At 68.9% G+C, this 57671-nt stretch carries 33 protein-coding genes and 1 tRNA gene (1 of these 34 running past the window's edge); 22 read left to right on the top strand and 12 right to left on the bottom strand.

The genetic code is table 11. From position 1 onward, the window contains the following. Positions 1 to 226 precede the first annotated feature (226 nt). From ACFWV3_RS23830 to ACFWV3_RS23815, 4 genes are all read left to right on the top strand, one after another. The gene (locus ACFWV3_RS23830) at positions 227 to 847 is read left to right on the top strand and encodes an RNA polymerase sigma factor (protein ID WP_382413779.1); all 621 of its coding nucleotides are present in this window, start codon (positions 227 to 229) and stop codon (positions 845 to 847) included. Continuing rightward, positions 844 to 1626, top strand: a complete 783-nt coding sequence (locus ACFWV3_RS23825) for an anti-sigma factor domain-containing protein (protein ID WP_382413778.1) — start codon at positions 844 to 846, stop codon at positions 1624 to 1626. Before ACFWV3_RS23830 ends, ACFWV3_RS23825 begins: the two co-directional genes overlap by 4 nt. A 22-nt stretch (positions 1627 to 1648) precedes the next feature. Next, positions 1649 to 2074 carry a TIGR02611 family protein gene (locus ACFWV3_RS23820; RefSeq protein WP_382413777.1) on the top strand — a complete coding sequence of 142 codons (426 nt, stop codon included), beginning with the start codon at positions 1649 to 1651 and terminating at the stop codon, positions 2072 to 2074. 56 nt (positions 2075 to 2130) lie between these two features. Then, a tRNA-Val gene (locus tag ACFWV3_RS23815) sits at positions 2131 to 2202 on the top strand. A gap of 1137 nt (positions 2203 to 3339) precedes the next feature. Here ACFWV3_RS23815 and ACFWV3_RS23810 read toward each other — a convergent pair. Together ACFWV3_RS23810 and ACFWV3_RS23805 are read right to left on the bottom strand one after the other, a co-directional pair. Next, a complete protein-coding gene (locus tag ACFWV3_RS23810; RefSeq protein WP_382413776.1) occupies positions 3340 to 3873 on the bottom strand; it encodes a transposase in 534 nt (177 codons plus the stop codon). 289 nt (positions 3874 to 4162) lie between these two features. Then, complete coding sequence (locus ACFWV3_RS23805) at positions 4163 to 4342, bottom strand: TetR/AcrR family transcriptional regulator (protein ID WP_382413775.1); 180 nt, start codon at positions 4340 to 4342, stop codon at positions 4163 to 4165. A gap of 198 nt (positions 4343 to 4540) precedes the next feature. Here ACFWV3_RS23805 and ACFWV3_RS23800 point away from each other — a divergent pair, with 198 nt between their 5' ends. After that, complete coding sequence (locus ACFWV3_RS23800; protein WP_382413773.1) at positions 4541 to 5755, top strand: SEFIR domain-containing protein; 1215 nt, start codon at positions 4541 to 4543, stop codon at positions 5753 to 5755. Positions 5756 to 5784: 29 nt separating this feature from the next. Here the strand turns inward: ACFWV3_RS23800 and ACFWV3_RS23795 are convergent, their stop codons facing one another. The 4 genes from ACFWV3_RS23795 to ACFWV3_RS23780 are packed head-to-tail and all read right to left on the bottom strand — an operon-like array spanning position 5785 to position 14202. Then, entirely contained in the window at positions 5785 to 8277 is a 2493-nt protein-coding gene (locus tag ACFWV3_RS23795; protein WP_382413772.1) for an RNaseH domain-containing protein, read from the bottom strand. Further along, complete coding sequence (locus ACFWV3_RS23790) at positions 8271 to 11549, bottom strand: hypothetical protein (RefSeq protein WP_382413771.1); 3279 nt, start codon at positions 11547 to 11549, stop codon at positions 8271 to 8273. Before ACFWV3_RS23790 ends, ACFWV3_RS23795 begins: the two co-directional genes overlap by 7 nt. After that, entirely contained in the window at positions 11546 to 12697 is a 1152-nt protein-coding gene (locus ACFWV3_RS23785) for a hypothetical protein (protein ID WP_382413770.1), read from the bottom strand. The genes ACFWV3_RS23790 and ACFWV3_RS23785 overlap by 4 nt, the downstream gene beginning before the upstream one ends. Then, positions 12694 to 14202 (bottom strand): PD-(D/E)XK nuclease family protein, encoded by a 1509-nt coding sequence (locus tag ACFWV3_RS23780; protein ID WP_382413768.1) that lies wholly within the window; start codon positions 14200 to 14202, stop codon positions 12694 to 12696. The genes ACFWV3_RS23785 and ACFWV3_RS23780 overlap by 4 nt, the downstream gene beginning before the upstream one ends. A gap of 189 nt (positions 14203 to 14391) precedes the next feature. On the opposite strand from ACFWV3_RS23780, the gene ACFWV3_RS23775 reads away from it, so the two are divergent. The 13 genes from ACFWV3_RS23775 (at position 14392) to ACFWV3_RS23715 (ending at position 37764) form a co-directional block, all read left to right on the top strand. Next, positions 14392 to 17475, top strand: a complete 3084-nt coding sequence (locus ACFWV3_RS23775) for a DEAD/DEAH box helicase (RefSeq protein WP_382413767.1) — start codon at positions 14392 to 14394, stop codon at positions 17473 to 17475. A 1406-nt stretch (positions 17476 to 18881) separates the two neighbouring features. Continuing rightward, complete coding sequence (locus ACFWV3_RS23770) at positions 18882 to 21023, top strand: helix-turn-helix domain-containing protein (protein WP_382413765.1); 2142 nt, start codon at positions 18882 to 18884, stop codon at positions 21021 to 21023. Between the two features lie 220 nt (positions 21024 to 21243). Further along, the gene (locus ACFWV3_RS23765) at positions 21244 to 22455 is read left to right on the top strand and encodes an SAVED domain-containing protein (RefSeq protein WP_382413763.1); all 1212 of its coding nucleotides are present in this window, start codon (positions 21244 to 21246) and stop codon (positions 22453 to 22455) included. Positions 22456 to 22640: 185 nt separating this feature from the next. Next, the gene (locus ACFWV3_RS23760) at positions 22641 to 23717 is read left to right on the top strand and encodes a nucleotidyltransferase (RefSeq protein ID WP_382413761.1); all 1077 of its coding nucleotides are present in this window, start codon (positions 22641 to 22643) and stop codon (positions 23715 to 23717) included. An 8-nt stretch (positions 23718 to 23725) separates the two neighbouring features. Beyond that, a complete protein-coding gene (locus ACFWV3_RS23755) occupies positions 23726 to 25294 on the top strand; it encodes a HesA/MoeB/ThiF family protein (protein ID WP_382413759.1) in 1569 nt (522 codons plus the stop codon). Next, the gene (locus tag ACFWV3_RS23750) at positions 25291 to 27225 is read left to right on the top strand and encodes an SAVED domain-containing protein (RefSeq protein ID WP_382413757.1); all 1935 of its coding nucleotides are present in this window, start codon (positions 25291 to 25293) and stop codon (positions 27223 to 27225) included. Before ACFWV3_RS23755 ends, ACFWV3_RS23750 begins: the two co-directional genes overlap by 4 nt. Before the next feature lie 85 nt (positions 27226 to 27310). Further along, a complete protein-coding gene (locus ACFWV3_RS23745) occupies positions 27311 to 28258 on the top strand; it encodes a hypothetical protein (RefSeq protein WP_382413756.1) in 948 nt (315 codons plus the stop codon). Positions 28259 to 28824: 566 nt separating this feature from the next. Continuing rightward, positions 28825 to 29733: a pentapeptide repeat-containing protein gene (locus tag ACFWV3_RS23740; RefSeq protein ID WP_382413754.1), complete on the top strand. Its 909-nt coding sequence runs from the start codon at positions 28825 to 28827 to the stop codon at positions 29731 to 29733. 834 nt (positions 29734 to 30567) lie between these two features. Further along, positions 30568 to 31239, top strand: coding sequence for a response regulator transcription factor (locus tag ACFWV3_RS23735; protein WP_382413753.1), 672 nt, complete (start codon positions 30568 to 30570; stop codon positions 31237 to 31239). After that, on the top strand, positions 31236 to 32747 hold the full coding sequence (locus ACFWV3_RS23730) for a sensor histidine kinase (protein WP_382413751.1): 1512 nt from the start codon (positions 31236 to 31238) through the stop codon (positions 32745 to 32747). The genes ACFWV3_RS23735 and ACFWV3_RS23730 overlap by 4 nt, the downstream gene beginning before the upstream one ends. 79 nt (positions 32748 to 32826) lie before the next feature. Continuing rightward, complete coding sequence (locus ACFWV3_RS23725) at positions 32827 to 33867, top strand: LacI family DNA-binding transcriptional regulator (RefSeq protein ID WP_382413750.1); 1041 nt, start codon at positions 32827 to 32829, stop codon at positions 33865 to 33867. A gap of 175 nt (positions 33868 to 34042) precedes the next feature. After that, positions 34043 to 36298 (top strand): hypothetical protein, encoded by a 2256-nt coding sequence (locus ACFWV3_RS23720; protein WP_382413749.1) that lies wholly within the window; start codon positions 34043 to 34045, stop codon positions 36296 to 36298. A 290-nt stretch (positions 36299 to 36588) separates the two neighbouring features. Continuing rightward, a complete protein-coding gene (locus ACFWV3_RS23715; protein ID WP_382413748.1) occupies positions 36589 to 37764 on the top strand; it encodes a lytic transglycosylase domain-containing protein in 1176 nt (391 codons plus the stop codon). Positions 37765 to 37825: 61 nt separating this feature from the next. On the opposite strand, the gene ACFWV3_RS23710 is transcribed toward ACFWV3_RS23715, so the two are convergent. Both ACFWV3_RS23710 and ACFWV3_RS23705 read right to left on the bottom strand, forming a co-directional pair. After that, complete coding sequence (locus ACFWV3_RS23710; RefSeq protein ID WP_382413747.1) at positions 37826 to 38422, bottom strand: hypothetical protein; 597 nt, start codon at positions 38420 to 38422, stop codon at positions 37826 to 37828. Positions 38423 to 38666: 244 nt separating this feature from the next. Further along, the gene (locus tag ACFWV3_RS23705; RefSeq protein WP_382413746.1) at positions 38667 to 46211 is read right to left on the bottom strand and encodes an SdrD B-like domain-containing protein; all 7545 of its coding nucleotides are present in this window, start codon (positions 46209 to 46211) and stop codon (positions 38667 to 38669) included. 480 nt (positions 46212 to 46691) lie between these two features. Here ACFWV3_RS23705 and ACFWV3_RS23700 point away from each other — a divergent pair, with 480 nt between their 5' ends. The 3 genes from ACFWV3_RS23700 (at position 46692) to ACFWV3_RS23690 (ending at position 50774) form a co-directional block, all read left to right on the top strand. Continuing rightward, complete coding sequence (locus ACFWV3_RS23700; RefSeq protein WP_382413744.1) at positions 46692 to 47528, top strand: SAM-dependent methyltransferase; 837 nt, start codon at positions 46692 to 46694, stop codon at positions 47526 to 47528. A 94-nt stretch (positions 47529 to 47622) separates the two neighbouring features. After that, positions 47623 to 49107, top strand: a complete 1485-nt coding sequence (locus ACFWV3_RS23695) for a glycoside hydrolase family 43 protein (protein WP_382413743.1) — start codon at positions 47623 to 47625, stop codon at positions 49105 to 49107. Between the two features lie 128 nt (positions 49108 to 49235). Then, the gene (locus ACFWV3_RS23690; protein ID WP_382413741.1) at positions 49236 to 50774 is read left to right on the top strand and encodes an ATP-binding protein; all 1539 of its coding nucleotides are present in this window, start codon (positions 49236 to 49238) and stop codon (positions 50772 to 50774) included. A gap of 41 nt (positions 50775 to 50815) precedes the next feature. Here the strand turns inward: ACFWV3_RS23690 and ACFWV3_RS23685 are convergent, their stop codons facing one another. Both ACFWV3_RS23685 and ACFWV3_RS23680 read right to left on the bottom strand, forming a co-directional pair. After that, positions 50816 to 51415, bottom strand: coding sequence for a transglycosylase family protein (locus ACFWV3_RS23685; RefSeq protein ID WP_382413739.1), 600 nt, complete (start codon positions 51413 to 51415; stop codon positions 50816 to 50818). Between the two features lie 257 nt (positions 51416 to 51672). Beyond that, positions 51673 to 53481 (bottom strand): multicopper oxidase family protein, encoded by a 1809-nt coding sequence (locus tag ACFWV3_RS23680; protein ID WP_382413738.1) that lies wholly within the window; start codon positions 53479 to 53481, stop codon positions 51673 to 51675. A gap of 123 nt (positions 53482 to 53604) precedes the next feature. Here ACFWV3_RS23680 and ACFWV3_RS23675 point away from each other — a divergent pair, with 123 nt between their 5' ends. After that, positions 53605 to 54642 (top strand): medium chain dehydrogenase/reductase family protein, encoded by a 1038-nt coding sequence (locus ACFWV3_RS23675; protein WP_382413737.1) that lies wholly within the window; start codon positions 53605 to 53607, stop codon positions 54640 to 54642. 3 nt (positions 54643 to 54645) lie between these two features. Here ACFWV3_RS23675 and ACFWV3_RS23670 read toward each other — a convergent pair whose 3' ends face one another. Both ACFWV3_RS23670 and ACFWV3_RS23665 read right to left on the bottom strand, forming a co-directional pair. After that, entirely contained in the window at positions 54646 to 56037 is a 1392-nt protein-coding gene (locus tag ACFWV3_RS23670) for a radical SAM protein (RefSeq protein ID WP_382413735.1), read from the bottom strand. Next, positions 56037 to 57671 carry the 3' portion of a glycosyltransferase gene (locus ACFWV3_RS23665; protein ID WP_382413734.1) on the bottom strand. 876 nt of this gene lie beyond the right edge of the window, so the window shows 1635 of its 2511 coding nt (coding positions 877-2511); its start codon lies off the right edge, out of view — the gene reads right to left on this strand; its stop codon occupies positions 56037 to 56039. Before ACFWV3_RS23665 ends, ACFWV3_RS23670 begins: the two co-directional genes overlap by 1 nt.

Below are 57671 nucleotides of genomic sequence, written 5' to 3'. Positions count from 1 at the left end.
ATGAAACGACCGAGCACCTTAGTTGTGACGTGCATGTGGCGAGGAACGCTCGCGATTCTGGCGCAGATCACCCCATCGGGTCAGCTCGACTGCGCAACGCGACCGTGTGCACGCGCTCCGTGGCCTCCTCGCTCGTTAGCCGGTGTTCAGCGACTCCCATCTTGCTGGGTCTAACCTGAACCCGGTACCGGCTGTTGCGCGAATGTTGGACGTGAGGACATCTCTGGTGGCTGACTCGCCCGGTCCACCCGTCGCGTCGCGCGACGGCCGACCGACCGACATCGAGCTCGTGAACAGGCTCGCACAGGGCGATCGGACGGCGTTCGGTGAGCTGTACGACAGGTACGGCACACCGGCGTACTCGCTGGCCAGGCGCATCTGCGTGGATCCGGAACTGGCCGAGGACGTGGTCCAGGAGGCGTTCCTCGCTCTCTGGCGGCACCCTGCCAGGTTCGATCCCGCGCGCGGGAGTTTCGGCACCTGGTTGATGACTTTGGTGCACCATCGCGCGGTGGATGCCGTCCGCAAGGAAAACACTCAACGTCGCCGTACTGTTCCCCTGACGGATGACGTGTCTCCTCCGGCCGAGGGATCCGATCACCAGGCGTTGGTGAGCGTGGTGAGCGCCGAGGTCAGAGCGGCCCTGCGGACGTTGCCCGAAGAACAGCGACAAGTAATAGCGCTCGCCTATCTCGGCGGTTACACGCAGTGCGAGGTGGCGAAACTGACAGGCGTCCCGCTGGGAACTGTGAAATCGCGCACGTTCGCGGCGATAAGACGTCTGAGAGGCACGTTGGGGAACTTGTGGGCCGGCGAGACCGGCGAGACGACAGGAGTCCACCGGTGAACGGCGGCATGTGCCCCCAGGAGGAGCTCGCCGTCGGCTGGGCGATGCACTCCCTGGAGCCGGACGAGGAAGCGCAGGTCCGCGACCACCTGCCGACCTGCGCCACGTGCCAGCACGCGGTGCGGTCGACCGAGGAGGTGCTCGCGAGCATCGGCGGCGCCGTCCGCCAGGAGCAGCCACCGCCCCGCCTGCGCGCGAGGCTGATGGAACAGATCGAGCACACCCCGCAGGAACCACCGGCCCAGCCGGCCCCGCGCCACACAGCCCCCACTCCCCTGCGCCCGCAACACCGCCGCCGAACCGGCCGCGTGCTGCTGGCCGCGGCCGCCGCCCTGGTCGTCCTGGCCGGCGCCGGCTACCTGGGCGTGCGCGTGAACCAGCTGTCAGGCGAGGTGACAGCGGCCCAGTCCCGCACCGACGCCCTGAACAAGGCCCTCTCCCTGGCCGCGGACCCCGACACGAACAAAGCGGTACTCCGCACCACAGCGGGCGACGACCTGGCCGTGGTCCTGTCCAACCCGGACGCCGCCGCCGTGATGCCGCTGAACCTAAAACCGAACGACGCGGGCCATGTTTACGTAGTTTGGGGTGCGAGCACGAAGGCGCCGGTACCGTTGGCGGTGTTCGACGTGCGAGCAGGATCGACCGACCCGCAACTGCTGTCCTGGTCGCCCGAGGCGCACAAGCACACGACCTTCGCGGTGTCGCTCGAACCAGGCCGCCAAGCCCCCGCCTCGCCGTCGGAGGTACTGGCAGGAGGCCAGGTTGCACCCGCCTGAGTCCCAACAGGATGATCGACACATGACGAAGCCCGACGTGAAGCCCGGCGAAGAGCACAAGGGCTGGCGCCACTGGTTCCACCGCAACCCGGCGCTGAACCTGGCCTACCGCATCGGCGTGGGCGTGATCGGCGGCATCGTGCTGGTCGCGGGCGTCATCATGATCCCGTACCCGGGCCCGGGCTGGCTGGTCGTCTTCGCGGGCCTGGCCATCCTCGCCACGGAGTTCGAGTGGGCGGGCAAAGTCCTGAAGTTCGTCAAGCGCTACTACGACCGCTGGGTGGAGTGGCTGAAGCGCCAGCCGTCCTGGGTGCGCGGCCTCGTGATGGCGGGCGTCTGCGCCATCGTCCTGGCAACCTGCTACCTCCTGAACGTGTTCGCGCTGGTAGGCGGCTGGCTGGGCGTCGAGTGGACGTGGTTGCAGAGCCCGATTTTTGGTTCTCGTTGATGATGTTGTAGGCTATGGCCACACCGCGAGAGCGGGACAGCAAGACAACAGAACACGGGCGTTTAGCTCAGCGGGAGAGCGCTTCGTTCACACCGAAGAGGTCACTGGTTCGATCCCAGTATCGCCCACAGTGTGTTTTACCTGATCAGACGGCCTGTCGATGGATTCCATCGACAGGCCGTTTTGCGTTGGCAGGGCAGAACCGCCCTGCCAACCTCAGGTCTGCGGACCTCGAATCCGCAGGTCAGCGCCTTGTCACCCCTCCAGCCCGTGATCTATTCGCCCTTACCGAAGAGGTCACTAGGTTCGTTCTCCACATCATCCCCACTACCGAAGCCTCTGACCTGCACAAATCGAAGGTCTCTCGGTGTCCATGCTCTCTGCTCTAGGAGCCTCGGTAGTAAAAGTGGTAGCAAACCCGCTCGTCGCACGTCACATCAGCTCTGTCGCCAAGAGCAGCAGGAGCAGACCAATCGCTGTCTTGACAGCGTCGCGTTCAAGGTCCCGAATGTGTACGGAGTAGGCCAGCTCCACCTGAGGCGAGCGCGTTCCTGAGGCCCATTGGCACTCAGTCATCGGCGTCGTCCTCGATACCCTGACCTGACAACGGGTTCTCGACTGCCAGACAAAGTATGAGACGGCAGATCGAAGCGACCATGCGTTGGCTGTGGCGGCGTGGAGCGACGTCACTGCTGGCCGATTCCGACGTCACTTCGCCGATGAAACCATGATCGGTTTCGTTGAATTCGATGTCATTGACAGTCAGGCACGTGGGATGAATCGAGCAACTCTGCCGCTGACCGCAACGTGCCAGTGCCTGTGCTTTTTGTGTTATTCGTTGCCCAGGGTGGCCAGCACCTGGCAGCCAGGGGTGCGTCGCCCCTCCGGCTCCCACACTCGGGTGGAACGGGTTGCTCAGCGGCCAAGGTCAGAAGCACGAGACTGGACCCGACGCCCTCTCCGCGAACCCAGCTGCCGGGGCTGGTTGCTACCGTCGTTGGATGCCGCTGTGGCCCTCGATCAGCAGAGACGGCCTACTCCACGCCGCAGGTTCAGCCGGCTTCGACTCAAATCTGCCGATACTCGTCCGCAATCTGATCGCGAAAACGGGCCGAGGCATGACCACGCTGCACATGCCCAGCGGTTCCGGAACGTCCATTGGCGGGTTTGACGGCGTCATCACCGAGGGGCAGACCTCCTTCGTGCCAGCGACGGGCACGTGGGCATTTCGATCACGCCAGCTCGTTCAGACCGATCTGCGGGTCTCAGGCGAGGCCGAGCATGGCTTGGTGGACGTCGGCTCGGCGTTCGGTGCGGATGCGGAGTCGTCGAAAGCCTTTGAGCCAGGCGAAGTGCGTTCGACCGGCCATCGAACTGTGCCCAGGCCGGAGCCACGTTCGACGCCGCAGCGGGCGATGACGGGTGTGATGCCCGCGGGCGCGGACCAGGCGCCGGTACTTGTCGTGGTCGTAGCCGCGGTCGGCGTAGATCCGCCGTGGCCTGCGGCGTGGTTTGTCGACTACACCGCAGGTCGGTGGGATGGCGTCGATGAGCGGGATCAGCTGGGTGACGTCGTTGCGGTGCCCGCCGGTGAGCGTGACGGCCAGCGGGATGCCGCTGGCGTCGGTGATTAGGTCGTGCATGGAAACAAGGTTTGCGGCGGTCGACCGGGCCCGCCCCGGTGTAGCCCCCTCTGAGTGCTCGCAGGTGGGTGGAGTCGACCAAGGCGGCGGACAGGTCAAGTAGCCCGGTGGCGCGCAGTTCGGCGAGCACCACCTCGTGCAGTTGCTGCTATACACCAGACTCGTGCCACTCGGTCAACCACCGCCAATAGGTCGAACCCGACGCGCCGAACAAGGCGGTAGGCAGCCGATGCCTGTACGCAATGCGTAGAGGTTGCCCTCCAACGCAGCCTTGTCGTCGGCACGCCTGCGACCCGGATAGCGGAAACACCTCGGGGACACCGGGATCAACAGTTCCAGCCGAGCACAGCTCGTCGGTCAAAGACCTCCTCACGCACACAGTGATCTTGGAATGCCCTGATCCCGCGGGCAAAGCCGACACGCCATCTCATTTTGAACTGGTCACTTAGACAGCGGAGAGATGCTCGGTGGCGACGCGTTCGAGCACCGGGCCGAACAACCCCTCCTTGGTCCCGAAGTAGCTGTAGATGGAGCTCTTGTTGACGTTCGCGGCCTCCGCGATCCTGTCCACCCGTCCGCTCGCGAAGCCGTTCGCGGAGAACTCGTCGGTGGCGGCGGCTTCCATCACACGCCTTCTCGACGCCTCCAAATCTCGGCCATGCCGACAAGGTGCGACATCGTCATCACCAAGATCATCGGGCGGAAACCGGACAACAACACGACAGTTTCTCGACAAGCCGTGTCACGCCACGACCTCGACCAAGGTGGAGCTAGGTTGGACGGCCTCCATAAGTTCAGCCCACCGAGCAGACGAGGTTCGCGAGTGGATGCAACGCCAGGTGTCACGATCGATCTCGCGGTCGTGGACCAGGACAGCAAGAGGTTCGGCGCCGCACCGGGTCCGATCATGACCGGAGCACTGCGGGTGCATAGCTGGCAGGCTCATCCGATCAGGCTTGCGCTAGAACAGTTCGACGGCGCCGAGGCGTACCTCATCAAGCTCAACCACGAGCTGGAGACCACGCCAGGCACACCGGAGGTGAACTGGTTCGAGTTCGGCGTGGAGCTGAGCGACGGCTCCGTGGTCGATGCGATCCCCCACCACACAAAGCCCTCGCATCCCTCACTGTCGTACGTGGTGAACGACCACCTCAACCTGGTTCCCGCCGCGAACGGGGTGACGCCCGCCGCGCACCTTCCTACCGCAGGCGAGACGATCCACGCGTTTGGCGTCGGCAGTGGCGGTGTGCGGTGGCAGCACTGGGCAGCGCCGGACAGCGGAGTGCGGCCGGGTTCACGGGTGGCGTGGTTAGTCGCCCTGGTCAAGCGGGGCATCACGCACCTGGATCTCACGGTGACCACCCGCTTCGACCAGAACCCGATGCCCGACTGGAACGTCATGCCCGCGCTCGAGCCGGCGGAGCTGCGGATCAAACTGCCCGCCCCGGCACATCCGCGCCCCGCGGTGACCACTCACAGCGTCGGCGGCAGCACCGCGGTGCTGCTTCCCTCCGGCCCACGGGTCTTCATCTCCTACGCGCAAGACAACGATGCTCACAAGCGGCTGGTCAGGGACTTCGCGAACCTCCTGATCAGGTGCGGGCTCGACGTCCGGCTCGACCAGTTCTCCGGCCCTGGGCGCAAGGACTGGTTCCTCTGGGCCACCGAGAACATCGACGACGCGGACTTCGTGATCGTGATCGCGTCACCCCGGTGCCTCGCGGTCGGCGAGGGCAAGGCCGACCGGAACGAGAACCCCGGGATGCACTGCGAGCTCGGCATCGTTCGCGACCGCCTGCAGGGGAACCGGAAGCTCTGGGAGCAGAAGCTCCTGCCGGTCGTGCTGCCCGGTGAGAGCCTGACCAACATCCCGGTCTTCCTCCAGCCGCAGGCGATGGACCGCTACGAGATCGACGAGCTGACCGAGGACGCGCTCAGCGACCTGCTGGCGACGATCCGGCACGGGATCGAGGACGACAGCAGCTCGCCGGTCGTGCTCACCGCGACGAACACCGGTCGTGCCCTCGCCGACTCGTGATCCCCGGGGTGAGGACGGGGACCCGGCGATCAGTCCTCGTCCTCACCCGATACGCGATAGTCGGGGTGATCGCGGTCGGCCCTGCCCGCGAGGTGCAGCGGGCCGGGCAGCAGGGTCCGGCCGTCCCAGGCGATCGCCTGGTCGCAGAGCCTGACAGTCAGCGCGGCGAGAGCAGTGGGCGTCCAGGAACCCGCACGCACCACGATGATCTCCTTGGCCGTGTAGGAGTGCCAGGGCTTGCGCAGTTCCGCCTTCGCGTCCTCCGGCAACGTCCACCTGGTGTACTTCGCCCCCGCGTCGCCCCCCTTCGCGGCCAACGACGTCGACCTCCCGGCGAAGAGCCAGGACGGCACGGTGCTGTCGGCGAGCCGGTACACCTTCCTGTCCGGCGCCGCCGGTTTCTTCTCGTCCGCGGGCATGTTGGTGTCTTTCTGCCTCGACACCGGCCTGCCGATCTCCGACACACCGGTGCTCACCCGCACGACGGCGACGTCCTTCCCGTTCTCGCGCAGCACATCTCCCGGCAGCAGGCCCCTGCCGAGCCTCGTGTTCGGCAGGCCCGGCCAGATCCTGCGGGCGGCGGACCCGTCGACGAACACCACGATCGGAATGTCCGCGAGCTCACCGGTGACGAGGTCGCACAACCTCCGCTCGAGCTCGGCGCGGGTCCTCTCGACCTTCGCCTGTGACCGGCCGAGCCAGGAGGTGCCGATCGAACCGGAGTGGAAGTCCGCGATCGCTTCCCCTGTGCGGCACCAGGTTCCCTTCCCGTCGCTGTACATCAGCACCCGCCACGCTTCCAGATCACCGGGAACAACGTGCAGAGCGCTCATCGTCACCACCAGCGGGCCGCTGCCCCGCTCGGCCTTCTGCGCTCGCACGTGCACACCGACCAGCAGCACGGGACGGTCCACCGTGTGAGGCAGCCTGGGATCAGCGATCGCCCCAGGCAGCCGCTCGTCGAGCACGCCCGCTGCTCGCAGGAGGTCCCGCAGGGCCGCCCGCGCGGCGTGCTTACGTTCCGAGGCCGAACGCGCCTCGGCCCGTTCCGGCAGCACCAGTGGTTCGGTGGCCAGGAACTGGCTGGGGGTCCCCCGATGGCCCAGGAGCCTGCGCAGGTGCGGCTTCGCGTCACGATCCAGCGGGGCCTCTGGGTGGTACTCGGTCTCCAGCCAAGCGACGACGAGGTGGTTCTCTCCTTCGCTGACAGGCAGTCCGTCGAGTAGCCTCGCGCGGTTCAGAGTGGTGTGGTCCAGCAGCTCCGGGCAGTAACACGCGACGACGTCCAACCGCTCGTTCACGGCGAACGCGGGTTCACCGTGCTCGAGCCGGACCGGGACACCGGTCAGCTCCTTCAGCTCCGCGAGCATCCGTTGCCGCGCGCCCGTCGTCCGGTAGACACAGGCGATCGTGACGCGCTTGTACCCGCTCGCTCCGACGGCCGCGACCGGCAACCCGCCCTTCTGATACTTCTTGACCCTTGTGGCGAGCTTGATCGACTTGTCGATCGGGTACCGGAGCGGCTCCAGCTGGGGCAGCACCGCCGAGATGTGCTCCTGCAGCCTCATCAGGAGGCGGGGGCCGGGACCGCTGCCCAGCGAGTGGAAGAGGCTGCGCCAGAGCTGCGGCCGGATCGCGCCCGGCCGGCCGGGCAGTTCCCGCGGGATGTCCAACGGGTCGAGCTTGCACGCCTCGTAGATCGCCGCGGTCGCCGGGTGCAGCCTCACCGTGCGCTCGCCCGACTCCTCGTCCGCACAGGACCGCATGGGCAGGTGGAGAACGGGCAACGCGGCGTCGGACGGCTCGATCCACACGTGGTTGGACCAGTGGCCCTTCGGCGAGATCCGGGACAGGTGGGCGTCGAAGCACAGCACGGGGTCCGCGACACCGGCCCTCGTGACGAGGCGCCCCATCACGCGCAGCATGCTGAACGCGGTCCCTTTTCCGTTGGCGATGAGGTCCGCGTCCTCCCAGGCCACCAACGCTCCGCTGGTGTCCATGCGCAGCGCGAGGGGTCCGCGTCCGTCGATCACGAGCGGTTGTGCCGCGAGGGTCCGCATGACGCGCCACACTCCCGTGCGGAACACCCAGTTGGGGGCCTCGGGCACTTCGCCGTCGCGCAGCCTGATGAACTGCGAGACGGGTCGCGCGCGTTCGGGTTCCGGCAACAGGGGCGCGAGGGTCGACACGGCCGCATCGCCCCGGACGTAACGTTCCCAGGCGTTCGTCGCGACCCTCATCCGGTAGTCCATCGCACCGTCGTCGGTGAGCAGGAGCATGCGCTTCCCCTCCGCACGCTCGTTCTCGTCGAGGTCATACTCGTCGAACAACGTCACCGGCCTGCCCGTGGCCGAGGTTAGGCCGCGGGCCAGGCTCGCGTACGGGGGTCCCCAGCCGCGTTCGGTGCGCGGCATGGCCGACCACGCGGCGTGGAAGTCCTCGGTGAGCGGGTAGGCGGTCACCGCGCCGAAGACCTCGTCCAGGTACTTCGCGGGCACGCGGTAAGCAAGGCTGGTCAGCAAGACTCGTCTCCAGTGTCCGGTCGGTCCGCGAACTCCAGGAAGGCCCGCAGGGTTCTGCCGTAGTAGCGCTCCATCTCACCGAGCTCGCCGCTCGCGCTCCACGCGTCGCGCAGCCCGGTGATCAACGACGCGAAGCTCGTGCCCGCCGAGCCGTCGGTGAAGGCGCCGTCCACGAGGTGCAGCACGGCGGAGGTGCCGCCGCGCCGGGCCCGGCCGATGAGCTGGATCGCGCCGACGACGATCTCGGCGGTCACACCGAGCTTCACCTCCTTGGGCTGGCAGCGGAAGTAGGGAGGCCGGTGCACGATCTGCTCGAAGTAGGTGCCCGCCGTCTTGCGCCGTTCCTCCAGGAGCCCGAGGGGGTCGCCAGCCGGGCCCCGGTGGCGGATGAGCGCCCTCGCCTGAATGTGCGCGAGAAGCTCGGCGGGCTCGTCGATGAGCGGGATGGGCCGGACGAGCAGCCACACCGACCCCAGGGCGGAGCGGTCACCGGCACCGATGATGTTCACGCCACGCTGCACGCGGCCCAGAGGTGCGATCAGGACGTCGGCGCCCTCGATGCCGGGAAAGCTCTCCAGCCGGTCGGCGGGCAACTCCCACCATTGTCCTGTCAGGACAGCCGCCCCGGCGTCCTCCTCCCCGTGCGGCCGCGTCGCGAGACAGATGCGCGCGGCAGGCACACCGGCGTCGACCAGTCCCCGCGCGACCTGCCTCGCGCCATCGTAGGAGGTCGTCGCCAGCAGCACCCTGGCACGGTCAGGGTCCGTCATGACGAGCCTGGCCAGTTCCTCTTCCAGCCTGGGCCACAACAGCTTCGCCATCCGCACCAGCGCGTCCGCCCGATCCTTGCCGTCCAGTCCGGACACCTTGAGCACGTGGCCGGCCTCGTCCCGCACCTGCTCCGCCACGACGGTCACCTTCTTCTCCTCGATGTCGCCGTCGTCCTTCCCGTCGTCATCGGATACCCACCACTTCGGACGGACGTGCAGGTGACTGTGCGGGGCGTGGGGGAAGTACGACGTGGCGGACATACCCAGCACGATCCGCCTGGTTCCGGCCTGCGCCAGCGCCGTGATGTCACCGAGGCTGATCGCGTAGAGGTGCGGGTCGCCGCCGAACGCGGCCGTGGAGAGCCGCGCGGGCTCGTTGCCGCTGTCGTCGTAGTACTCGGTGAACGCGAACACCAGGCGTCCCAACGGTCCGGTGGGCATGACCCGCCACCTGCCGTAGGTGCCGAGCGCGTCGGCGATGTCCTGGGCTGATTCCACGCCGATGTCGACCAGCTGGGCGTTGCTGGCCATCAGGCTGTGCAGGGACCACCTGATGCGTTCGAGAATCGTCCTGCGCAGGACGCGGTTCGCCACCAGGGCCTGATCGTCGTCCGAGACCAGGTCGAAGAACTCGGCCAGGCGCGTTCTCGCGGCGGCGATGGTCTGCCCGGCCAGACCGCTCGTCACCACCTCTCGCAGCGTGTCCCGCATGTCCTGGTACTTGGGGTCGTCTCCCGGCTCGGGCCCCGCCTGCTCGGGGAACACCGAGAGGTACAACCGCATCTGCTCCTCGGTGGGTTCGGTGTCGAGCGGCTGTCCGAACAGCTGGTTGGCGAGTTCGTTGTCCCACCGCTGGGGCACGATCCAGTCCCTGCCCGGCCCCCGCCGCCGCTTGCGGGTCTTGTTCTTGCCCGAGGTGCCGAGCCGCTCGTACCGGAGATGGCTGACGTACGTCTCCGCCAGGTAGCGCAACGTGAAGTAGGCGTCCCGGACGCTCGCGTCGACCTCGTCGCTGAGCATGCCGAACGCCGCGCCGAAGTCCTGGTCCAGCCTGCGCAGCGGCGTGTTGGTCCGGCCGCCGTGGTCGAGCACGAGACTGCGGCCGGCCTGTTCGATCATCGAGCGCTGGAAGGAGTCGACCTCGTCAATCACCACGACCTGGCACCGCCGCAGCACCAACTCCTCGACGGTGACCCGGTCGTTGCGGCCGAGTCCGTCGTCCACCGGCGTCTGCAGCACGCCGAGCTGGAGGTTCACGTGCGAGGTCACGATCACGTCCGCTGTGCAGGCCTCGCGCGCCGCGCGGTAGCGGCCGCAGGTGGTGCGCCACGGGCAGGAGAACGTCTTGTCCTTGCGCCTCGGCACTGGCTGGCGCAACGCCGCACAGGGCTCGCGGCCGGGAACCCAGCCGTCCACGGACTTCTCGCTGGAGGCGACCGCCGCGAGCGCGCAGCCGTAGCCGAAGCGCTCCCAGATCCAGTCGGCCGAGGGTCCGCCGTCTGACGCGCGCGCCGCGGCCGTCTCCGCGACCTTGATCAACGATCTGGGGGATACCAGGGGAACGATCGACGCGTTCTCCTGGCCGAGCGCCCTGACCGCCCGCTCGATCTGGAAGGTGGCCTTGACGACGTCCGCGTTGGTGGGCAGCACGAACGCCACGGGAACCTCGTTCCGCACCGCCCAGCAGGCGAAGCTCTCGATCAGCACGACGGACTTGCCGAAGCCGGTGTAGGCGAGCAGCTCGTTCAGCTCGCCCGCGGCCAGGTCGAGTTCCTTGATCTCGCCTCCCGCGCGGTCGCGCACCTGACGTTCGAACCGCCGCACGGAGGTGACCCGGTAGCCGTCGGAGTCGACTTCGTCCAGCAGCTCGTCCAAGCGACCGGCGATGAACTCCAGCTCGTCGAACGGCACGATCACCTCGGCGCGGGAGGGCGCGTCGACGATCCGGGTCAGCGGCCCGGCGGACTCCTCGTGGTGGGCCTCGATGTGGTAGCGGAAGTCCACATAGGTCTCATCGGTACCGTCGGCCCCGATGACGCGCGTCGTCGTCGAGTAGGTCCCCTCAGTCGCGGGCGGGAGCGGGTTCCGGCCGATGACGTGCAGTTCGTCGAGGTCCGCCAGCGCCTGGTCGATGAAGTCCGTGAGCGGCATGCCGGCGTTGACGACGATGCGCGGGTTCTTCATCTCGTCGTAGTCGTCGGCCGGCTCACAGCCGGGGATCTCACCGCTCTTCAGCAGTCCGTCGAGCACCCGCTTGGCCATGTCGGCGTTGGCGAGCTGGTTGGTCCGCCGGCGTAACAGCCGGGCGAACCTCAGCGCGTCCACTTCGGACAGTCGGTGGCGCCACCGGTCCCAATCGGTGATGTGCCCGTCCAGCACGTACAGCACGTGCTCCCGGGTGACCGTCACGCTGCCGCCGTCCGCTTCCTCGGGGAAGTGCCTGGCGGCCAACCCGATCGCCGCCGCGATGATGCGCGGTTGCACCTTGCGCCTGGTCTTCATCGTGCCTTCCTCATCGCGGAGCGGACCTGTCCCAGGAACTTCGTCTCGGTGAGGACCGCGAGTTCGGGCAGTGCGTCCTGGAGCGTCTCGAGCTGCCACTCGCACGACCTGGGCAACAGGATGCGTGCACTCGGACGTCTCCTCCGCAGTCGTTCGATCAGAGAGCTCAGGGACAGGCATTCCTTGACGTCGACGGAGAACTTCTCGTCTCCCGCCTCGACCAGCAGGTCGAAGCGGTCGAGGAACGGCCACAGCAGGACCTTCGCCCCGGCGTGCTCGGCGGCCGCCGCGATCCTCAGCTCGCTCGCGCCCGGCACGACCACGAAACGCCAGACGCCCGCGTCCACGCACTTCGCGCCCTCCGCGGGCCTGCCCGCCGGTGGAGAGGACCTGCGCGCACCGTCTCGCCGGCGCAGCACCGGCCGATCGCCCGGCACCAGGTCGAACACGGCGCTGTGCGGCCGGTAGCGGCACCTGACCTTGCCGGACGAAGCCACCGCCATCGGCCACCTGCACTCCGCGCACGGCCACCACCAGCCCTTTCCGTTCGGGGCCCGGTAGAGCTGGTCCTCGGGGACGTCCCGGTAGCCGCCTTTCGCCAGTCGCACACCACCGGCACGGTCCTTCAGCTCGACCAGTTCCTGCTCGTCACCAGCCGGGTGCTCGACGAGGAACCTCCGGGAGGCGACGTACTCGTCCTGTTTCGTGGAGGCGATCATGGCAGTGAACACCTGCTGCCGGATCTGGTCCGAGTGCATCGTGGTCCACGAGGGAAGCCACGGCCGCGACCCCACTACGTCCTTGAGGGGCACGACATGCTCGCACACGAGGTCGTAGGCGTTCTCGGTGAGCCGCCCCTCGTGGTCCAGCAGAACGACATCGGCGAGTTCCGCCGGTCGCCCCCGCACTCCCGCGAGCAGGCTGCCCAGCGATGCGCGGAGAACGCCGACCAGTTCCAGGGGAGTCACCGGTCCTCTGCCGGGCCCGTGCGCCTCCATCACGACCCCGGTCATCCTGGCGATCTCCAGCATGGCGGCGTTGCGGTGCACGTCACGAACCGACCACGCGTAGGCGGCCCGCAACGCCGCTGCGACGACTCGCTGTCCGGGTACGTCGGTGTAATGCGATCCCAGCTCGTCGTCGCTCATGCCTTGCTCTCCGGGCACCACTGGGTGAAGGGACACGTCTTGCAGACCCTGCCGGGCTTCGCGGTGAGCGCGGGCGACGCGTGCCAAGCCCCGACCCTGGCCTGGACCACCGACCTCGCCGCCGCGACGACCTCGGGGTCGTCGACGTCCAGTTCGGTGACCACCGGGCCGGTCGCGCTCAACCGCTCCAACTCGACGCGAACGTGGTCGCCCGCCCGGAGTCCGTCCTCGGCGGACAGCACGACGGCGAGGGCCAGCTGTGGGAACTGGGTCATCAGATCGCTCTCGTCCAGCACGGAGACCGTCTTCGTCTCGCGGACCTTCCAGACGTCTCCCGACCGGCAGAGCAGGTCCGTCTTCGCCACGACCACGACGTTCGCCTTCGGGTCGAACACCACGACCGGCCGTTCCGGATGCGCTTCGACGTCCCCGGCTGGCCCGCGCAACGCGCAGGTGAGCGAGTGGTCCGCGATCATCTGCACGCCGAGCCTCGCCTGCTCACCGCTCACGGACCACCGGCCAGCAGACCACGCGTCCGGAGTCGGCGGGGTCTCGTCCGCCGCACACGCACGCGCCGGCACACGGCGATGCAGGTCTTCGAGCCACCCGTGCACCGCTTGACCGCGCCGGGTGTGGTCGCTGTCCTCGGTGGCACGTTCACGCGGGAGGAACAGCCGCTCCGCCACGAGGCGGGCAGGGCAGTCGTCGAAGGACCGCCCTGACGACAACGACCAGGAACGTCGCGACAGACCGCCGCCGTCGACGCCGAGCAGCCCTGGCCGTACCGGCACCGCCGGACACTGCCCGACCAGATCACACCCACCGCAGTCCGAACCGGGCAGGTACTCCGTCCCCGAAGCCGCTTCGGAAACGAGGGACTCCGCGTCCCTCTGGTACTTCTCGTGCGCTTCCTGGGACGTGCCCTCGAAAAGGACGTTGTGGCTGCCGTCGGAGCAGCCGATCTCCACGACGCGAACGCGGTGCGGCGCGAGGGCGGGCCGCAACGTCAGAGCTCTCCGGTCCCACATCCCGCTCAGCACGACCGAGGCGCTCGCGACGACACCCGCCGCCAGCGCGATCTCTGCCTCGTCGCGTGCCCGATCCCGCACGGACCTCGTGCGCAACAGGCGCAGTTCGCGCACACCTTCCCCCTCGAAGCGACGGCCGGACACGACCTCCTCGTGCACGACCTCCCCACCGTCACTCTCGACCCGGCGGCGGCGACCCCAGTTGCGCGACACGGGAGCGAGCTTGGACTCGCCCGGCAACTCCTCTGCCCAGACGATCTCCGCGCACGCGGTGAGGTAGTAGCGCACCGCCTTGGTGACCCACCCGACCAGCATCGGTGGCGGCGGCCGATCAGCGTGCTTCCGCCACCTCGTCACCGCCTCGGTGACCGGGAGACCGTCGTGCTCCACGTGGTCCAGCACCTTCCCCAGCGCGGTGGTCGCTCCCGCCTGGCGTGGCGCCGGCGCCCCGGACTCCACGCGCAGCGCGGGCCTCATCTCGACCGCTCGGCGCAGAGGACACGAATACTCGTCTCTCCGCACGTCGAAAGGACGCACTCGCCACAGCCGTTCATCACCAACCACTCCGGCCGGCGCGTTCCACGAAACCATTCAGCACATTCCCTTGAACCGAAAATCGGTACGACTGACTCCTGGACCACTCCGCCTGAGCTATCGTGCCGTTCCGTGGAAGACGGGCAAAGATTTCACGGCCTCTTCATCGGGGTCGACACCTATGAGTCACCGGCGTTCGAACAGCTGAGGTACGCAAAAAAAGACGCGATCGCATTGCATGCGCTTTTCGCGGACACTTTCAGCGAGAACGCCACCCTAATGCTCGACGCACAGGCAACCAAGGACAGATTGACGACAGAAATCGGACACGTGCAGGCTGCGAGCACGGACCGAGACGTCGCTGTGATCACCTATTCGGGGCACGGCACCCCCGACGGATTCCTGGCCACGAGGGATGCGAGGCCTGATCGGCTCGCGGAGACGGCACTCCACCTCGACCACCTGTTCGACCTCGTGCGCGGGATCAGGGCGAAGGTCGTCCTGCTCGTGCTGGACTGCTGCTTCTCCGGCCGGGCGGGGGCCAAGGTGCTGCGGGAGCCCGAGCACGGCGACACCGCACGCGGGTCAGGCTCCCCGTTCGAGTCCGTCGCCGGTGACGGGATTCTCGTTATCGCCGCCGCGGACACCGACCAGGAGGCGCGGGAGAGCGGTGACTTCGGGCACGGCCTGCTCACCCACTACCTGATGGAGGGCCTGCGCGGGCACCCCGCGGTGCGCGACGGCAACCAAATCTCCCTGTTGAAACTCGCAGACCACGTCGCTGGCAAGCTCCGCCTGCACCCGCCCAAGCCCGGCAGGGCGCACCAGACACCGGTGGTCACCGGCAGGGTGACGCACGTGTCGCTGCCGATCCTCACCCCCGGCCCCCGCTGCGCGGCCATCGGTGAGCAGACCGCTCCCCCACGAGCCACGCGGGCGTTCTCGTCGCTGATCGCCCTGGGCGTGCCGGACCACACCGTCGCGGCGTGGCGGCAGCACTACCACCGCCTGAACGACCTCCAGCTCCGCGCGATCAACGAGGGCGGGGTGCTGCGAGGCGAGAACGTCCTGGTCAGCGCGCCGACCTCGACGGGAAAGACCCTGGTCGGCGAGCTCGGCGCCCTGCGGTCCGTCGCGGACGGCGGACGGGCGGTCTTCCTGCTCCCCACCCGAGCACTCGTGAACGAGCAGTACGACCGCTTCCACAGCACCTACGCGGGCGCCGGCGTCCAGGTGATCCGGGTCACCGGTGAGCTGCGCGATCAGACCAAGAGATTCGTGCAGGGGCACTTCGACGTCGCCGTCCTGACCTACGAGAAGTACATCGGCTTGCTGTCGGGCCTGCCCTCGCTGCTCACGAAGACGACCGTGCTCGTCATCGACGAGATCCAGACGCTGACACTGCCCGACCGGGGGCCTGGCCTGGAACTGCTGCTGGCGTGGATCAGGCTGCGGCGTCTCACCGGACCCGTTCCCCAGATCATCGGCCTGTCCGCCGTCCTCGGTGAGCCCGAGGAACTCGCGCAGTGGCTCGGCGCAGAGCTGGTGGCCACCGAGCGCCGTGAGGTCCCGCTGCTGGAGGGCGTGATCACCGAGGACGGTTCGTACCGCCACCTCGACGAGAACGCCCAGGAACGACACGTTCAGATCTGTCCATCCGGCGACGGGGACACTCTGCCGTCGCGGTTGGTCCGGGCACTCGTCGACCAGGGCGACCAGGTGATCGTGTTCATGGCAACCCGACGTGAGGCGATCGACTTCGCGAGGAGGCTCGCGAGCGAACTCGGTCGTGCGCCGGCTTCCGCGACGGCAGACCTGCTCAGCGGACGAGGGCACGGGCGCCTGGTCGAAGACCTTCTGCGCTGCCTGCGAGGCGGGGTCGCGTTCCACATCTCCGACCTCGGCGAGGACGCCCGCTCCGCGGTCGAGCGCACCTTCCGCTCCCCCGACAGCGAGGTCCGCGTCATCGTCGCGACCACCACGCTGGCCCAGGGGTTGAACCTCGCCGCAGACTCCGTCGTGCTCGACCGCCTCGTCCATCCCGGCGAACCGGAACAGCCGTACTCCGTGGCGGAGTACCGGAACATGGCGGGACGTGCGGGCCGCACCGGACAGGCGGCCAGAGGCCGCGCTTTCGTGGTGGCGCGCGGAGCTGCCGACGCGCGCCGAAAATGGAACAGCTACGTCACCGCGACACCGGAACCGGTCAGGTCCACGCTAACCGGGTACGACCTGCGGTCGTTGATCCTCTTCTCCTTCGCCGGACCGGCCGTGGACCAGAAAACCCTGACAGCGGCGCTGGTCGAGGATTTCATGAAGTGGACGTTCGCGGCGCACCTGGACGAGGTCGGGCTCTCGCCCAGCTCGTTCTCGCCGGGCCAAGTCCTCAGCGCGCTCACCGACCTCGCCACCCACGGCCTGATCAGGAAGGCGGACGACGGGTACGCGCTCACCCCGCTGGGCAAGGTCGCGCTCCGCAGCGGCCTCGGTGTCGACTCCGTCGTCGTCATCGCGCAGGCGCTCCGTGCCGTCGAGCCCACCGCGCTGACCAGAATGACCCTCGTCGCCGCCGCTCAGCTCACCGACGAACTCCAGGACGTGCGGTTTCCCCGGTCCAAGAGCCAATGGCGCCGGGAGTGGCAGACCCTGCAACGGAAACTCCGGCACCAGAACATCGCGGAACCGGTGTTGGACCTGCTCCTCGGAGACTACGAGCCGCTGAGTCCGGGGGCGGCGCGCGCCCGGCGTAGCCTCGCGTGCGTGCGCTGGAGCCACGCCGTTTCCCTGCCGATGATCGAACGAGAACTCGCCGAACACCAGTACGTCGAGGCGGCCGGCAACGGTCCGGTGGAGCAGGCGGCGCGGCGGACGAGCGACGTCATCGAGGCCGTCATCGACATCGCCATGGTCGTGCACCGGAACACCGACCTCGGGACCCTTCCGGAGATCCTGCCCGCCCAACTCGAACTGGGCGTCCCGGCCGGACTTCTGCCCGTCCTGCGGCACCTGGCTGCGCGACTCGACCGCGAAGCCTGCCTCGACCTCGCGCGCGACGGCATCGATTCCGCCGAGGCGATCCTCGGATCGGACACAGACGACCTGCTAGCGCACCTCGGCGATCCCGCGCTGGTCACTGCCCTGCTCGCCGCCGCAGCGCAAGCCAACGCGCGCGAAGAGGCGGACGAGCCGTTCGACTTCCCCCCTCCGGTCGACTGACCGCACGGGCCGCCACGGCCGCGGGCTCAGGCGCCCCGGCCGTGCGTCTGCCCGATGTGGTCGATGATGTTCTTCCAGAGCATCCTGCAACCGGACCTTCACCCCGTACACCGGACGTCCCTGCGACTCGACGCGAATTTCGGCCGCGGTGTCATCCGCCCGCACGTGGCACGCGTATCCGAAGGCCTGAGCGAGGGCTGGGCCTCGCGGAACCGTTCGCCGAGCCTGACCAACCCCGCCGCGAGCGTGCCAAACGGGCTGTAGTCGAGCGCCGCGACCTTCGGCAGCCGGAGGGCTCCGAACTGGGCGAAAGCTGGTGCCGGACGGGGGCTGCGGCGGACACGGCCGTCGAGGCGGCGGTGGCGCTCCGCAGCGGCTTGAGCGTCGACTCGGTAGTCGCCATTGCCGAGGCCCTGCGCGCAGCTGGTTCCTTCCAGCTGACGAGGATGCCCCTGATCGCCGCCGCCCGGCTCGCAGTGGAACTCGTCGGCGTGCGCTTCACGCTGACCACCGGCCACTGGCGCAGGAAGTGGCAGGCGCTGCAGCAGAAAGTTGCGTCAGCAGAACATCGCAGAACCGCTGCTGGACCGGCTGCTGGGCGAGTACGAACCACAGAGCGCTGGCGCCGCCCGTACCCGGCGAAGCATCGCGTGCCTGCGATGAAGCCGCGGTGTCGCGCTCCCCCTATTCGAACGTGAGCTGGTCGAACACCAGTACGTCGAAGTCAGCAACGTGGGTCCGGTCGAGCAGGAGGCCGACGCACCGGCGACGTCATCGAAGCCGTGATCAACATAGCGATGGTCGTGCATCGGGACGCCGGTCTCGATGCCCCGCAGGAGGTCCTTCTGACTCGGCATCGGCACCGGGCCGGTGCCCGTCGCGCGGCACCTGGCCCCGCATGTCAACCGTGAGATCTGGCTCGATCTCGCGCGGGACGGGCTCGACACCGCTCAAGCACTGCTCGACGCGGGGAACGCGTCCTGCTCGGCCATCTCGGCGATCCGGACCTGGTCAAAGCGCTGGTCGAAGCGGCAAAGAACGCCGCCGAGAACGACGGGTGCAACGAGCGGCTCGACTTCCCGCCGCCGGTCGGCTGAACTCGCGCTGCGGACTCTCCGCGACTGGCCTCCACCGCCCGGTTTCCGGGTTTCCTTCCGAAGTGGCAACTGGGAAACGGTTCCGCACACCATGGGTCGTGCCACAGGATCGATGTGTCGACGAAACACCGAAAAAGCCCTCGCGAGGCGCGAATCCCCTCACAGGAAAGAGGAAGATAATGCACACGCATTTCATCGTCCTGTGGCTGAGCGCATTGCTTGGCTGAATTCGGGGCGTCGCGGTCTGCGGGCACTGAGCTCCGCAGACCGCTCTTCCCTTCTCGTCCCACATCGCGAGAGCATGACACCGTGACGGAATTGGGATCAGAACTCAGGCGACGACGCGAAGCGGCAGGCTATTCACTGTCCCGGATGGCTACGGCGGTTTACTCCTCGAAAGGCCACCTGAGCAAGGTGGAGAACGGCAGAACCCGAGTGAGCAGATCTCTGGCAGCTGCTTACGACCACGTGCTGGACGCGAACGGCGAACTGCTCGCGCTGGTCGACGGCCAGGCAAACCCACGGCGTCGCCGCGGCCTAGTCGGACTTCCCGAGCACACCCGGCATTTCGTGGGGCGCGCGCCGGAACTCGCCGCGATCGCTTCGGCACTGGGTTCGCGTCCCGGTGTGCGGGCCTGTGTGATCAGCGGTCTGGGCGGGGTCGGCAAGACCGCCCTGGCGGTGGCGGCGGCGTGGCAGGCGGCGGCCGACTTCCGCGACGGCTGTCTGTTCTTCGACCTCGGAGGACAGGGCCCGCACTCCCAGAGCACCACTGAAACGGCACACCACCTGCTCGGGGCCCTGGACGTCCGCAAAGACCTGATCCCGGACGATCATGGCGGCCGGCTGAACCTGCTGCGCGACGTGCTCCGTTCGAGGCACGTCCTGCTCGTGCTCGACAACGTGCGGGACGCAGGCCAGGTGCGCCCATTGCTGCCCGCAGAGGGCCCTGGCCGGGCGATCGTCACGAGCCGGGCGCGCCTGCCCGGTCTGGACGACGCGTGGCACGTGCCCCTCGACGTGCTGGATACCTCGCTCGGGCAGTCGCTGTTGCGCGCCGTGCTGGACGGCAGCACCGAAGTCGAGGACTCCGACGCGGAGGGCATCGCGCAGCAGTGCGGGTACCTCCCGCTCGCGATCAGGATCGCCGCCACGCGAATCCTCCACGGAGGTTGGGAGCCCCACGAGCTCCTGCGACGGCTTTCCAGTGCAAGCACCAGGTTCTCCGCGCTGAACGAGGGCGATCGAGGAGTCGCCGCCACGCTCGCCGTCACGATCGACGCGCTGCCGGCGAACCTGCGCGCTCTGCTGGGAGCGCTTTCGCTGCACCCAGGGCCGGTGATGACGACGTCGGCCGCGCGAGCGCTGAGCGGCCTCGACCACGCCACCACCGATCTGCTGCTCGACCAGCTGCACGAACAACACCTGGCCACGAGAACCACCGACTCCCGCATGCGTCTGCACGACCTCGTGCAGGCCTACGCGTTCCAGTACACCCACCCGGACGAAAGGATCACCACCAGCATGATCGACAGGCTGGTCGACCACTACCTCGACGTCACCATCGCGGCCGACGCCCTGCTGGAGCCACTGAGATTCCGCCCGCCGCACAGGGCCTCCGAACACTCGGAGCCACCGTTCGACGACGCGGAGGGCGCGCTCAAGTGGTTGCGCGCGACCTGGCCGGCACTCGTGCGGACTACCACGCTGATCGACGATGACCGGTGCTGGCAGCTCGCCTTGGCCACGCGCGGATTCTTCTTCCGCGAGAAGCTCTTCGCCGCGTGGACGAGTACCCACCAACAAGCACTCGTGACCGCGGCCGGTAATCCGCACGCCACTGGCATGCTGTTGAACAGTCTGGGCATGGCCTACCTCGAATCGGGACGGATCACCGAGTCTGCCGAACACCATCTGCGTGCCCACAGCAGCTTCGTCGAGTCGGGCGACGAGGCCGGCGCGACCGACGCGCTGGCCAGCCTCGCCTGGGCCCGGCTGTACCAGGGTTGTGCGGAGGACGCTCTGCGCGACCTGACCATCGCGCTGGAGAGCTACCGGCACGCGGGCCGCGAACGCAACGTCGTCATCACGTTGCGAGGGCTCGCTTTCGCGCTCGCAAAGCTGAAGCGGCACCACGAGGCTCGCGCCGCTGCGGCCGAAGCGCTGGACATCTCTTCCACCCCCGTCGACGTGATGCGCGCCCTGAACTGCCTCGCATGGGCGGCGTACCAGGAGGGAGACCTCAGCACCGCGCGAGCACTGTCCACCCAGGCCGCGGAGATGACGGAGAACGAGTACGAACTGGCGAGAGCACTGACCAGCCTGGGCAACATCGCCGCTCGCGCGTGGGACGAAGCCGAAGCGGCCCGCCTGTGGTCTGTCGCGGACGAACACGCCGTCCTGAACCCGGCGGTCGTGTGGGAGACGTCCGCGCGCGTTCAGCTCTCTTGAACACGCAACGCTCCGGACGGGTTCGGAGCCGGTTGGCCGCGGGACCGCACAGGCTCGCCGAGTTCGAGGATCGGCACGCCTTCCCAGCGCCAGCACCGAGTCCGGGTAACCTCCCCGTGTTCAGTCGGCCGATGCGCGCACCCGCGCCGCCCACGAGGCGCCGACGACTCCAGCGCGTTCTTATCGCGTCCCACGAGAACAAGATCCCAGCGAGGTTGAAGTGCCTGCAGTGGACGACCTGGACCCGATCTTCCTGAGCTACCGGCACTCGGACGGCGACGTCCTTGCGGCCAGGATGGTCTGGGTCCTCCGCTCCTATGGTGTTCCCGTCTGGCACGACCAGACCCACCTGGCTCCTGGGCAGTTCCACCGGCGGCTGCACGAGGCGCTGAACTCGGGCCTGTCCGGAGCCGTACTCTTGCTCACCCCGGACATCGTCCACTCGAAGATCGTCCGGGAGCAGGAACTGCCCGCGCTGCTCACGTTGGAGGCGGATCCTGCCTTCACCTTCGCCATCGGCAACGTGATCACCGATGCCGCCGGTGTGCTGGACTACGGCGCACCCGACCGGCTGCTGCCCCAGCCGGGGTGGACGCTCCAGGCGTTCGACCAGTTCCCGGTCGTCGATCACGCCGGCATGGCCAAGCTGGCCGGCGAGATGGCCGTCAGGCGGGTGCGCCGCGCCGCGCCGGACGGTGAGCTGCGGCTCGACGTCCAGACACGCCTTCCCCCGCTCGGCACGCCGAAGGCACCGCTGGCGGTGCGCACTCGCGCACCGTTTCCCGGCACCAGCGTGCCCCCGCCCGAGGTGTGGCAGGACATCGCCCCGTTCCTGGGTGATCTGCCGCGGCTAGTGCAGGCGGCGGGGGCTGACCGGGTGCGGGTCACGGGCGGCGCGCACCTGAGCGTCGCGTTCGCTCTGGGTGCCGCGGTCCCGGCCACCTCCGGCATCGCCGTCTCCGTCATGGATCTGGAGGGTCAGGCCTGGGGTGGCGGAAGCGCGCCAGCGGTCCGGCTGACCGAGGAGGAGATCGTTCTCGACAACGCGCCGGGCGGTCCAGCCGCGGTGTACTTGGACCTCGTTCCCGCCCCTCCCAACAAGGAGTTCCGACGCTACGCCGAAAGTCATCCCTTCTCCCGCGCGGTGGAGATCACGGTCACCGAGCGCGAGGTGATCCCCGCCGAAGCAGGCCTGGCGCTGGCGCGCGAACTGCGCTGGCGGATCGACGAGATCGCGGCCGGTGGTCCCGTGCACCTATTCCTCCGCGCGCCGTTCCCCGTCGCCGTGCTCCTGGGCAGGGCGTGCAACACCATGCGAGTGGTCCTCTACGAATGGGAGCGGGAGACGGCCACTCCGGGATACATGGAGATGGCGACCGTGTCGGCGGGGCGCAGCGGCAGTCCCGTCATCAGCTGGAACTCCGAAAGATGACATGAGAAGTTCGAAGTGGACAGTTCCATGACAACTCCGCGTGTGGAGCGTCCTAGGCCCGCTTGTGGCCAGAAGGCGCATCTACTCTGGAAGTGAGACCTCTGCGCCTGCCGCGACGGCACAGGTCATCTCCCTCAAGTCTTCGGCTCCATCGGCGTTCGCCGTGCACCAACAGGAGGTATCGGGTGGCAACAACAACACTCAACCCGGAGTTCGACCAGGCCGTCAGGAACGTGACGGTCAACGAGAACAAGCGCGAACTCGCGATCGCCGCGCACACCGAGATCCAGGCTCTGCTCAACGCGGACGAGGAGCTGCGGGGGTGGGGCATCAACCCGTACTTGATCGGGTCGTACGGCAGGCTAACGGCCCGCTACCCCGGCAAGGACGTCGACGTCTTCCTGCGTTTCGAGAAGCTGTCGGTCCGTTACGACCCGGCGAAGATCTACGCGGCCGTGGAACGCGTTCTCGTTGCCGCGTACGGCCTGAAGGACCAGGACCCCGACGGCCGGGTAACCCGCCAGGCCCGGTCGTTGAACATCGACTTCCCGGACCCCGACGAGCCGGGCGGCGACACCTCGTTCTCCATCGACGCGGTGCCGGCCGTGCCCTGGCAGGAGCACTGGGGCATCCCCAACCGCGACCGCGATGAGTGGAACAAGGAGGACAAGCGCTGGATCAAGACGAACCCGATCAAGTTCGGCGAGGACACCGAGGCCCTCGCCGTCGCGTCGTGGAGTCCCCAGGTGGGTTCCCGCAACGCCTATCGGCCGGTGGTCCGCCTGCTGCGCCAGGTGCGGCACACCCATCTGGGCAGGCAGCGTCCAGGAGGTCTGTACGTCGAGGTCGCGGCCTACCACGTGTGGAAGGCCAATCTGGTGACCGGTAGCACCTGGGCGGAGCTGCTCACCTCCACCCTCGAACAGATCGCAGGACAGTTCACTGAGTACGAACAGACCGGGTTGCCCGATCCCGTGTTCGGCACCCCGATGAAGCCGGTGCTCGACTACGGCCTGTGGACCGCGGCGGCGAGTTCCTTCACCTGGCTCGCCCAGCAGTGCCGCGAGGCTCTGGACGCGGATCCCTGCCAGGCGGCCAAGATCTGGCGGAGTGTCCTGGGCACCAACGAACGCGGCGAGGTTCTCATCCTGCCGGACGGCTGCGATGCCAACGGCTTCCCGCTGAGCGCGATCTCCCCCGTCACGGCCGTCGGGAACAACCAGCCCCGCGGCTTCGCGAGCGACTCCCGTAATCGAGGCTGACCACCACAGTGGACACGTACGACGAGGCCGCGTTCGACCGCTTCCGTGCCGGACTGGTCAACGCGGGCTTCTCGCCGCTGCACGGCTCCCTGAAGGAGTGGAGCGGCCCGCTTCGCCCGAGCCTTCGACCCCTCACCACGGCCACCCGCATGAAGATCGTGTTCCTCGAGGGCTGGCCCCTGAGATACGCCCACGTCGTTGTGGAAGGGCTGCGGGCGGACCACGCGGTCCGTGGCACGATCTGCTTGTGGGCCGTGGACGATCCCGCCCAGGTCGCCGCACGTGAACTCGAAGCGCTGTGGGCAAGGCTCGACGACTGGGCCGCACGCGCAGTGGATGGGTTCGGCGACCAGGACCGGGCGCTCGACGCCCACTTCCTGTTCACCGGCGAGCGCACGTCCCTCCGTGCCGAACTGCCGCTAGGCGACCTAGTCCGCGGCATGAGTGACGGCTACTTCACCGATCTCACCGCGGTGACACAGGGCTCGAGTTACCTGCTCATCACCCGCTCCAAACCCGCGAAGTCAGGTGACAACAAGCCCCGCCTCCGCGGTGCGCTCTACCTGCGCCACGGTGTCGAGGCCCCGCCACGAAACATCGACGAGTTCCGCTCGTCCCTGCGCCGCCGGCAACGAAACGACTTCGACCGCGGTCGGGCGGAGCGAACGACTCCGGCAAGTTTGGCGGTGCCCAGCGGCGGGCACGACTTCGTAGTGCTCGCCTGGCCCCGTCACGGCGCGCACGACGCGGTAGTGGTGGGTTACGACGACGAAGACGGTTCGTTGCGCACCTTCGCCTTGCCGGCCACGGCCAACGACGTCGACGCGCTCAAGCGTCGCGCCGGCCCCGACGCCGAACTCCTGGCCAGCAAGAAGGTGCTGGTGACCGGCGCGGGTTCCGTCGGTGGGCACGTCGCGGTCGCTCTCGCGTGTGCCGGAGTCGGCAAGATCGTCCTGCACGACAGCGACGACCTCACGTCCGCCAACGTCGTTCGGCACGTGGGCCCGGTCTACCTGGTCGGCTACCCGAAGACCCTTGTCGTGGCGGAAGTGATCAGTTCACACGCCTCGTGGACGAACGTCGAGCGGCAAGGCGACCTCTCACATGCACCAGGCAAGTTGGCCGGCCAGATCACCGGCGCCGACGTCGTCGTCGACTGCACGGGGCGCTTCTCTCTCACCGCGGCGCTCGCCGAGGTCTGCCGACGGACGAACACCGCCCTGGTTACAGGAGCGCTCTTCCACGGGGGCCGCCTCGCGCGCGTCCAGCGGCAGGCGAAGGGCGACACGCTCATCGCCGCGCGCAGGGCGGACCCGGCCTACCTCGACCTGCCACCAGAAGATCCAGCCGAACCTCAGGCGGGCTTCCTCGAACTGGGATGCACCGCGCCCGTTCACAACGCATCCCCGATCGCCGTCCTGCACACCGCCTCGGAGATAGCGCGCTCGGTCGTGGACCTCCTCACCGGACGACGCCACCTGCCCGACGAGCACATCTTCGTGCACGAGCCGCTGCTTCCCCCGTTCGACAACGTCGGCGTGCTCCGCGGACCTCTGCACCAGACGAGCAAGACGTGAGCCGGCGTCCGAGTCTCCTGGTGTCGGAAGCGGCTCGGGACGCCATGATCGCGGCGGCCAAGCGCTCGCATCCTTGGGAGACAGGAGGAATTCTCCTCGGTGTGCTGTCCGAAGGCCGCCCGTGGGTCACGGCCGTGGTGGAGATCCCGAGTGAGATCCGGGGCCCTCACCACTACGAGCTCCCCGGAGGGGCGACTCGCCCGGCCGTACTCAGCGCTCGCGAGGCCGATCACCGGCTGGGGTACCTCGGAGACTGGCACAGCCATCCCGTAGACGTCGGACCGAGCAGTACGGATCTCGACAGCCTCAGGCGCAACTCGTCACCGCATCACGAGGAACTGAACCCGACCCTCGTCGTGGTGCGCTCCACGCGCGTCGGCCACGTATTGGACGCCCGACGGATCATCGCCGGACGTCCCCGGTCGTGCGACATCCAGCCCACGGGCGGCCTGCCCCCTGCCGCACCCCGCCACACCTCTGGAGAAGCCTTGCCCGCCCACCACGTGCCCAGTGCCAGCGGTGCCAGGATCGCTGGCGACGACTACCAGCGGTTGTACGCCTGGCGCAGGTGCATGGAGATGCTGCACGAGTCGATCACCGGCAACAGCGCCAACCCCGCCGTCGCGGTCGGGGTGGAGGAACCGGGCGTGGGCAACGGCGACGACGTCGTGGTCCACCGAACGCAGCCACCGAACTCCTACCACCAGGTCAAGTACGCGGTCGACCACCGGACCGCGGTGGGTTTCGACTACCTCCAGGCCAGCGGAGTTCTCCGGAACATCGTGCAGGCCTACCGTGATCTGACCGCGACCGGCTCGCCGGCCGAGATGCGCCTGGTCACCAACCGCACCATCGACCCCGGCGACAAGCTGATGCAGGACCGGGACGGTCGTGACGGACGGCTTGTGCCCCGTGCGTCCCAGGGCGGCCCGAAGTCCGGCCGGGGCAAGGCGCGGGCAGGCTGGGCGGCCGAGGCGGGCGTGAGCGAGCCGGAACTGATGGACTTCCTGGAGCACTTCCACCTCGACGTCGCCTACGACCTGGACCGCCTCCGCAGCGACGTCAGCCTGCTCATGACGGCCAACGGGCTGCGTTCCGACGCGATCGCGGTGAACCTCGGCGCCGACTGGATCTCGCGGCAGGTCATCGCCGGCAGGCGGCGGCTCGCCCGCGACGACGTCAGGGCCGCGATCACCGACCTCGGCCTGGAGCGTGGATCGCCGTGGACGACCGTCTCGATCTCGACCATCAAGCACGACGCAGTCGCGCACCAGGCCTCGGTCGCCGTCGACTGGGTGGATCGTATGAGCGGTGACACGGACTGGAGCCGCGTCGCACCAGAGCCACCGAACACCTGGGAGGATCTGGCGACGGAGGTGCGTTCTGTTCCCGCTCGGCTGGGTGACGCGAACCGAGTGCTGGTGAGCGGGCACCTGCGGCAGGCCACGGGTTTCCTGATCGGCTCGGAACTGCGGCGCGTGATGGGGTACGAGGTCGGGATCCGCCAAGGCGACCAGCTGTGGACGAGCAGCGACGAACCGGAGAAGTACGACGTGACGGTGGACGAGACGACCGTGGGCGGAGACACCGGCACGGCGATCATCGTCAACGTGGCCACGGACGCCGCCGGGCAGGCTCTCCGGTGGATCACCGATTCGGGTCTGGAGGTCCAGACCGCCGTAACGGTGTCACCGTCCCGTGGCACCGGCCCGTCGTCCGTGCCCACTCCGCGCGCCGCGAACGGTCTCGCCATCGCGGTCAGGGACATCGCCCGGCGGCACTCGTCCACCGGACCGCTGCACCTGTTCCTGATCGGGCCCCTGGGGCTCGCGGTCCTGCTGGGGCACCACTGGAACCGGGTCACGACCACCTACGTCTACGAGCACCTCGCCGGAAGCGAGTACACCCGCGCTTTCGTCGTCAGCGCGTGAGCACCAGCCCAGGAGTGGGCTCCGGCTAGACTTTCCCGCCTGAAGTCGCACGAGGCAGGAGAGACAGATCGACATCGACAAGCTCGTGGACGAGCTCAAATCGCTGCGCAGGGGCCGAGGCCTGGACACCCCGGACCTGGCGAAGCGGGCGGGGCCTGGGTTGCGCGAGGTGTTCGGTCTGCCGGTGACGGCCGACTCGGCCCAGGTCCGGACGACCCTGACCCGGGGTCTCGCGGAACTGGCCGCGCAGCTGCCCACCGACCTTGAGTTCGCCGTGTCCACCGCGCTCGCGCTGTCCGAGGACAAGCGCACCAAGTTCTACAACAGTCGGCTGGCCTTGGTGGCCGAGCACATCGAGCGCGATAAGCGCACAGCTGTCAGGCACATCGACAAGGGCTTGCGCGTCCTGGCGGAACTGGCGGTCGCGGACGCCGCCGGTGCCGCCACGCCGAACGTGCGGCTTCCCGTCGCGCCGTGGCAGACCACGGAGTTGCGCACGTGGGTCGCGCTGGACCGCGAGGCACCCGAGATCTACGAGATGCGCCGCGTCACCACGACGGAGAAAGAACTGCGCGAGCTGCGCCTCGAAGTCTCGGTGCCGGTGACCAGCGGCTGGAAAGCCGGTTCTGCGGTCAACGATCCGGAGATCGTCGTGCTCGGCGGGGGAACGCTGCGCGCACGGCTGCACTACTCGTCGACGAGGGTCGTCTTCGACCTGGAACCGGCCGAACCCCTGACCGACCAGCGGGAGCACGAGTTCTTCATCCGTTACCGGTTCTCGGACGTGAGCAAGATGAGGCCCTTCTACGCCTGCACGCCCAGTTTCCCGTGCAGGTCGTTCGACCTGCACGTCAGGTTCGGACGGAAACAGCCACCGCCCTTGATCTGGAAGGTCGACGGGTTGCGCATGGGCGAAGTGGAGGACGACGCCGCGCCACGGGAGCCGATCGACGCCGACGAGGCGGGTGAAGTGCACGTCCGCTTCCTGGAGCTGACTCCCAACCTGTCGTACGGCGTCGCCTGGGGACAATAGCCCTGTGCGTGCCGGAAATTACGTCCGCACAGTTCAAGCGGCATGCCGATACTAATGAAGGACTCCACCAAGGCGGTCCCGTCGGAGTACCTCGAGGCATTCGATCCGTGTTCCGGTCGACTGGCGTAGTCAGGCCAAGCTCGTCCACGAAACCAGTCGTAGCGACTCGACCTGTTCTCGGTCGGCCAGCAGGAACCGAACCCGTTCCAGCGCACCGTTTCGGTTGTCGACTACGCCGACGGGGGTCGGTCAAGGCGGCGAACAGGCTTCCGGCGATCCGCAGCGACGGGCTTGAGACCAACTCGTCGGGCGACCTCGTGCCGTACGGCCCGGTCGAACCGGTCCGCTCCCAGTCGACGGGTCCGGTCCAGATCGCCACCGTCGCGGTGGCACACCACGGCCAGAGCCGCAAAGCCAGGTGCGGACCGAAACGACTGCTTCGCGGTGTCCAACGCCGCCGGCATGGGCTAGATAGATCCCATAGATCTTGATCCACAAACTTCACTTTCGGGTGAAGCATCTCCAGACCGGCACTGCCAACACCGGACTTCAGAGATGTTGTGTCCATGTCTACGCCTCCTCACCCCGACCGACCGCCAGAACCTGATCGCGAGGCCAAGACCGGCGATGCTTACTCAAAGCAGTCTGCGGAAAAGGATCCGACGACAACGCGTCCAAGCCGTTTCGCTACCTCCCTAGCTCTGGTCACGGTTACGGCGGCACTGGTCGCCGCTGTGGGGACATATACCACCGGGCGGGCTGATGAAGCCAGTTCCGAACTGGTCTCAGAGCAGAACTCGATGACACAAAAAATCCAGCGTCATGACCGCTTCCAAGACGCGGGCGCGAATCTGGCTGACTCGGATATCGCCGTACGCATCAACGGTGTCAAAACCATGAAAGACTTGATGCGCGACTACCCGAGCGAGCAACCAGATATCGTTGGGCAACTATCCGACTTCATCAGAGCCAGGGCCAGCAAACCGCTTTCAGCAGGCCTATACAAGCCGGTAACATGCCCGAACGAGGCGATTCCCGACGATGTAAAGGCTGCACTGAAGGCCATCAAGGAGCGCGACCCTGCGCATGACAGCAATATCATCATCAACTTGTCAAGTACATGCCTGCCAAATGCAGAAATGAAGGACGGCAAGTTTGCCAATACAAATTTCACCAGCTCTTTCCTTGACGGCAGTTCCGTCGAAAGAGCCGTCCTGACAGGCGCCTGCTTCCGCGACACCCGAATGCACGACCTCAAGGCCAGAGAAGCTACACTCTTCGGGACGATCTTCCGAGGAGCTTTTCTCTACAAAGCCAACTTCACGGGCGCGCATCACGACAACACCACCGTCATCCGTGACATCAAGCCCGACCCCAGCATTACCGGCCAGTGGTGGCAGGAGGCTGATGAGAACGTCCGCGAGCAACCTCTCCCTTCCGGTACCCCGACACAGCAAGCGTGCCTAGGACCTTGACGGGACTGCAGTGCAGCACCAATGAGGGGCAAAATCGGTCACTTACCCGCCCCTCCAGAACCTTGACGAAGCCACATCGCAGGCGACCTAAGATCGAGATTAACTCGCGCGATCCAGGCCAAGTACTACGCTCGGCCTGGATCGCGCTTTGAACCAATCAGCCCACCGTCGGAAGCCCTGCGGAATCTAGGCCGGTAGTAAATCCGGTAGCTGAGACGTGCTACACCAGGCGAGACACAGATAAATCAGCGAGAACTGGATCGGCTGTTCACGCAGATCAGGACGGTCGTGGCGAGACCAGGCCAACGGCCTGACACTCGGCAGGACCCGTTCACACCGAAGAGGTCACTGGTTCGATCCCAGTATCGCCCATTTCAGTCGGAAGGCCCCTCATCTGCGCAGATGAGGGGCCTTCCGGTTTTTACCCATGCCAGAAGTTCCCCACAGCGGCCTGTGGGATGCAAATCCGTACTCAAACGGACTCTACGAGGTCAGTCAGTCTCCTTCGGCAGGAACAGACCCGCTGCCGGCGCCCATGCGACTCGATCAGGTGATGCAGCACCTCAACACCGGGCTTAAAGGGGTTGTCAGGGACCTGATCCCGATGTCCCAGCCTCGGTCGCCGGCGCCGGCAGTTCCGTCCCGCCGGGAAGCGGGGCGGGTGGCTCGCAAGGTGGCAGCGCCGCTCCCCCAAGCGGCGCCGCCGACCTCTCCCCCGAACGTGGATCCCCCTTGTCCACGAGGAAGAGCCTGTCAGGGTGAACCTGAAAAGACGCTGAACGATCCTGAACCCGATTTCAGGACGCGATCGCAGCGATGCGGCACGCTGCTTCTATGCGCGTGCTCGTGGTGGAGGATGATCCCCGTCTCGCCGACCTGCTCACCCGCGGACTGACGGCCGAGGGGTTCGCCGTCGACGTGGAGCGCACCGGGACGGACGGGTTGTGGCGGGCGAGGGAGCATCCGTACGACGTGATCGTCCTCGACATCATGCTGCCCGGCCTCAACGGGTACCGGGTGTGCGCGGAGCTGCGCGATGCCGGTGTGTGGACGCCGATTCTCATGCTCACGGCCAAGGACGGCGAGTTCGACGAGGCTGAAGGGCTCGACACCGGGGCGGACGACTACCTGACCAAGCCGTTCTCCTACGTGGTGCTGGTGGCGCGGCTCAGGGCGCTCGGGCGGCGGTCTCGGACGGCGCAGCCCGTGTTGTTGCGGGCCGGTGATCTCGTGCTCGACCCCGTCAGCCGGGAGTGCCGGCGCGGGACCACGCTCATCGACCTGAAGGCCAAGGAGTTCTCCGTGCTGAACTTCCTGCTGCGGCACGCGGGTGAGGTCGTCACCAAGTCGGAGATCATCGACGGGGTGTGGGACTCGGCGCAGGATCCCGATCCCAACCTCGTCGAGGTCTACATCAGCGCGTTGCGGCGCAAGATCGACGCTCCGTTCGACCGGCGCAGCATCACCACCGTGCGGGGTGTCGGCTACCGGTTGGTGGACCGGTGAAGTCGTTGCAGGTCAAGGTGACCGTGCTGGCGACGGTGGTCACCGCGCTGCTCATCGGGTTCGCCGGGGCGCTGATGCTGACCTCGCAGCGCCAGCAGATCGTGGGCGAGGCCGCGGAGAGCTCGCGGGCGCACTACATCTGCTCCAACCTCGAATGCCGGCGGCTCACCGGTTCGGTGCCCGTCAGCATGGCGGGGCAGGGGGTGTGGTTCCAGCACGTGAGCACCGAGGTGTGGCCCGAGCTGTCGCTGTGGCCCGTCACCGAGCCCGAGGGCACGCGCTATCAGGTGGTCGGCGAAGGGCCTCGGCCGACTGACGACGAGGCGCGCGGGATCGCCGATCGGGCGCAGCAGCAGCTGAACAACGAGGTGCTGGGGATCTTCGGCGTGCTGGCGGCGATCACGGGGCTGGTGTCGGTCACGGTGCTGGCGGCGGCGAGCCGGGTGCTGCGGCCGGTGGAGGCCATGCGCGCCGAGGTGGCGGAGATCAACGAGCACAACCTCACCCGGCGCGTGCCCGTGCCGTCCTCCGACAACGAGATCGCGCGGCTCGGTGCCACACTGAACGAGACGCTCGACCGGGTGCACCGCTCCGTCGAGGACACGCGCCGGTTCGTCGGGGACGCCTCGCACGAGCTGCGCAGCCCACTGGCGGCGTTGCGGGCCGAGCTCGAGATCGCCCTGTCGCACCCCGGGATGGCGGACTGGCCCACGGTCGTGAAGGCGGCGCTGGAGGACACCGAACGGCTGCAGGAGCTCACCACGGACCTGTTGCTGCTGGCGAGACTGGACGCCGACGCGCTCGACAAGCAGGACACCGTCGACCTCGCCGCCATCGCCAGGAAGGAGGTCTCCCGCCGGGCGATGGTGACGCTGGAGACCGACGAGCACGTGCTCGTACCGGGACGGCGCGCGCAGCTGTCGCGGTTGCTCGGCAACCTGCTCGACAACGCCGAACGCCACGCCGGCACCGAGGTGGTCGTGCGCCTGCGCGGCGGGGCCGCCGCGACGCTGGAGGTCATCGACGACGGTCCCGGCATCCCGGAGGCGGACCGGGAACGCGTCTTCGACCGGTTCACCCGCCTCGACGAGGCCCGCACCCGTGCCGCCGGCGGCGCCGGGCTCGGGCTCGCCATCGCCCGCCGGATCGCCACCCGCCACCACGGCACGTTGGAGGCGACCGACGCCGAGGGGTTCCACGGGATCCGTTTCGTGGCAACGATTCCGACCGGCATCCCGCAACCGCGCAGGGCCGCCGTCGTCGCGCACCGACGGGTGGGCGACGACGTGTGGCAGTTCCTCAACGGCGCGATCGTCCCGACGCACGGCCTGATCCCCGAACCGCGACCGGCTCCCGCGCCCGCGCTGGACTGGGAACTGATCTTCGGCGAGCACCCGCCGGTGCTCGCCACCGCGATCGGATCCGCGCAGACCCGTCCGCAAAGCTGGTCCACTGTGGACGTAGCGCTGCCTTGGACGGAAAAATCCGCGGCAGCTAGTACGCTGTGACCGGTCAGCTGGATTTTATCGATCAACCTGGCGTGCCCGGTCCACCCAGGCGCGCCGGTCGGCGTCGGGAGTGTTCGCAGTGGCGAAAGCGCCAGCCAGGCCGCGGCCGGGTCCGGTGACGATCGCCGACGTCGCCGCGGCCGCCGGGGTGTCCAAGCAGACCGTGTCCAACGTGATGAACCACCCCGCCAAGGTGCGGCCGGAGACGCGGGACCGGGTGCAGCGGGCCGTCGCGGAGCTCGGGTTCCAGCCGAACCGGGTAGCGCGGGCGCTGCGGTCCAGCTCGGCCGGGATGATCGCGTGCCGCATCGAGCCCGTCTCGTCGCACTCGCTCGCCCATCTGCACGACCGGTTCCTGCACGCGCTGGCCGAGGCGGGGCAGGCTGCGGGGCGGCACCTGATGCTGTTCGCGGTGGACGACGCGGAGAGCGAGGCCGCGACCTGCGTCCGGCTGGTGCGCACGGGGTCGGTCGAGGGAGTGGTGCTCTACAACGTGGTTCCCGACGACCCGCGGCTGCCGGTCCTGCGGGAGGCCGGGGTGCCGTTCGTGTGCTTCGGCCGGTTCTCCGACGCCGCCGACGCGAGCGGGTGGGTGGACGTCGACAACGAGGCGGGGGTCGCGGCCGTCGTGGGGCACCTCGCCGACGCCGGGCACCGCCGCATCGGCTTCCTCGGGTTCCCGGACGGCCACCGGGTCGGGGACGACCGGGCGAGCGGCTGGGTCGCGGCGATGGACCGGCACGGGCTCCTCGCGGGCAGCCACCGCCTCGACGTGCGCGGTGAGGACACCTGGACCAGCGGCGCGCGGATGGCGCGCGGCCTGTTCGACCGGGCCGAGGCGCCGACCGCCCTGGTCGCGGCGTCCGACACCCTGGCCGCGGGTGCGCTGCAGGCCGTCCGCGACCTCGGGCTGACCCCCGGCGCCGACGTGGCACTGGTCGGGTACGACGACACGCCGTCCGCCGAGGTCCTCGACCTCTCCAGCGTCCGCCAGCCGCTCCCCGAGGTCGGCCGCCGCATCGTCGAAGCCCTGTGCTCCCAGGAAGGAGCGGCCGTCCCGGTGGCCTCGCTGCTGCCGCCGGAGCTGGTCGTCCGCGGTTCCTCACGGCGCCGGGCCTGACGTTGGATCGATCCACCGTCGTGTGACGCCGGGTCCCGCTCCCGTCCGCACACGGCAGTTCACACAGCGTTGACATCGCGAGAACGGCTGTGGTTGGGTTCGGTCCACGCCAATTTTAACGATCATATTCGGCGCTGGAAGTCCATGCTGGGGCGCGGTCGGAGGGAAGGCCCACATGAAGACGCACAGCCGAAGGCGGCGCTGGCTCGCCGCGACCGTCACCGCGACCCTCGCCCTGGCCGTCGGTCTCCCCACGTGGGAACCGGACGCGAGAGCCGCCGTCACCCAGCACGACAGCGCGTCGATCGGCTGGGAGGGCGACTACTACGGCGTCCTGACCCACAAGGACGGCAGCTTCGACGTCCACTCCGGCCCGAACACCACGGTCCGGTTCGGGATCCACAACAACCCCGGCCGGGTCCACTGGTTCAACGCCGGCGGATACCTCCCCGCCCTGACGACGCAGTTCGAACGGGACAACAGCACCGTCTCGATCACCAACTTCGGCGACAAGGTGACGATCGGCGGGCGGGATTTCGTCGCGATCTACTCGCGCGTCCGCGTGGTCAACCACGACACCGTCACCCACGTCCTGGATCCCGCGCCGTCCGGCGGAACGCTGGCGCTCACCCGTCCGTCGACCACCGTGCAACCCGGTCAGACCACGGACTTCGACTACGTGATCGCGGCCGACAGGTTCGGGCAGAGCTACGCCTGGCCGTCGGCGAGCGAGCTCGTCGCCGCGGGCGGCTACGACACCCACTACGCGCACATGACGTCCTACTGGGACGGCAAGCTCGCCCAGATCGCGCAGATCCGGGTGCCCGACCCGCAACTGAACAACGCCTACCGCGCCGGCTACATCACCACGAACCTCGTCAAGGACGGCAACCGCCTCAACGTGGGCGAGAACGGCTACGACGCCATCTTCAACCACGACCTCGTCGGCATGCTGGTGCAGCTGCTCGAGGCGGGCGACCTCGCCAGGGCGAAGGACTACCTGCCGACGCTGATCTCCCAGGACGACCCGAACGACATCACCAGGATGTACCCGGACGGCACCTGGAAGTACAACTGGCCGTGGGCGGTCTACCTGCGCAAGACCGGTGACGCCGCGTTCGTCCGGGACAACTTCGCGACGATCAGGCAGACCGCGCACCGGATCGAGTCCGACGCGACCGGGCCCGGCGGCATCATGAAGGCCACCGTGGCGGTGGACCACACCGGGTACTGGACCGTCGACAACCAGTCGGCGCTCCTCGGCCTGCTGACCTACCGGTACATCGCCACCACGCTCGGCGAGACGGCGGAGGCGTCCTGGGCGGGCCGGGTCTACGACACGCTGCTGCGCGCGGTCAACGCGCGGCTGAACACCACTATCTCGGCCAACGGCCTGTCGTACCTGCCGTGCGCCATGGACGTTCCCAACAGCAGTGCGAACGTCTGCGGCCAGACCAACAACGGCAACTGGGCCTCGATGTTCCTCTTCGGGCGCTGGGCGTGGGACGGCCAGCTCTGGGGCAGCGACCCGGCCGGGCCGATGATCGACCTGATCGACGCCACCTACGACAACGGCTTCAGCCGCCTGTCCGGCCTGCCGAAGCACACCTTCGGCGGCTACCCCGGCGTGAGCAGCGCCTACAACGCCGGCTACGGCTCGGCCGGGCTGGCGTCGTCCCGGTACCGCTCCGAGGGGATCTACGGCTACCAGTACCTGGTGCAGAACGCCCAGAGCGCCCCCTTCTCGTGGTGGGAGGGCATCCAGACGGTCGGGACGAGCACCTGGTCGCCAGGCACCCACAGCACCGCGGGCAGCGGGTCCAGCCCGCACATGTGGGGCCAGGCCAACGCCTCCAAGGTGCTGCTGGACTCGCTGGTCGCCGAGAAGCTCGACGGCACGGTGGTCGTCGGCCGCGGCCTGCCGAACCAGTGGCTGCGCGACGGCGCCACCACCAGCGTCGGGAACTACCCGATCGCGGGCAACCGGCGGACAGGCGTGACGATCACCGCGTCCGGCGCGACCGTCACCCTGACCCTGTCCGGCGCCACTCCCGCCGGTGGTGTGCGGTTCGAGGTGCCGGCATTCCTCGGCAACATCGCCGGCGCGAGCGCGGGCACCGTCGACAACGCCAAGGGGGTCGTCGCGCTGTCTCCCGGCACCACCTCGGTCACGGTGACCCTGGCCCGGCCGCCGGTGTTCGCCGAGAAGGGCGGCCTCGACCTGCAGGGCTACTGCACGTCGATCGGCGCGGCGGGCGGAGCCGTCCTCGCGGGCACGACCGCCTACGACTGGCGGTGCGTCACCGGAGCCGGCGCACGGGTGGCCATGGACCTCGACGACGCCTGCCAGCGGCAGAACCCGCACGAGCAGGCGGTCTTCTCCCGGACCGTCGCGGTCGCCGACCCGTACAGCTGGAAGTGCCTCGCGTAGCTCGCGAACGCTCCGGCGGCCGGCTCCCGCGGGCGGGCCGCCGGAGCCGGCCGTCGCTGTGAGAAGAATTCATTTCGACGCGCGGCGACAAAACGACCCGATCCCCACTGCGCGCGCTTTTACGCATTCAATCCGCGGAACCACCCCACTGAGGGAATCAGGCGCTTTCCCGCTGCAGAACCTCTCTCCTGCCTGGTAAGTGAATGAGCGGGAACGATCGCTCGTTCTGCCCCACGACAGGAGTGAATGTGTTTCGCAAATTCCATTCACGGGAGCATTCGCCGAGAACGGTGCGGCTCGCTCTCGCCCTGACTGTGCTGACCGCCGCCGGCGCGAGCACGTTGTGGCAACCCCCTCCCGGGCCGGTCGGCTCGTCGTCCCCCGGCGAGGTGCCGCGCGAGGTGCCGTGGGTGGCGCAGGGCGCGGAGAGCCGGGCCGACCGCGCCGGGGGGACCGCGGTCCAGCCCGCCGCCGCGGTGTCGCCGGTCGCGCTCACCAACCCCGCGCAGCCGAGGACGGCACCCGGACCCGTGGGCGCGCAGGGGATTCCCGGCAACGTGCTCGACGCCTACCGCGCGGCCGCCGACCTCGCCGCGCGGACGACGCCGCGGTGCAAGCTCCCCTGGCACCTGCTGGCGTCCATCGGGCGCATCGAGTCCGGGCACGCGCGTGGCGGGCGCGCCGACGCGGCCGGGACCACCAGCCCGGCGATCCTGGGGCCCGTGCTGGCCGGCGGGCCCGGCGTGGCGGCCATCCGCGACACCGACGGCGGGCGCTGGGACGGCGACGGCACGTGGGACCGCGCGGTGGGGCCCATGCAGTTCATCCCCGGCACGTGGGCGCGGTACGGCACGGACGGCAACGGGGACGGTGTCGCCAGTCCGCACAACGTCTTCGACGCCACCGCGGCCGCGGCCGGCTACCTGTGCTCCGGCGGGATGGACCTGTCCCGTCCAGGGGACCGGCGGGCGGCGGTGTTCCGCTACAACCACTCCGAGTCCTACGTGGACACGGTGCTCGCGTGGAGCGAGGCCTACGCGACGGGGACGCGGGTGATCCCGGCGGCACTGGTGAGCCACGCGGTCGACCAGACGGCCCGGCCGCCCGCTCCCGCCACCGCACCCGCGAAGCCCGCGGTCGTCGCGGCGCCGGACAAGCCCGCGGCCGTCGCGGCACCGGCGGCCCCGGCTCCCACGTCGAAGCCGGAAGCTCCGCCCGCGCCGTCGGCCACCGCTTCCGCCACGTCCTCGGTGGCGCCGACGGCCACGACGAAGCCCGAGCCGCCACGGCGGCCGGCGTGGACCGAGGCGTCCGCCACGCTGCTGAAGGTCTGCCTCAAGATGCTCAGCCGGGGGCACGAGGGCACGCCCGCGCACGCCCGGCGTTGTGCGGCGACCTTCGAGGAGGCGGTGGCCGCCGGGGTCGTCACCGAGGACGAGGTCGAGGCGGCCCGCACCCCCCGCTAGGCCGGAACCGGAACGGGCCCGGAGCACTCGAGGTGCTCCGGGCCCGTTCGCGTCCGCGGGGTCAGCCGATCTTGAGACCCAGCTTGGTGATCACGCCCGCCGTGACGCCCGGCTTGAGGCCGTCGACCAGGTCGACCGGGTTCTGCAGCTGGTGCAGCTCGCCCGTCGGCGGGAACGCCCGCAGCTTGCCGACGAGCCTGGCGACGTCCTTCGTGGACAGCTCGACCGGCTTCGGGCCGACCTCCGGCGAGTTGACGGTGACCTTGAGGCCCAGCACCAGGGTGTGCGTCAGGGTCGGGGGGAGGCCGAGGTTGAGGCGCAGCGTGCTCGCGGCGGCGACGTCGAGCCCGATCGGCCGGATCGTCACGTCGCCCTGGGGAAGCTTCCCGGCGAGGTCGAGGTCGAGCACGCGCAGTCCGACGGTCTTGAGGGGGTCAATGTCGCTCGCCACGACGCGCAGGACGACGTCACCGCTCAGGTCGACCTTCACCGCCTTCGCGCCGACCTTGAGCTCGACACCGGGGGCCGAGAGCTTCAGCGTGACCACGGCGCCCAGCGCGGGCAGGGCCACCGCCTCCGGAGCGGCCTGCGCGGGCGGTGCCGCGAGGCTGAGAAGTGCCGCGAGACAGGTGATGATCGAGATCCGGCTGGTGCGCACTGCGAATCCTCCTCGTTGTCACACTGATGTCTTCGGTGCCACTTGCTGATCCAGGATCGGCGGCGTCCTGGCCGGGAGGAAGTACCGTCCCCCGACGGAGCGGCAACCTCACCCGTCTGATCCGACAGTCCACTTTGCACTGTCCACTGTGGTGTTCCCGGCGCTCGCCGGACGCCCGCCCGCGCACAACGCAGGAGGGCCGCCCCGCAGGATGCGGAACGGCCCTCCGGCGTCACCTAGCCGGTCACTCCTCCCTGCGCCTCGTCATCAGCACCAGGAACGCACCGGCCAGCAGCAGTGCGAGACCACCGGCCAGCGGGCCCCACAACGACGCACCGGTCCACGCCAGCGGCGGGTTCGGCTGCGGCGGTGCCGGCTTCTGCGGGTTCGGCTTCTGCGGCGCGGGACCGGGCGGTGCGGCCTTCGGCGCCAGGCCGGCGTCGAGGGTCAGGTCCACCCGCTTGCCGGCGTTCAGCTTCACCACGCGGGTGCAGCCGGTCGCCGGGTCGGCGTCGGAGTCGACCGCGTTGTCCCCGGCGCCCTGCCTGGTGAGCGGGCGGCCGTTGACGAGGCCGGTCCTCGGGTCCGCGTTGAAGCAGACCTGGTACTCGCCGTCCTCCAGGCCGTCGAACAGGTACTTGCCTGATCCGTCCGTGGTGGTCTGGGCAACGGGCTTTCCGTTGCCGTCCTGGAGGAACACCGGCAGGCCGGGCACGCCGGGTTCGCCGGCGTCCTGGATCCCGTTGCCGTTGTCGTCGGACCAGACGAAGTCACCCAGGCGGTTCGTCGGCTTCACGATGCCGAGGTCCACGTCGAGGTTCGTCCGCTCGCCCACGCCGACGGTCACCGGTCCGCTGCACCCGGTCGCGGGGTCCGCGTCCGAGTCCTTCGCGCGGTCGGCACCCTGGCCCGGCTTGGCCGCCAGGTATCCGGCGAACGCCGCCGGCAGGGCGTTGAGGTCGAAGCACACCGTGTAGGTGCCGTCCGGGATCCCGTCGAAGGAGTACTTCCCGTTCGCGTCGGTCTTGACCGGCTGACCCACCGGGTTGCCCTTGCCGTCGACCAGCTTCACCGTCACGCCCGGCACACCGAGCTCACCGGGGTCCTGGATCCCGTTGCGGTTGACGTCGTTCCAGACGTAGTCACCGATCTTGTTCGGCGGGGCCACGAGACCCGCGTCGACGGTGAGGTTCTCCCGCTTGCCGACACCGACCTGCACCGGGGGTGCGCAGTCGAGGGCCGGGTCGGAGTCCTTCGCCCTGTCGTCGCCCTGCTGGGTCTTGGTGAGGCTGTAGTCCTTCACCGAGTCCGGCAGGTTCTTGACGTCGAAGCACACGGTGTACGTCCCGTCCGGCATGCCCTCGAAGAGGTACTTGCCGTTCCTGTCGGTCGTCGTGGTCTTGCCGTCGCTCAGCTTGACCGTGACGCCCGGCACGCCGGGTTCGCCCTCGTCCTGCAGACCGTTGCCGTTCAGGTCCTTCCAGACGAAGTCACCGATCCGGTTGACCGGCGGCGCGATGCCGAGGTCGACCGAGGTGTCCGTGCGCTTGTCGATGTTCAGCACCACCGGGTTCGCGCACCCGGTCTCGACGTCCGCGTCGGAGTCCTTCGCGTCGTCACCGCCCTTGTTCGGCGCGACGGCCTGGTAGTCCGCGTACTGCGCGGGCAGGTCGTCGATGTCGAAGCACACCGTGTAGGTGCCGTCGGGCAGGCCACCGAACTCGTACTTGCCGTTCGCGTCCGTGGTCGTGGTCGCGCCGGTCTCCTTGAGCGTCACCTTCACGCCCGGAACACCCGGCTCGCCCGCGTCCTGGACACCGTTGCCGTTCACGTCGGCCCACACGAAGTCGCCGAGCTTGTTCGGCGGCGCCACGAGACCGGCGTCGACGTCGAGGTTCTCCCGCTGGCCGACACCCACCTCGACCTCCGCCGCGCAGCCCGTCGCCGGGTCCGCGTCGGAGTTCTTCGCACCGTCACCCGCACCCGCGGTCGTGAGCGTGTAGTCGCGCACACCGTTGGGCAGGTTCGCGACGTCGAAGCAGACGGTGTACGTGCCGTCGGGCATGCCCTCGAACAGGTACTTGCCGTTCTCGTCCGTCGTCGTGGTCTTGCCGTCGCTCAGCTTGACGGTCACGCCTGCCACACCGGGTTCGCCGGCGTCCTGCAGACCGTTCTTGTTCGTGTCGACCCAGACGTAGTCACCGATCCGGTTGACCGGTGCCTTGATGCCGAGGTCGACGCTGAGGTCCTCCGGCTTGTCGATGTTCACCGTCACCGGCTGCGCGCACCCGGTGGCGACGTCGGCGTCGGAGTCCTTGGCGTCGTCGCCGCCCTTGTTCTGGCCGGTCACCTGGTAGTCCGCGTACAGCGCGGGCAGGTTCTCGACGTCGAAGCACACCGTGTACGTGCCGTCCGGCAGGCCGGTGAACTCGTACTTGCCGTTGGCGTCCGTCGTGGTGGTCGCGCCCGTGCTGAGCTCGACCGTCACGCCGGCGACGCCGGGCTCACCCGCGTCCTGGACACCGTTGCCGTTGGTGTCGGCCCAGACGAAGTCGCCGATCCTGTTCGGCGGCCGCAGACCCAGGTCGATCGTCGAGTCCGTCCGCTTGTTCGGTCCCAGCGACGTGGGAGCCGAGCAGCCGTCCTCGCCGGCGTCGGAGTCCTTCGCGGGGTCTCCGACGCCCTGCCTGGTGACCAGGTGGTCCTCGTAGCCCGCCGGGAGGTTCACCACGTCGAAGCACACCGTGTAGGTGCCGTCCGGCAGGTCCGTGAACTCGTACTTGCCGTTCGCGTCCGTCGTGGTGGTGCGGTCGCCGACCTTCACGATGACACCGGGGATGCCGGGCTCGCCCGGATCCTGCACACCGTTGCGGTTGGTGTCGGCCCAGACGAAGTCGCCGAGCGTGTTCGGCGGCGCGACCAGACCGGCGTCGACGTCGAGGTCCTCCCGCTTGCCGAGGCCGACCGCGACCTCCGCCGTGCAGCCCGTGACCGGGTCCGCGTCGGAGTCCTTCGCCTCGTCGCCCGCGTTCGCCGTGGTGAGCGTGTAGTCCCCGTAGGAAGCGGGGAGGTTCGCCACGTCGAAGCAGACCGTGTACGTGCCGTCGGGCATGCCCTCGAAGAGGTACTTGCCGTTCTCGTCGGTCGTCGTGGTCGCGCCGTTGCTCAGCTTGACCGCGACACCCGGGACGCCGGCCTCGCCCGCGTCCTGCAGGCCGTTCTTGTTGCTGTCGGCCCAGACGTAGTCACCGATGCGGTTGACCGGCGGCTCGATGCCGAGGTCGATCGTCAGGTCCTCCGGCCTGTCGATGCCGAGCGTCGTCGACTCCGCGCACCCGGTCGCCGGGTCGGCGTCCGAGTCCTTCGCGTCGTCACCCCGGTTCGGGGCGACGGCGATGAAGTCGGCGTACTGACCGGACAGCGAGGTCAGGTCGAAGCACACCGTGTACGTGCCGTCCGGCAGACCGTTGAACTCGTACTTGCCGTTCGCGTCGGTCGTCGTGGTCGCACCGGTGTCCAGCTTCACCGTCACGCCCGCGACACCCGGCTCACCGGCGTCCTGCAGACCGTTCTTGTTCGAGTCGGCCCACACGAAGTCGCCGAGCCTGTTCGGCGGTCGGAACCCGGCGTCGATCGTCAGGTCCGTCCTCCTGTTCGGCCCCAGCGACGTGGGAGCCGAACACCCGTCCGCACCGGCGTTCGAGTCGGTCGCGGAGTCCCCGGCGCCCTGCCTGGTGAGCAGGTGGCCCTGGTACTGCTGCGGCAGGCTCGCCACGTCGAAGCACACCGTGTAGGTGCCGTCCGGCAGGTCCGTGAACTCGTACTTGCCGTTCGCGTCCGTCGTGGTGGTGCGGTCGCCGACCTTCACCGTCACGCCGGGGATGCCCGGCTCACCGGCGTCCTGGACGCCGTTGCGGTTGGTGTCGGCCCAGACGAAGTCGCCGAGCGTGTTCGGCGGCGCGGCGAGACCCAGGTCGATCGTCAGGTCCTCCCGCGCGCCCGGCCCGACCCCGGTCTCCGGCGCACACCCGGTGGTGGTGTCCGCGTCCGAGTCCTTCGCGTCGTCACCGGCGTTCGCCTTGGTGGCCACGAAGTCCGACGGCAGCGTCGCCAGGTCGAAGCAGACCGTGTACCTGCCGTCGGGCATGCCCTCGAACAGGTACTTGCCGTTGTCGTCGGTCGTGGTCGTCCTGCCGTCGCTCAGCTTCACCGTCACGCCGGGCACCCCGGGCTCACCGGCGTCCTGCAGACCGTTCTTGTCCAGGTCGATCCAGACGAAGTCGCCGATGCGGTTGACCGGGGGCGCGATGCCCAGGTCGATCGTCAGGTCCTCCGGCCGGTCGACGTTCAGCGTCGTCGGCGGCGCGCAGCCCGTGGCCGGGTCCGCGTCCGAGTCCTTCGCGTCGTCGTTGCCCGCGTTGGCGCCCACGGCCTGGAAGTCGGCGTACTGACCCGGCAGGTCCGCCACGTCGAAGCACACCGTGTAGGTGCCGTCCGGCAGACCGGTGAACTCGTACTTGCCGTTCGCGTCCGTCGTCGTGGTCGCACCGTTGCTCAGCTTCACGGTCACACCGGGAACGCCGGGTTCACCGGAGTCCTGCAAACCGTTCTTGTTCGAGTCGACCCACACGAAGTCGCCGAGCCTGTTCGGCGGCCGGAAACCGGCGTCGATCGTCAGGTCCTCCCGGCTGTTCGGACCCAGCGTCGTGGCGGCCGAGCAGCCGTCCGCGCCGATGTCCGAGTCCTTCGTGACGTCACCGGCCGCGGCCTGACGGGTCGGCAGCCAGCCCTGGTACTGCCCTGGCAGCGCCGCCACGTCGAAGCACACCGTGTAGGTGCCGTCCGGCAGGTCGTCGAACAGGTACTTGCCGTTCGCGTCGGTCGTCGTGGTCGCGCCGGTGTTCAGCTTCACCGTCACGCCCGCGATGGCCGGCTCACCGGCGTCCTGGACACCGTTGCGGTTGGTGTCGGCCCAGACGAAGTCGCCGAGCCTGTTCGGCGGCGCCGCGAGACCCATGTCCACGTCGAGGTCCTGGCGCTTGCCCGGCCCGACCGCGACCGGGAACGTGCAGCCCGTGAACGAGTCCGCGTCGGAGTCCTTCGCGTCGTCCCCGGCGTTCGCCTTGGTGGTGCGGTAGTCCGAGGGCAGCGTGGAGAGGTCGAAGCAGACCGTGTACGTGCCGTCGGGCATGCCCTCGAAGAGGTACTTGCCGTTCGCGTCCGTCGTGGTCGTCGCGCCGTTGCTCAGCTTGACGGTCACGCCGGGCACCCCGGGCTCGCCCGCGTCCTGCAGGCCGTTCTTGTTCGTGTCGATCCAGACGAAGTCACCGATCCGGTTCGCCGGTGCGGCGATGCCCAGGTCGATCGTCAGGTCCTCCGGCTTGTCGACGTTCAGCGTCGTCGGCGGCGCGCAGCCCGTGGCCGGGTCCGCGTCGGAGTCCTTGGTGTCGTCACCCTGGTCGGCACCGGTGGCCACGAAGTCCGCGTACTGACCGGACAGCGAGGTCAGGTCGAAGCAGACCGTGTAGGTGCCGTCGGGCAGACCGTTGAACTCGTACTTGCCGTTCGCGTCCGTCGTGGTCGTCGCACCGTTGCTCAGCTTGACGGTCACGCCGGGCACACCGGGCTCGCCCGCGTCCTGCAGGCCGTTCTTGTTCGAGTCGGCCCACACGAAGTCGCCGAGCCTGTTCGGCGGCCGCAGACCCGCGTCGATCGTCAGGTCCTCGCGCTTGGCCGGCCCCAGCGTGGTGGGAGCCGAACAGCCGTCCTGGCCGATGTTCGAGTCCTTCGCGGGGTCGCCACCGGCGGTCTGCCGGGTGGGCAGGTAACCCTGGTACTGCGCGGGCAGGTTCGCCACGTCGAAGCACACCGTGTACGTGCCGTCCGGCAGCTTGTCGAACAGGTACTTGCCGTTCGCGTCCGTCGTGGTGGTCGCCCCGTTGCTCAGGTTCACCGTCACGCCCGCGATGGCCGGCTCACCGGCGTCCTGGACACCGTTGCGGTTGGTGTCGGCCCAGACGTAGTCGCCGATCCTGTTGCTGGGCGGCACCATGCCGGCGTCGAGCGTCAGGTCCTGGCGCTTGCCGGGGCCCACGGTCGTGGTCGCGGTGCAGCCGGACGCGCCGTCCGCGTCGGAGTCCTTCGCGTCGTCGCCGCCCGCGTCCTTCGGGCTGAACGCGTACCCGGCGGGCAGCGTGAAGCAGACCGAGTACGTGCCGTCGTCGAGTCCGCCGAACAGGTACTTGCCGTCCGCGTCGGTCGTCGTGGTCGCGCCGTTGCTCAGCTTGACCGTCACGCCCGGCAGGCCCGGCTCGCCGGGGTCCTGGACGCCGTTGCCGTTGGTGTCGGACCAGACGAAGTCACCGATGGTGTTCGTCGGCTTCGGCACGAGGCCCGCGTCGATCGTGAGGTCCGTGCGCTTGCCGGGGCCGAGCGTGACCGGCCCGGTCACCCCGTCCGCCTGCGCGTTGGAGTCGGTCGCGGTGTTGCCCGTCAGCGGGGTGGTGAACGAGCGGCCGTTCGGCGCGGTGAACCGCACCCGGTACGTCCCGTCGACCAGGCCGGTGAACAGGTACTTGCCCTGCGCGTCGGTCGTCGTGGCGTCCACGGCGCCGTCACCGTCGCCGTCGACCGGGTTGCCGTTGCCGTCGAGCAGCTCGACCTTCACGCCCGGCACGGCGGGCTCGTTCGGGTTCTGCTGGCCGTTGCCGTTGGTGTCGAACCAGACGTAGTCGCCGAGCTGGTTCCGCTCGGGCAGCCGCAGCGACAGGATGTAGTGGTCCGATCCCTCGGCATCGTCGCGCGCGTTCGGCGTGAGCACCGTCTCGGTGTTGAACGAGTTGAGGCCGTTGATGCCGTCCGCGTAGCCGTCGTTGCGGTTCTGGCGGTAGAGCGAGCCGGTCCCGTAGACGTTGGCGGGGAAGCTCGACAGCGGGCTCACGTCGGTGTCCGTGCGGAAGGTGACGCTGGTGAACGTGCCCTTCAGCACCACCGAGCCGCACCCGGCCGTGTCGACCGAAGGCGTCTGCCGGTTCGTGCCGGCGTAGCGGACGGGCTTCTCGTTGCACAGCGCGTACGCGTTGGAGCTCGCCACCGAGAGGAGCTTCGGCTGGACCGCGAAGTTCGTGCGGCCCGGTGACGGGTCGACGAGGGTGACACCGTTGGTGAGCAGCTGCAGGCGCGTGTTGACGAACGACCCGCGTGCCCACTCGGTGGTGTTGATCTTCTCGTATTCCTCGACGAAGCCACCGAGGCCGCTGACGTCCATCACCACGTCGGTGACGGGCTTCGAGAAAGTCAGGGTGAACTGACCGGTCGATCCGCACAGCCCGTCGAAGTTCTGGTGTCCCGCCGTGCCGGGGGCGCCGTTGCAGTTCGACGCGTTGCTCACCAAGCCGAGGCCGGGCAGGGTCGACGCGTTGGCCGGCGAGCCGATGAACATGGCCGGGGACGGGTTCTTCGTGCCGTGGTTGGTGGCGTTGGCGATGTAGTTCGTCCCCGCCACCTGACCGGAGCCCGGGGTGTAGTCGGCCGTGACGTTCACCGCCCCCGTGCTCAACGGGATCACGGTCGTGGCCTTCTTCGTGGCCGTGGCGCGGAAGCTCTCGTTGGTCGCGGCGGTGCCCGAGGAACCAGGATTCACCAGTGTCCAAGCGTTGTTGAACACGTACTCCGGTTCCGCGGCGGACGCGGTGACGGGGGCGGCCAGAGGGACCACCGCCGCCCCGGCGAACACCAGGGCCGACGTCACCACCATCGAGACTCCAGCCCGGAAAGGCTTGCGAGCCATCGTCATCCTTTCTGGAGGGCACGTTCTTTGAACCCTGCGAGGAAGCCCCGCACAACGGGCAACAATGGACATTAGCGATCCGGCGAGATCGTCGCGTTGTCGAAACCATTACCCGAAGGGGTGCATTTCGACTCCGCCCCACATCGATGCGAAGAACATTTCTATTAATTCTTTCACGTTTGTTTGCACAGCTCCGGAGCCGAGCCGGGAACGGCGGAGGCGCACGGGAACGGGGCGTTCGCCTCCGACTTGCGACCAAGCCGGACCGGAGGTATTCCACGACTCCGCGAGAAGCGGAACGACCGGAATGCCACGACCAGGCGACATCGACGAATGCCCTGGTCGCATTCGAAGGACGGTTCCGGCCAGGGGTCGTTCCCCCGGGGCGAGGCCGGCGCCTCGCACGTCACTCGGACGCAGGAACGCCAAGATCCTTGCTCGCGCGGCAGGCTGATCACGTCGGCACGGGGAGGAAGTGGCATGCCGGACCTCACGGTTCCCGTCAGTGCGTTGAGCCAGACCGCGTTGTACGTCGCCTGGGCGAGACATGTGGAGGCCGGGCAACCGCATCCGCTCTTCGCCGACCCGCTGGCCGACCACCTCGTCGCGGAAGTGGCGGACCACCCGGCCCTCTCCGCGTTCATCGCGCAGATGAAGGTCACCTCCAGCGGCTTCCCCGCGTACCACGCGGTGCGCACCCGGTACTTCGACGACCGGATCGGCGAGGCGCTGGACACCGGCGTGCGTCAGGTGGTCGCTCTCGCCGCGGGCGTGGACGGCCGCCCGGCACGCCTGCCCTGCCCGCCCGGCACCCGCTGGTTCGAGCTGGACCTGCCGGAGATGACCGAGTTCAAGACCGCCCTGGTCGAGCGGTCCGGCCTGCCCCCGACGTGCGACCGGGTCGGGGTGGCCGCCGACCTCCTGGCGGACTGGGCGACCCCGTTGCGCGCGGCCGGTTTCCACCAGGACGAGCCGACCGCGTGGCTGGTCGAGGGCGTCCTGATGTACCTGACCCCGGAGGAGGGCGACGCGCTGCTGACCGGGCTCACCGCGCTGTCCGCACCGGGCAGCCACCTGCTCCTCGAACACCTCCAGGTGGCGATGCTCGGTGAGCTGGGCGCGGAGGTGCGCGCCGGGCTGAGCAAGCGGGGTGTGGCCTTCCGGGGTGCGCGGGACGACATCGCCGACTGGCTCGAGACGTTCGGCTGGCGCGCCAGGGCACATGCGGGGACGGATCCGGAGATCGGGCACGGCAGGGCCGTCGGGCCGGTGCCGGGCGCGTGGCTGGCGGCGGGCACGCGCATCAGCGCTGAGTGAGTTCTGGACAGCGCCCGACCGGAGCTGTTTGGATCGATCCACGACGTGTTTACAACGATGTAATCGAGTCCGACCCTGCAGATTGGACGAGACGTTGACACCAAGGATCGCCCTGGCCGCGCTGGCCGCCCTGATGCTCGGCAGCGTGCCGGCCGTGGCCTCGTCCGCGGCCGCCGTGCCCGACTTCTCCACCTCGGAGGCGGGCAACCCGTTCGTCGACGGGTGGTACGCCGACCCCGACACCACCGTCTACGACGGGAAGTACTGGGTCTTCCCCACCTCGTCGCGGCCGTACGACGAGCAGACCTACCTCGACGCGTTCTCCTCCACGGACCTGGTCAACTGGACCAAGCACCCCAACGTCCTCACGACCGCCAACGTGTCGTGGGCGCGGCGGGCGGTGTGGGCGCCCGCGCCGGTGCAGCGCAACGGCAAGTACTACCTGTACTTCGGGGCCAACGACATCCAGAGCAACTCCGAGCTCGGCGGGATCGGGGTCGCCGTCGCCGACCGGCCCGAGGGGCCGTACAAGGACGCGATCGGCAAGCCGTTGATCGGGCAGTTCTACAACGGCGCGCAGCCCATCGACCAGGACGTGTTCATCGACACGGACGGTCAGGCGTACATGTACTACGGCGGCTGGGGTCATGCCAACGTTGTCAAGCTGAACGCGGACATGACCAGCCTCGGCCAGTTCGCGGACGGCAGCACCTTCAAGGAGATCACGCCGGCGAACTTCACCGAGGGTTCGCAGATGTTCAAGAAGGACGGCAAGTACTACTTCATGTGGTCGGAGGACGGCTGGACAGGGCCGAACTACGCCGTGTCCTACGCGATCTCCGACTCCCCCACCGGGCCGTTCACCAAGATCAGCCGGGTGCTCGCCCAGGACGCCGCGGTGGCACGGGGGTCCGGCCACAACTCCGTGGTCAACGTGCCGGGCACGGACATCTGGTACATCCTCTACCACCGGCGGCCGTTGAGCCGCAGCGGTGCCAACGACCGGCAGCTCTCCTACGACCGGATGACCTTCAACGCCGACGGGACGATCGCGCCGGTGACCATGCGGGTCAAGGACAACTTCGAGGACGGCAACGCCATCGGCTGGACCACCTACGGCGGCAGCTGGTCGACGGGCGCCAAGCGGTACGAGGCCGGGGCGTCGTTCGGCGGGAAGGCGTTGCTGGACACGAACTTCTCCGACTTCACGCAGACCGTCGACGTGACGCCGAGGTCCGCGGCGGGTGACGCCGGAGTGGTGTTCCGGGCCACGCAGCCCAACACAGGCACCGACGGCTACCGCGGGTACTACGCCGGCATCAGCGGCACCGGGAAGGTGGTGCTGGGCAAGGCGGACAACAACTGGACGCAGCTCGCGACGGCGGCGGTGACGATCCGGCCGAACGTCTCGTACCGGCTGCGGGTCGAGGCCGTCGGCTCGTCGATCAAGGTCTACGTCGGCGACCTGACCACGCCGAAGATCTCGGTGACCGACAGCAGCTACACCAGCGGCGCCAACGGCGTCCGCGTCTTCAACACCGGCGCCGGCTTCGACAACTTCTCCGTCGACCACCGGTGACGGCACGGGCCGGTCCTCGTCGGAGGACCGGCCCGCAGCACCGGTGACGGGCCTCTGGGAGCGCGCCCATAAGATTTGCGCGGCTCGACACGTGTTGAGCGCCTGGGCGTCGTGTCAGGGGAGGTGCCGTGCGCGCGGGTTCCGATGGCGTGTCGGCTGGTCCGTCGCTGCGGCGGTGGTCGGTGTGGATCTCGATGGCGCTGGTCGCGGTGCTGCTGGGGGCGACCCTGGCGGTGCTGCTCGCGATCGGCGACCTGTCGAGGGCGCGGTCGCGGCTGCTGGACGTGGTCGGGCCCGCGGTCGTGAGCGCGCAACAGCTCGGCGCCGACCTGGTCGACCAGGAGAACGGTGTCCGCGGCTACGTCCTCAGCCGCAGCGAGGACTTCCTCAAGCCCTACCAGAACGGGTACGACCGGCAGAGCTCCGCCCGCGCGACCGTGGCCGCGCTGGACACGCCGAAGGTCGCCGACGGCCTGGGGAAGCTGGACGCGGCGATGAACGGCTGGCGCAGCCAGTACGCCGACCCCGCGATCGCGGCGGTGCGGGCCGGCGCGCAGCTGCCCGACGAGTCGATCGGCAAGCAGCGGTTCGACGAGGTGCGCGTCGCCCTGTCCGCGTTGCAGGAGGAACTGGCGCGGCAGCGGACCGAAGGACGCGCGGCGCTCAACGACTCGGCCACCGGCATGGCCGTCACCTGCATCATCGCGATGGCCGTGCTGCTGGTCGCGGTGCTGGGCTGCGTGGCGGCGGTGCTGATCCACGTCGTCGGCCCGGTGAGCAGGCTCCGGCAGCACGTCGGGCTGGTGGCGGGCGGCGACTTCGCGCACACGGTGACCGCCACCGGTCCGGCCGAGCTGCGGGAGCTGGGCCGCGACGTCGACGTCATGCGCACCCGCATCGTCTCGGAGCTGGAGCAGGCGCGGGACCGCAACGCCGCACTGGACGAGGCCACCGCCGAGCTGCGGCGGTCCAACGCGGAGCTGGAGCAGTTCGCCTACGTCGCCTCCCACGACCTGCAGGAACCCCTGCGCAAGGTCGCGAGCTTCTGCCAGCTGCTGGAACGGCGCTACAGCGGCCAGCTCGACGAGCGCGCCACCCAGTACATCGACTTCGCCGTCGACGGCGCGAAGCGGATGCAGCTGCTCATCAACGACCTGCTCGCGTTCAGCCGGGTGGGGCGGCACCGCGAGAAGCACGTGGTGATGCCGGCGGCGGACCTGGTCGACGAGGCGCGGCGCAACCTCGCGCACACCGTGGAGGAGACCGGCGCGCGGATCGAGGTCGGCACCCTGCCCCAGGTCCGCGGTGAGGCCAGGCTGCTCACGGCGGTGTTCCAGAACCTGATCGGCAACGCCGTGAAGTTCCGGGCGGAGGAGCCCCCGCTGGTGCGGATCGACGCCGAGCCCGGCGAGGACGACATGTGGGTGTTCTCGGTGCGGGACAACGGCATCGGCATCGAGGAGCAGTACGCCGAGCGGATCTTCGTCATCTTCCAGCGGCTGCACACCAAGGACCGCTACTCCGGCACCGGCATCGGCCTGGCGATGTGCCGCAAGATCGTCGAGTACCACGGCGGCCGGATCTGGCTCGACACCGGGGTGACGGCCGGGACCACGATCCACTTCACCCTCCCGCGGGCGGAGGCGGACGTGCCGGAGGACGACTGAGCGCGGGGACCCGTCACCGACGGGTCCCCGCGCTCATCGCGTCACTTCGTGGCGATCCTGTGCCCCGGCCTGATCAGGTCGGGGTTGGTCAGGAAGCGGGCGTTCTTGGCCACCAGGGCCTGCCAGCCTCCCTCGACCTTCAGCTCCTCGGCGATCTTGCTGAGGGTGTCCCCCGACTTGATCTCGTAGTCGCCGTCCGGGTTGCTCGTGGACGGCGGGGCCACCGGCACGACCGGAACCGCGCGCGGCGCTCCCTTGGCGGCCGTGGGGACGTGCCGCACGCGGGCCGGCTGCGCAGGCCCGGCAGGCCCGCCGGCCCGGCGCCCGCACGACGGCCAGGCACCGATTCCCTGGCTGCGCAGGACGTTCTCCGCCACCCGGATCTGCTCCTCGCGGGAGGCCTGGTCGGCGCGGCCCGCACCGCCGTTGGCCCGCCAGGTCGACTGGCTGAACTGCAGCCCGCCGTAGTAGCCGTTTCCGGTGTTGGTGGACCAGTTGCCGCCTGCCTCGCACTGCGCGATCCGGTCCCAGTCGACCGACGGCGCGGCGGAGGCGAGTGCGCCACCCGCCGCGAAGAGGCCGGCCGTGGAGACGGCGATGAGCAGGGCGCGGGTGGTGGCGTTGCCACGGAGATGACGCATTGTCCTTTTCGCGCCCCGTCACGCTCTCGCCTGCAGCAGCGCCTGTCCGACGGGGACCTGTTCCGTGTCCCGGGTCAGGGCCCGCCGCTGGACAGGTGAGCGGGCGGCGCGCCCTGGTGGTGCGGCGGCCTCGCGGCCGCTGGGCAGGACCGTAAGAAGCCCGCGCCGACTCCGCACGGCCGGACGCGGGCAAGATCACTCGATCGGTGCGGATCAGGACACCGGTGTTTCGAAAAGCCCGTGAACGGGTTGACAGGTCACTCCGGCGAGCCCTCATGGGCATAAGGCGTGGTCACGCCGTCATAGGCGAGGTGCATGACCATTCCGTTGGCGCCGTGCTGGAAGTTGTGGCAGTGGTCCATCCAGATCCCGGGGTTGTCGGCGGTGAACCCGACCTCGAACACCTCGCCCGGCGCCACGTTGAGCGTGTCGGTCCACCACGGGCTCCCCGACGCCGCGACGCCGTTGCGGGTCAGGACGCGAACCCGGTGGCCGTGCAGGTGCATGGGGTGGTTGATCATGCTGCGGTTGATGATCCGGACCTTGACGCGGTCGCCCTCGGTCACCTGCAACGTCGGCACCGCCGGGTAGAGGCGGCCGTTGACCAGGCTGCTCACGAACCCGATCCGTCCTTGGCTGAAGCCGAAACCGTCGTCCAGCCGCAGGTCGTACGTGCGATTGTACACAGTGGACTCGACAGAACCGGAGCCATATGCGAGCGGATCGAACGGCGTGCCGTTCTCCGGCACCGCGGGGTCCACGTTGCCGTCGGGACTGAACGCCGTCGCCGCGGAGTCGTTGAGGGACATTGTGACCGCGGCGCCCGGCATCGTGAACACCGCGTCGTACCGGCCACCCGCCGCGAGCTGGAGATCGGTGCCGGCACCCAGCGGAGTCGCGCCCTCGACCGCGTTGCCGTCGATCGCCGTCACGAGGAACTCGGTGCCCGACACCCGGATCACCTGCGGTTCACGCGAGCTGTTCACCAGTCGCAGCAACACCTTCCTGCCCGCCGGGACCGCTTCGTGCGCAGGCCGGTCCGCGATGCCGAACGCGGCTTCCGCCGCACCAGGCCAGACGTGCGTGAACATCGTGCGTTCCACGCCGTCGAACTTCTCCGCGTCCTCGACGACCAGCGACCCGAACAGGCCGCGCTCCACGTTCTCCAGCGCGTCGCGATGCGTGTGGTACCAAAAGGATCCGGCGCGGTTGGGGACGAACCGGTAGACGTGCTGCTTTCCAGGACGAACGGCTTCCTGCGTCACACCGGGAACGCCGTCCTCGGCGTTCGGCACGTCCACGCCGTGCCAGTGCAGCGTCACGCCTTCCTCGACGTCCTTGTTCACCAGCGTCACCTCGACGAGCTGCCCCTTCCCGACCCGGATCTCCGGACCGGGCGAGACGCCGTTGAAGGTGAGCCCGTCCACGACCTGCCCGGACGCCAGCCGGATCGGCCCGTGGGCGGCGGTCATGGTCAGCCGCACGTCCGGAGTGCGGTCGCGAGGACCGGTGAGCTGGTCCACGCTGACACCGCCGTGGTGGTCGTGCGCGGACGCCTGCGCGGTGTTCTCCCGGTAGTTCACGACGAGCACGAGGGCGAGGACGACGACGAGCCCCGCTCCGAGCCACGGCAGCCGCGCGACCCGAGTACCGGACTCGCGCCACCGCCCCAGGCCGAGCGACGACGCCGCCGTCACGCCGAGGACGAGCACCGAACCACCGAGCACCGGCACGACGTCCTGCGGGCCGAAGGGCACGAACAGCCACCAGCCCGACAACACCACCCCGGCGGCGGCGACGTGGACCGTCACAGGCGTGCGCACCAGCAGGGCGAGGAGAACCGGCAGGACGGCCAGCGGCAGCTGCACGAGCAACCGGGCCTCGACGAGCACCAGGCCGCCGGGCACCATCAGGCCGATCACCACCAGCCGCAGCGCCACCAGCACGGCGGTGACGCGCAGCCAGCGCCGGAGTCGCGGGCCGGAAGCGCGCACACCGGCGACCGCCGCCGCGATCATCGCGAGCAGCGCCAGGAGCATGTCTGTTTGGACGAGCAGACCGAACATGCGGCGATCGTGTCCGCGCGGCGCCCGCGCTCGCGTCGGCAACCGTCACCTAGATCCTGTCGAGACGGGACTACGCATCTTGTGCCGATGCGGCCGGAGCAGCGGTCCCGGCACGCTCTGCGCATGTCCAGTGCAGTCACCCACCGCGCCACCGAAGTCGTCCTGCCGGGGATCGTCGACCCCGGTGGCCTGCAGGTGCGGACGCGCGACCTCCCGGCCCCGTCCGCGGGGCAGGCGCTCCTGCGGATGGAGGCGACCGGGGTCTCGTTCGCCGAGCAGCAGATGCGGCTCGGCCGGTACTACGACCAGCCGCCGTTCCCGTTCGTCCCCGGCTACGACCTGGTCGGCACGGTCGTCGCGACCGGGCCGCGGGTGGACCCGGCGCTCACCGGCCGCCGGTTCGCCGCCATCACGAAGACGGGAGGCTGGGCGAGCCACGTCCTGGTCGACGCCGAGGACCTCGTGCCCGTGCCGGACGGCGTGTCGTCGGCGGCCGCGGAGACCCTGCTGGTCAACGGCGTCACGGCCTGGCAGATGCTGCACGGCCGGGCGGACGTCCGCGCGGGCGACACCGTCGTCGTGCTGGGTGCCAACGGCGGCGTCGGCTCCACGCTCGTCCAGCTCGCCCGGCACGCCGGCGCCACCGTGATCGGCACGGCGTCACCCCGGCACCACGACACCCTGCGCGCGCTCGGCGTGCTTCCCGTCGACTACCACGACCCCGAGCTCTACGCCCGCATCGGCGAGCTCGCCCCGCAGGGCGTGGACGCGGTGTTCGACCACGTCGGCGGTCCCGGCATCCAGAAGTCGTGGCAGCTGCTGCGCAAGGGCGGCACGCTCGTCTCGTACGGGACCGCCGCCGCGAAGAACGACGAGGGCGGCGCGCAGCTGCCGTTGCTCAAGATGATGGCGCAGCTCAAGCTCTGGGACGTGCTGCCCAACCACCGCGGCGCGTACTTCTACAGCTTCTGGTCGGGCGTGCGGAACAGGGCGAGGTTCCGGCGCACCCTGGCCGACGACCTCACCCGCCTGTTCGGCCTGCTCGCGGACGGGGTGATCACCCCGCAGATCGCGGCCGAGTTCCCGCTGGCCGAGACCGCGTCGGCACTCGCGCTCGCCGAGTCGCGCACGGTCGCGGGCAAGGTCGTCATCGTGCCGTGAGGCTCACAGCTCGGTGTTGATGATCGCCTCCACGAGCACCTCGCCGTCCGCGGTCAACGTGACCCCGCCGGAGTCCACCACGACGAGCCCGCGGTCGGCCAGCGAGGCGAACTTCTCCCGCCACGGGCTGTCGTGCAGCGACCGGCCGTAGAGCGCGCGGTGCAGGTCGTCGCGCACCGGCTGCAACGTCGACAGGGCCATCTTGACCGCCCTGGCCTCCTGGGCTTCCAGGTCGAAGCCGGTGGCGGAGCCCAGCGGCACGCGGCCCTCCTCGACGGCCCGCGCGTAGTTCTTCCAGTTCACGTCGGTGATCGCCTCGGACGCACGGCAGCTCGAGCTGCCGCCGAGGCCGATCGCGACCTCGGCCTCCTGCTTGTCCTGGTCCACCATGATGGACTTCCACTTCTCCGGACCGAGCCCGTCGCGGGCGAAGTACATCGTGGGGTGCTCGGTGTACCCGGCGGCGCGCAGGCCGTCGGTCAGGATCTCGCGCATCCGGTACTGGTCCTCGAGCGACGGCCAGAAGTGCCCGTCCCGCACCAGCTTCTGGCGGTACTCGGGGAGCTGCCACGGCGCGGGCTTCTCCCCCGCCACCCCGGTCCTGGTCTCGGCGTAGGACTTGAGGTGCAGCTTGGTGCACACGACCGCGGTGATCTCGTTCTCCAGCACCACGTCCAGGTCGCGCCGCACGCTGTCGACGGTCTGGTCCAGCAGGCCGTACATCAGGTCGATGCTGACCCACTCGAACCCGGCGGCCTGCGCGTTGCGCACGAAGTCGACGCACATCCGCGACGTGTGCTCACGGCCGCACTCCTGCAGCACGTGGTCGTCGAACGACTGCACGCCGCTCGAAAGCTTGGTGCAGCCCAGTTCCCGCAACGTCTCCAGCTTCGCCGGCGTGAACGTGCTCGGGTCGCCCTCGAACCGGATCGTGGTGTCCTCGGTGAACCCGAAGTTCTCCCGGTAGAAGTCGAGCAGCCGCCGGATCTGCTTCTCCGGCAACAACGACGGCGTGCCGCCGAAGACGTTGAACTCGCCGATCGGCGCGTCGGCCAGCTCCGGGACCCGCTTCAGCCACAGCTCGGCCTCGCGGATGTTCCAGTCGACCCACCGCGTGAGCTTCTCCTCGGCCTGGCCGCCCTTGACGAGCACGACCGGGTACTGGCAGAAGCGGCACTTGTAGGCGCACGTGGGGATGTAGGACCACAGGTGGATCGGGGCGGTGCCGACGAGCTGGTCGCCCAGGTCGTCGAGGAAGTCGTCCACGCCGTAGCCGGGCACGTTGCCGGGGAAGACGTGCGCCCCGAACGGGTCCTCGGTGACGTAGTCGAGCAGGTGGGCGTTGGCGGGGTTCTGCAGCGCGGCCCACACCCCGGGCTTCGAGTCGAGCATCATCAGAACACGCCTCCGTTGCCGAAGTGGTTGTGCGCCTCCCCGGACTCGCGGTCCTCGCAGTAGTACTTCACGAACTCGGCGAACCTCTCCTCCGGCACGTCGTCGAAGCACTCCGGCAGCGGCGGCGGGTATCCGACGTCCTCCCCGACGGTCGCCCGCAGCCGAGCGAAGATCTCGTCCCGGAACTCCAGGTACAGCCGGTAGGACGGCGTCTTGTACGAGTGGATCGGGAGGAAGTCGGTGACGCTCATCTCGGCCTTGATCTCTGCGATCCGCTCCCCCAGCCGGGTCGCGAGGCCGGCGCCGAAGAACGCGACCACCGCGTCGTCGTCGAGGAAGGACGGTGTGAGCAAGACGGGCAGGATGGTGTTCTTGGGCGTGAAGTCCTTGATGGAGAACTCCCACGCCTGCAACGCTTCCGCCTCGGTGAGGTCGACCGTCCTGGCGGGCGCCTCCGGCCGGATGTCGCGCATCACGATGATGCCGTCGTTGCCGTACGCGCGCCCGGTGATGACCTCGTCGAGGGCGTGGTTGACGCGGCGCGGGTTGATCTCGACCTTCGACCGCGGCGCGTAGGTGATGTCGTAGCCGGAGCCGCGGACCTTGATGCCGAAGTCCCAGTCGTCGGACAGGTGGTTGACGAACCTCCCGTGCTGCAGCTGGTAGAAGATCTCGATGCCGCCGACCCGTTCGTAGGCCTCGCGTTCGACCGCGAACCCCTTGCCGTCCGGGAAGCCGCCGAACAACGAGAACGTCACCGCCCGGCAGCGCAACGTCCGCTGGATCGCGTCCCACAACCGCGGCCGGTCCACGAAGTGCTCGGCGTTGTAGTAGTAGTCGCAGACGCCGATCGCGGCCTTGTCCTTCTCCATGGCCGCGAACAGCTCGGTGAGCCACCGCCGGTCGACGCGGCAGTCGGCGTCGGCGGAGACCAGGTAGAAGCGCTCGCCGGGGTTCTCGCGGTTGCGGCTGCGGCGGGCGGCGAACTCCATCCCGGTGCGGCGCGCGCACGCGACGCCCTGCTCGCGTTCGCTGATGACGTGGATCGCGACCTTCGACCGTTCGGCGAACTTGCGGGCCCTCTCGACCGTGTCGTCGGTGGAGTTGTTGTCCACCAACACGATCTCGTACATGTCGTGGTCGATGTCGTCCTGCTCGTGCAGCGACCGCAGCACCTCGTCGATGTTCGCGGCCTCGTCGAAGACCGGCAGCACGACGCTGAGCCGCACGCTCTCGCCCATCGGCGGCGGGAACAGCGCGCCCACCAGCTCCTCCGCGGCCGCGCGGTAGTCCGTGCCGAGCCGTTGGTTGTGCGCCACCACTTCCGCCCGCCTCTCCGCGTTCGTCATCAGTTCCAGGACCTCCGCCGCGAACTCGGGTGTCGGCAGGTCGTGGGTCAGGATGTCCAGCACCGGCGCCTCGAAGCCCGCGTACACCGTGTCGTACAGGGCATAGCGGCTCGCGATGTACGGCACGCCGGCCGCGATCGCCTCGCCGATCGGGTTGCCGTAGCTCTCGTAGTCGTACGACGTCAGGAACGACACCACGTCGGCGTGCGCCAGCAGGTCGCGCACCGAGAACTCGTCCCCCGCCGACTCGCACGGTTCCAGCACACCGCCGAACACCACGGGCAC

The organism is Lentzea sp. NPDC059081, assembly GCF_042738015.1.
Taxonomy (GTDB): Bacteria; Actinomycetota; Actinomycetes; order Mycobacteriales; family Pseudonocardiaceae; genus Lentzea.
This window is presented reverse-complemented; position numbering and strand designations above follow the sequence as displayed.

What these genes read in the sequence shown, in the direction of transcription:
- ACFWV3_RS23820 (WP_382413777.1), top strand. Translation starts at nt 1,649, where the DNA reads ATGACGAAGCCCGACGTGAAGCCCGGCGAAGAGCACAAGGGCTGGCGC.
- ACFWV3_RS23805 (WP_382413775.1), bottom strand. Translation starts at nt 4,342, where the DNA reads ATGGAAGCCGCCGCCACCGACGAGTTCTCCGCGAACGGCTTCGCGAGC.
- ACFWV3_RS23790 (WP_382413771.1), bottom strand. Translation starts at nt 11,549, where the DNA reads ATGAAGACCAGGCGCAAGGTGCAACCGCGCATCATCGCGGCGGCGATC.
- ACFWV3_RS23785 (WP_382413770.1), bottom strand. Translation starts at nt 12,697, where the DNA reads ATGAGCGACGACGAGCTGGGATCGCATTACACCGACGTACCCGGACAG.
- ACFWV3_RS23780 (WP_382413768.1), bottom strand. Translation starts at nt 14,202, where the DNA reads ATGAGGCCCGCGCTGCGCGTGGAGTCCGGGGCGCCGGCGCCACGCCAG.
- ACFWV3_RS23740 (WP_382413754.1), top strand. Translation starts at nt 28,825, where the DNA reads ATGTCTACGCCTCCTCACCCCGACCGACCGCCAGAACCTGATCGCGAG.
- ACFWV3_RS23735 (WP_382413753.1), top strand. Translation starts at nt 30,568, where the DNA reads ATGCGCGTGCTCGTGGTGGAGGATGATCCCCGTCTCGCCGACCTGCTC.
- ACFWV3_RS23720 (WP_382413749.1), top strand. Translation starts at nt 34,043, where the DNA reads ATGAAGACGCACAGCCGAAGGCGGCGCTGGCTCGCCGCGACCGTCACC.
- ACFWV3_RS23705 (WP_382413746.1), bottom strand. Translation starts at nt 46,211, where the DNA reads ATGGCTCGCAAGCCTTTCCGGGCTGGAGTCTCGATGGTGGTGACGTCG.
- ACFWV3_RS23700 (WP_382413744.1), top strand. Translation starts at nt 46,692, where the DNA reads ATGCCGGACCTCACGGTTCCCGTCAGTGCGTTGAGCCAGACCGCGTTG.
- ACFWV3_RS23685 (WP_382413739.1), bottom strand. Translation starts at nt 51,415, where the DNA reads ATGCGTCATCTCCGTGGCAACGCCACCACCCGCGCCCTGCTCATCGCC.
- ACFWV3_RS23680 (WP_382413738.1), bottom strand. Translation starts at nt 53,481, where the DNA reads ATGTTCGGTCTGCTCGTCCAAACAGACATGCTCCTGGCGCTGCTCGCG.
- ACFWV3_RS23675 (WP_382413737.1), top strand. Translation starts at nt 53,605, where the DNA reads ATGTCCAGTGCAGTCACCCACCGCGCCACCGAAGTCGTCCTGCCGGGG.
- ACFWV3_RS23670 (WP_382413735.1), bottom strand. Translation starts at nt 56,037, where the DNA reads ATGATGCTCGACTCGAAGCCCGGGGTGTGGGCCGCGCTGCAGAACCCC.